General features: G+C 69.9%; 56 protein-coding genes (1 of these 56 running past the window's edge). 18 read left to right on the forward strand and 38 right to left on the reverse strand.

From position 1 onward, the window contains the following. Positions 1-249, forward strand: partial view of an ATP-dependent RNA helicase HrpA gene (hrpA, locus tag ABZX10_RS17335; protein WP_355542436.1) — the 3' end only. 3,738 nt of this gene lie to the left of the window's left edge; the window shows 249 of its 3,987 coding nt (coding positions 3,739-3,987); its start codon lies off the left edge, out of view; the stop codon is at positions 247-249. Positions 250-259: 10 nt separating this feature from the next. Here the strand turns inward: hrpA and nrdR are convergent, their stop codons facing one another. Then, on the reverse strand, positions 260-733 hold the full coding sequence (gene nrdR, locus ABZX10_RS17340) for a transcriptional regulator NrdR (protein ID WP_355542439.1): 474 nt from the start codon (positions 731-733) through the stop codon (positions 260-262). 214 nt (positions 734-947) lie between these two features. After that, positions 948-1,583, reverse strand: coding sequence for a LysM peptidoglycan-binding domain-containing protein (locus ABZX10_RS17345; RefSeq protein ID WP_355542442.1), 636 nt, complete (start codon positions 1,581-1,583; stop codon positions 948-950). A 257-nt stretch (positions 1,584-1,840) separates the two neighbouring features. Here ABZX10_RS17345 and lexA point away from each other — a divergent pair, with 257 nt between their 5' ends. After that, positions 1,841-2,551: a transcriptional repressor LexA gene (lexA, locus tag ABZX10_RS17350; protein ID WP_168545181.1), complete on the forward strand. Its 711-nt coding sequence runs from the start codon at positions 1,841-1,843 to the stop codon at positions 2,549-2,551. On the opposite strand, the gene ABZX10_RS17355 is transcribed toward lexA, so the two are convergent. Then, positions 2,535-3,464 (reverse strand): DMT family transporter, encoded by a 930-nt coding sequence (locus tag ABZX10_RS17355; protein ID WP_355542447.1) that lies wholly within the window; start codon positions 3,462-3,464, stop codon positions 2,535-2,537. The genes lexA and ABZX10_RS17355 overlap by 17 nt on opposite strands. Positions 3,465-3,544: 80 nt before the next feature. Between ABZX10_RS17355 and ABZX10_RS17360 the strand changes: the two genes are divergently transcribed. After that, complete coding sequence (locus tag ABZX10_RS17360) at positions 3,545-4,384, forward strand: LysR family transcriptional regulator (RefSeq protein WP_355542450.1); 840 nt, start codon at positions 3,545-3,547, stop codon at positions 4,382-4,384. Here ABZX10_RS17360 and ABZX10_RS17365 read toward each other — a convergent pair. Together ABZX10_RS17365 and ABZX10_RS17370 are read right to left on the reverse strand one after the other, a co-directional pair. Beyond that, complete coding sequence (locus ABZX10_RS17365) at positions 4,381-5,529, reverse strand: acyl-CoA dehydrogenase (RefSeq protein WP_355542453.1); 1,149 nt, start codon at positions 5,527-5,529, stop codon at positions 4,381-4,383. The genes ABZX10_RS17360 and ABZX10_RS17365 overlap by 4 nt on opposite strands. Continuing rightward, complete coding sequence (locus tag ABZX10_RS17370) at positions 5,530-6,762, reverse strand: acyl-CoA dehydrogenase family protein (protein WP_355542456.1); 1,233 nt, start codon at positions 6,760-6,762, stop codon at positions 5,530-5,532. It abuts the gene before it with no gap. A 50-nt stretch (positions 6,763-6,812) separates the two neighbouring features. On the opposite strand from ABZX10_RS17370, the gene ABZX10_RS17375 reads away from it, so the two are divergent. Next, positions 6,813-7,418: a QsdR family transcriptional regulator gene (locus tag ABZX10_RS17375; protein WP_355542459.1), complete on the forward strand. Its 606-nt coding sequence runs from the start codon at positions 6,813-6,815 to the stop codon at positions 7,416-7,418. Here the strand turns inward: ABZX10_RS17375 and ABZX10_RS17380 are convergent. The 5 genes from ABZX10_RS17380 to ABZX10_RS17400 all read right to left on the reverse strand — a co-directional run bounded on the left by ABZX10_RS17380 (position 7,415) and on the right by ABZX10_RS17400 (position 12,006). Beyond that, positions 7,415-8,068, reverse strand: a complete 654-nt coding sequence (locus ABZX10_RS17380; protein ID WP_355542462.1) for a DUF1345 domain-containing protein — start codon at positions 8,066-8,068, stop codon at positions 7,415-7,417. The two genes, ABZX10_RS17375 and ABZX10_RS17380, sit on opposite strands and share 4 nt — an antisense overlap. An 18-nt stretch (positions 8,069-8,086) precedes the next feature. Further along, the gene (gene hflX, locus ABZX10_RS17385; protein ID WP_355542465.1) at positions 8,087-9,505 is read right to left on the reverse strand and encodes a GTPase HflX; all 1,419 of its coding nucleotides are present in this window, start codon (positions 9,503-9,505) and stop codon (positions 8,087-8,089) included. A gap of 65 nt (positions 9,506-9,570) precedes the next feature. Continuing rightward, positions 9,571-10,428 carry a diaminopimelate epimerase gene (dapF, locus tag ABZX10_RS17390; RefSeq protein WP_355542591.1) on the reverse strand — a complete coding sequence of 286 codons (858 nt, stop codon included), beginning with the start codon at positions 10,426-10,428 and terminating at the stop codon, positions 9,571-9,573. A 22-nt stretch (positions 10,429-10,450) separates the two neighbouring features. Next, positions 10,451-11,371, reverse strand: coding sequence for a tRNA (adenosine(37)-N6)-dimethylallyltransferase MiaA (miaA, locus tag ABZX10_RS17395; RefSeq protein WP_355542469.1), 921 nt, complete (start codon positions 11,369-11,371; stop codon positions 10,451-10,453). Continuing rightward, the gene (locus ABZX10_RS17400) at positions 11,368-12,006 is read right to left on the reverse strand and encodes a hypothetical protein (RefSeq protein WP_355542472.1); all 639 of its coding nucleotides are present in this window, start codon (positions 12,004-12,006) and stop codon (positions 11,368-11,370) included. Before ABZX10_RS17400 ends, miaA begins: the two co-directional genes overlap by 4 nt. Before the next feature lie 126 nt (positions 12,007-12,132). Between ABZX10_RS17400 and ABZX10_RS17405 the strand changes: the two genes are divergently transcribed. Next, complete coding sequence (locus ABZX10_RS17405; RefSeq protein ID WP_355542475.1) at positions 12,133-13,530, forward strand: DUF349 domain-containing protein; 1,398 nt, start codon at positions 12,133-12,135, stop codon at positions 13,528-13,530. Positions 13,531-13,657: 127 nt separating this feature from the next. On the opposite strand, the gene ABZX10_RS17410 is transcribed toward ABZX10_RS17405, so the two are convergent. After that, positions 13,658-14,284, reverse strand: a complete 627-nt coding sequence (locus ABZX10_RS17410) for a hypothetical protein (protein WP_355542478.1) — start codon at positions 14,282-14,284, stop codon at positions 13,658-13,660. 71 nt (positions 14,285-14,355) lie between these two features. Continuing rightward, the gene (gene miaB / locus ABZX10_RS17415) at positions 14,356-15,867 is read right to left on the reverse strand and encodes a tRNA (N6-isopentenyl adenosine(37)-C2)-methylthiotransferase MiaB (RefSeq protein WP_355542481.1); all 1,512 of its coding nucleotides are present in this window, start codon (positions 15,865-15,867) and stop codon (positions 14,356-14,358) included. A 149-nt stretch (positions 15,868-16,016) separates the two neighbouring features. On the opposite strand from miaB, the gene ABZX10_RS17420 reads away from it, so the two are divergent. The 5 genes from ABZX10_RS17420 to ABZX10_RS17440 are packed head-to-tail and all read left to right on the forward strand — an operon-like array spanning position 16,017 to position 20,513. Then, positions 16,017-16,745 (forward strand): amino acid ABC transporter ATP-binding protein, encoded by a 729-nt coding sequence (locus ABZX10_RS17420; protein WP_355542594.1) that lies wholly within the window; start codon positions 16,017-16,019, stop codon positions 16,743-16,745. A gap of 41 nt (positions 16,746-16,786) precedes the next feature. Continuing rightward, positions 16,787-17,911 (forward strand): transporter substrate-binding domain-containing protein, encoded by a 1,125-nt coding sequence (locus ABZX10_RS17425; RefSeq protein WP_355542484.1) that lies wholly within the window; start codon positions 16,787-16,789, stop codon positions 17,909-17,911. Further along, positions 17,912-18,595 (forward strand): amino acid ABC transporter permease, encoded by a 684-nt coding sequence (locus ABZX10_RS17430; protein ID WP_355542487.1) that lies wholly within the window; start codon positions 17,912-17,914, stop codon positions 18,593-18,595. Continuing rightward, positions 18,592-19,539 (forward strand): amino acid ABC transporter permease, encoded by a 948-nt coding sequence (locus ABZX10_RS17435; protein WP_355542490.1) that lies wholly within the window; start codon positions 18,592-18,594, stop codon positions 19,537-19,539. The genes ABZX10_RS17430 and ABZX10_RS17435 overlap by 4 nt, the downstream gene beginning before the upstream one ends. 5 nt (positions 19,540-19,544) lie before the next feature. Continuing rightward, positions 19,545-20,513, forward strand: a complete 969-nt coding sequence (locus tag ABZX10_RS17440) for a glutamate ABC transporter substrate-binding protein (protein WP_355542493.1) — start codon at positions 19,545-19,547, stop codon at positions 20,511-20,513. Between the two features lie 2 nt (positions 20,514-20,515). Here the strand turns inward: ABZX10_RS17440 and ABZX10_RS17445 are convergent, their stop codons facing one another. From ABZX10_RS17445 to ABZX10_RS17480, 8 genes are all read right to left on the reverse strand, one after another. Further along, a complete protein-coding gene (locus ABZX10_RS17445; RefSeq protein WP_355542496.1) occupies positions 20,516-20,890 on the reverse strand; it encodes a VOC family protein in 375 nt (124 codons plus the stop codon). Positions 20,891-21,056: 166 nt separating this feature from the next. Next, a complete protein-coding gene (locus ABZX10_RS17450) occupies positions 21,057-21,644 on the reverse strand; it encodes a DUF3558 domain-containing protein (protein WP_355542499.1) in 588 nt (195 codons plus the stop codon). Continuing rightward, on the reverse strand, positions 21,641-22,024 hold the full coding sequence (locus ABZX10_RS17455; RefSeq protein WP_355542502.1) for a hypothetical protein: 384 nt from the start codon (positions 22,022-22,024) through the stop codon (positions 21,641-21,643). Before ABZX10_RS17455 ends, ABZX10_RS17450 begins: the two co-directional genes overlap by 4 nt. Before the next feature lie 158 nt (positions 22,025-22,182). Further along, complete coding sequence (locus ABZX10_RS17460) at positions 22,183-22,794, reverse strand: regulatory protein RecX (protein ID WP_355542505.1); 612 nt, start codon at positions 22,792-22,794, stop codon at positions 22,183-22,185. Between the two features lie 6 nt (positions 22,795-22,800). Continuing rightward, positions 22,801-23,850, reverse strand: coding sequence for a recombinase RecA (gene recA / locus ABZX10_RS17465; RefSeq protein ID WP_068570532.1), 1,050 nt, complete (start codon positions 23,848-23,850; stop codon positions 22,801-22,803). A gap of 319 nt (positions 23,851-24,169) precedes the next feature. Continuing rightward, complete coding sequence (locus ABZX10_RS17470; RefSeq protein WP_355542509.1) at positions 24,170-25,384, reverse strand: DUF4041 domain-containing protein; 1,215 nt, start codon at positions 25,382-25,384, stop codon at positions 24,170-24,172. Between the two features lie 13 nt (positions 25,385-25,397). Continuing rightward, positions 25,398-26,774: a hypothetical protein gene (locus ABZX10_RS17475; protein ID WP_355542512.1), complete on the reverse strand. Its 1,377-nt coding sequence runs from the start codon at positions 26,772-26,774 to the stop codon at positions 25,398-25,400. Positions 26,775-26,849: 75 nt separating this feature from the next. Further along, positions 26,850-30,431: an indolepyruvate ferredoxin oxidoreductase family protein gene (locus tag ABZX10_RS17480; RefSeq protein ID WP_355542515.1), complete on the reverse strand. Its 3,582-nt coding sequence runs from the start codon at positions 30,429-30,431 to the stop codon at positions 26,850-26,852. Between the two features lie 173 nt (positions 30,432-30,604). On the opposite strand from ABZX10_RS17480, the gene ABZX10_RS17485 reads away from it, so the two are divergent. Then, the gene (locus ABZX10_RS17485; RefSeq protein ID WP_355542518.1) at positions 30,605-33,781 is read left to right on the forward strand and encodes an arabinosyltransferase domain-containing protein; all 3,177 of its coding nucleotides are present in this window, start codon (positions 30,605-30,607) and stop codon (positions 33,779-33,781) included. Here the strand turns inward: ABZX10_RS17485 and ABZX10_RS17490 are convergent, their stop codons facing one another. The 8 genes from ABZX10_RS17490 to pgsA all read right to left on the reverse strand — a co-directional run bounded on the left by ABZX10_RS17490 (position 33,782) and on the right by pgsA (position 38,674). After that, positions 33,782-33,973: a DUF3046 domain-containing protein gene (locus ABZX10_RS17490; protein WP_355542520.1), complete on the reverse strand. Its 192-nt coding sequence runs from the start codon at positions 33,971-33,973 to the stop codon at positions 33,782-33,784. Between the two features lie 9 nt (positions 33,974-33,982). After that, positions 33,983-35,134, reverse strand: coding sequence for a nucleotide disphospho-sugar-binding domain-containing protein (locus ABZX10_RS17495; RefSeq protein WP_355542523.1), 1,152 nt, complete (start codon positions 35,132-35,134; stop codon positions 33,983-33,985). A gap of 43 nt (positions 35,135-35,177) precedes the next feature. Then, a complete protein-coding gene (locus ABZX10_RS17500; protein WP_168545204.1) occupies positions 35,178-35,348 on the reverse strand; it encodes a hypothetical protein in 171 nt (56 codons plus the stop codon). Positions 35,349-35,437: 89 nt separating this feature from the next. Then, on the reverse strand, positions 35,438-36,316 hold the full coding sequence (locus tag ABZX10_RS17505; protein WP_355542527.1) for a hypothetical protein: 879 nt from the start codon (positions 36,314-36,316) through the stop codon (positions 35,438-35,440). Between the two features lie 16 nt (positions 36,317-36,332). Beyond that, a complete protein-coding gene (gene pspA, locus ABZX10_RS17510; RefSeq protein ID WP_355542530.1) occupies positions 36,333-37,136 on the reverse strand; it encodes a phage shock protein PspA in 804 nt (267 codons plus the stop codon). Between the two features lie 164 nt (positions 37,137-37,300). Beyond that, positions 37,301-37,576, reverse strand: coding sequence for a helix-turn-helix transcriptional regulator (locus ABZX10_RS17515; protein WP_068570541.1), 276 nt, complete (start codon positions 37,574-37,576; stop codon positions 37,301-37,303). A 26-nt stretch (positions 37,577-37,602) separates the two neighbouring features. Then, positions 37,603-38,106, reverse strand: coding sequence for a CinA family protein (locus ABZX10_RS17520; protein ID WP_355542534.1), 504 nt, complete (start codon positions 38,104-38,106; stop codon positions 37,603-37,605). Continuing rightward, positions 38,093-38,674, reverse strand: coding sequence for a CDP-diacylglycerol--glycerol-3-phosphate 3-phosphatidyltransferase (gene pgsA / locus ABZX10_RS17525; protein ID WP_355542537.1), 582 nt, complete (start codon positions 38,672-38,674; stop codon positions 38,093-38,095). The genes ABZX10_RS17520 and pgsA overlap by 14 nt, the downstream gene beginning before the upstream one ends. A gap of 80 nt (positions 38,675-38,754) precedes the next feature. Between pgsA and ABZX10_RS17530 the strand changes: the two genes are divergently transcribed. Next, the gene (locus tag ABZX10_RS17530) at positions 38,755-39,237 is read left to right on the forward strand and encodes an amino-acid N-acetyltransferase (RefSeq protein ID WP_355542597.1); all 483 of its coding nucleotides are present in this window, start codon (positions 38,755-38,757) and stop codon (positions 39,235-39,237) included. Here the strand turns inward: ABZX10_RS17530 and ABZX10_RS17535 are convergent. Then, positions 39,234-39,998: a hypothetical protein gene (locus ABZX10_RS17535; RefSeq protein WP_355542540.1), complete on the reverse strand. Its 765-nt coding sequence runs from the start codon at positions 39,996-39,998 to the stop codon at positions 39,234-39,236. The genes ABZX10_RS17530 and ABZX10_RS17535 overlap by 4 nt on opposite strands. Positions 39,999-40,255: 257 nt before the next feature. Here ABZX10_RS17535 and ABZX10_RS17540 point away from each other — a divergent pair, with 257 nt between their 5' ends. Then, positions 40,256-40,981: a putative protein N(5)-glutamine methyltransferase gene (locus ABZX10_RS17540; RefSeq protein WP_355542543.1), complete on the forward strand. Its 726-nt coding sequence runs from the start codon at positions 40,256-40,258 to the stop codon at positions 40,979-40,981. Between the two features lie 10 nt (positions 40,982-40,991). Here the strand turns inward: ABZX10_RS17540 and ABZX10_RS17545 are convergent, their stop codons facing one another. The 4 genes from ABZX10_RS17545 to ABZX10_RS17560 all read right to left on the reverse strand — a co-directional run bounded on the left by ABZX10_RS17545 (position 40,992) and on the right by ABZX10_RS17560 (position 46,711). Then, positions 40,992-41,885, reverse strand: coding sequence for a DUF559 domain-containing protein (locus tag ABZX10_RS17545; protein ID WP_355542600.1), 894 nt, complete (start codon positions 41,883-41,885; stop codon positions 40,992-40,994). A 96-nt stretch (positions 41,886-41,981) separates the two neighbouring features. After that, positions 41,982-43,031, reverse strand: coding sequence for a TerC family protein (locus ABZX10_RS17550; RefSeq protein ID WP_355542546.1), 1,050 nt, complete (start codon positions 43,029-43,031; stop codon positions 41,982-41,984). Between the two features lie 306 nt (positions 43,032-43,337). After that, positions 43,338-46,019 carry a DNA translocase FtsK 4TM domain-containing protein gene (locus ABZX10_RS17555; protein WP_355542549.1) on the reverse strand — a complete coding sequence of 894 codons (2,682 nt, stop codon included), beginning with the start codon at positions 46,017-46,019 and terminating at the stop codon, positions 43,338-43,340. 74 nt (positions 46,020-46,093) lie between these two features. Next, on the reverse strand, positions 46,094-46,711 hold the full coding sequence (locus tag ABZX10_RS17560) for a TIGR03085 family metal-binding protein (RefSeq protein WP_355542552.1): 618 nt from the start codon (positions 46,709-46,711) through the stop codon (positions 46,094-46,096). Positions 46,712-46,805: 94 nt separating this feature from the next. Here ABZX10_RS17560 and ABZX10_RS17565 point away from each other — a divergent pair, with 94 nt between their 5' ends. From ABZX10_RS17565 to ABZX10_RS17575, 3 genes are read left to right on the forward strand one after another with little or no spacing between them, the layout of a single operon-like run. Beyond that, the gene (locus tag ABZX10_RS17565) at positions 46,806-47,408 is read left to right on the forward strand and encodes a hypothetical protein (protein ID WP_355542555.1); all 603 of its coding nucleotides are present in this window, start codon (positions 46,806-46,808) and stop codon (positions 47,406-47,408) included. Beyond that, positions 47,408-47,992, forward strand: a complete 585-nt coding sequence (locus tag ABZX10_RS17570; protein ID WP_355542558.1) for a hypothetical protein — start codon at positions 47,408-47,410, stop codon at positions 47,990-47,992. Before ABZX10_RS17565 ends, ABZX10_RS17570 begins: the two co-directional genes overlap by 1 nt. Further along, positions 47,989-48,573, forward strand: a complete 585-nt coding sequence (locus tag ABZX10_RS17575; RefSeq protein WP_355542561.1) for a hypothetical protein — start codon at positions 47,989-47,991, stop codon at positions 48,571-48,573. The genes ABZX10_RS17570 and ABZX10_RS17575 overlap by 4 nt, the downstream gene beginning before the upstream one ends. Positions 48,574-48,598: 25 nt before the next feature. Here the strand turns inward: ABZX10_RS17575 and ABZX10_RS17580 are convergent, their stop codons facing one another. From ABZX10_RS17580 to ABZX10_RS17595, 4 genes are read right to left on the reverse strand one after another with little or no spacing between them, the layout of a single operon-like run. Continuing rightward, positions 48,599-50,569, reverse strand: a complete 1,971-nt coding sequence (locus tag ABZX10_RS17580; RefSeq protein ID WP_355542564.1) for a ribonuclease J — start codon at positions 50,567-50,569, stop codon at positions 48,599-48,601. A 3-nt stretch (positions 50,570-50,572) separates the two neighbouring features. Next, positions 50,573-51,466: a 4-hydroxy-tetrahydrodipicolinate synthase gene (dapA, locus tag ABZX10_RS17585; protein ID WP_355542567.1), complete on the reverse strand. Its 894-nt coding sequence runs from the start codon at positions 51,464-51,466 to the stop codon at positions 50,573-50,575. 43 nt (positions 51,467-51,509) lie between these two features. Next, complete coding sequence (locus tag ABZX10_RS17590; RefSeq protein WP_355542570.1) at positions 51,510-51,980, reverse strand: dihydrofolate reductase; 471 nt, start codon at positions 51,978-51,980, stop codon at positions 51,510-51,512. Beyond that, the gene (locus ABZX10_RS17595; protein WP_355542603.1) at positions 51,981-52,787 is read right to left on the reverse strand and encodes a thymidylate synthase; all 807 of its coding nucleotides are present in this window, start codon (positions 52,785-52,787) and stop codon (positions 51,981-51,983) included. 68 nt (positions 52,788-52,855) lie between these two features. Here ABZX10_RS17595 and ABZX10_RS17600 point away from each other — a divergent pair, with 68 nt between their 5' ends. Continuing rightward, positions 52,856-53,095, forward strand: a complete 240-nt coding sequence (locus tag ABZX10_RS17600; protein ID WP_355542573.1) for a type II toxin-antitoxin system prevent-host-death family antitoxin — start codon at positions 52,856-52,858, stop codon at positions 53,093-53,095. After that, positions 53,092-53,490 (forward strand): PIN domain-containing protein, encoded by a 399-nt coding sequence (locus ABZX10_RS17605; RefSeq protein ID WP_355542576.1) that lies wholly within the window; start codon positions 53,092-53,094, stop codon positions 53,488-53,490. The genes ABZX10_RS17600 and ABZX10_RS17605 overlap by 4 nt, the downstream gene beginning before the upstream one ends. Before the next feature lie 11 nt (positions 53,491-53,501). Here the strand turns inward: ABZX10_RS17605 and ABZX10_RS17610 are convergent. Further along, the coding region (locus ABZX10_RS17610; RefSeq protein WP_355542579.1) for an HNH endonuclease signature motif containing protein at positions 53,502-53,791 on the reverse strand (290 nt) is incomplete at its 5' end.

The raw sequence follows: 53,791 nt of genomic DNA on the forward strand, positions 1-53,791 counted from the left end.
GCTGCGCGATGGGCGGCACTGCCCGCGGCGATCGACCGGGACGACCGTGGGACGGCGACGCTCGACCGCGTGTACGGCGCGCTGACCGCGAAGCTCGATACGCTGCCCCAGCACCGACGTGACACGGCGCTGGACGAGGCGAACTGGCTGATCGAGGAACTCCGTGTGAGTCTGTTCGCGCAGTCGCTCGGCACCGCCGGTTCGATCTCCGAGAAGAAGGTCCTTGCCGCGATCGCGGCCCTGACCTGACCTGACCGCGCTACGCGGCGTCGGTCGGGTCCGCGGCGGCGGCGCGGGTACGGAGGTCGCGGATCGCGGCCTCGAAGTCCTCGATGGACGAGAAGCCCTGGTAGACCGATGCGAAGCGCAGGTAGGCCACCTCGTCGAGATCGCGCAGCGGGCCGAGGATGGCCAAGCCCACCTCGTTGGCGGGGACCTCGGCGACGCCGGTGGCCCGAATCGCCTCCTCGACCTGCTGGGCGAGCTTGTGCAGATCGTCCTCGGCGACGTCCCTGCCCTGGCACGCCCGGCGCACGCCCTTCACGACCTTCTCGCGGCTGAAGGGCTCGGTGACGCCGTTGCGCTTGACCACCGCCATGACCGCGCTCTCGACCGTGGTGAACCGGCGTCCGCACGCGTTGCACGAGCGGCGCCGACGGATGCCCTGCCCGTCGTCGAACACCCGCGAATCGACCACACGGGTGTCCTCGTTCTTGCAGAACGGGCAATGCATGGGTTCACCTCCCGCGCGGGTGCGCTCGGATGTACGGCGAGGCAACTGCAGCACCGTGGCCCCTGCCACGGCCGTGCCCCGCGATCTCGACACCGAGAATACTCGGCGCGGCAACGGCACCACATTGTCGAGGTGCGCCACGCGCCCGCCCTGCCGGGAATCCACTATCGCCATCCGAGTGGTCATCCGCGTCTCCTTCACTCGTGCTGTGCCGTCAGTACCGCGGGGTGACCAGCGTCTGCCCCGCGTGGACCCGCCCGTCGCGGAGCCCGTTGATCTCCGAGATCTCCGCGACCACCGCGGCCTGCGCGCGATCGGGCGCGATCTCGCGGGCGATCTGCTCGAGGCTCTGGCCCGTCCGCACCGTGACGATCGACGTGAGCGCGGGCCGCACAGCACCGACCGGGGCCGGATCCGCCTGCTGCGCGCCGCCGAACAGGACCAGCAGGCCCACCAACGCGCCGACCGCGAACAGGAGGCACACGGCCAGGGACGGACCCGGGGTGCGCCGCGCGCAGCCGTCCACCCGCGAGACACCGCGAGGGGCACGACGGCCGACCGAACGCACGCGCGGACGTTCGACGGTGCGCCGCGCCGCCCCGCGGGCTCCGGTCACGCGGACCGCGCCGGGCACCGTTCGAACAGATCCCTCGGAAACGTCGTTCGACGGGGTGATCGATCCGGCCGACACCTCCTGCGAGCGGCTCCGGGCGAGCCGCGGCGACACGCCTCGCGCCCGGGTGGCGCCGCGCCGATCCGCAGCGGCGGAGCCGTGCCGCGCAAGCGCCTGCGCCTCCGAGGCGGGCTCCTGTGCTGCGGTGATGACATCCCGATCGATGATCGCGGTCATGATCTCTCCCTACGTCGGTAGCGGGTCCTTCTCGCTCACCTACAGGTCTATCGGAGGGGACTGACAAGTTTTTCCATCCAGCCCCACCAGTCACACCGGAGTGCGTGCATGTGTTCGAAAGAACTTCTGTTCGATTTCTACCACACCCCCGCCCCGAGCGGAAGACACGCGGGCAAATTTCTCGAACAAATGTTTGTCATCACCTACCGCCTCGACTACAGTGGATTGCAGAACCGAACGGGCGTGAGGAGCGGCACATGACAGAGGAACGACAGGTCCAGCATCGGGACAAGCGCTTCCGCGACGCGCAGGGCAATGTCTCGGAGGATCACCTCACGCGCCGGCAGAAACAGGTGCTCGAGGTCATCCGGCGGTCCGTGCGCGATCGCGGGTATCCGCCGAGCATCCGCGAGATCGGTGACGAGGTGGGCCTGACCTCCACCTCGTCGGTCGCTCATCAGCTGCGCACCCTGGAGCGCCTGGGCTTCCTCCACCGCGACCCGAACCGCCCGCGCGCGGTCAACGTGCAGGGCGCCGAGGAGCGTACGGCGCAGGTCATCCAGAAGGTCATGGAGGACGAGGACAGGATGCCCGAGCCGGCCTTCGTGCCGGTGCTGGGCCGCATCGCCGCGGGCGGCCCCATCCTCGCGGAGGAGGCGGTGGAGGAGATCTTCCCGCTGCCGCGCGAGCTGGTGGGCGAGGGCTCGCTGTTCCTCCTCAAGGTGGTCGGCGAATCGATGACCGACGCGGCGATCTGCGACGGGGACTGGGTGGTCGTCCGGCAGCAGTCCGTCGCCGAGAACGGTGACATCGTTGCCGCGATGCTCGACGGCGAGGCCACGGTGAAGACCTTCCGGCGCACGGGTCGCGACGTGTGGCTGATGCCGCACAACCCGGCGTTCGACCCGATCCACGGGAACGACGCGGTGATCCTCGGCAAGGTCGTCACGGTCATGCGGCGGATCTGAGCTCAGCCGGTTCCGAAGACGCCGGCTCGTCGACCTCAGGGTCGGGAGCCGGCGTTCGCCGTCCTCCGAGGGCGGCGATCGCGCACGCGGCGCCTCCGAGCGCGAGCCCGGCGACCGCGCCCGGATGCACGGGCTCGCCCAGTAGGACGAAGGCGAACATCGCGGAGACGGACGGGATGACCGCGAACAGCATCGCCGCGCCGCTCGCTCCGGCGAGCCCGATCACCCGGAGATAGAGCGTCGTGGCGGTCATCGAACTGAGCAGCACCATCAGCACGAGAACGACCGCGCCGCGGACCGGATCGATGACCGTCGCGCCGAACAGCAGCGCCAGCGCACCTGCGGGCACGGCCGCGATCAGCATGCCGACCGCGTTCCCAGCCAGCGGGTCCACGTCGCGGCAGAACCGCTGTTGGTAGACGCCGCCGACCGCGATGCCCACCAGCCCCAGAAGGGTGAAGCCGATACCCGCGCCGGCGTGCGCGAGGGCCGGCACCGTCGACCAGCACGCGGTGACGACCGCAGCGAGGCCCAGCCCCGCGGCCAGCGCCCGGCGGGCAGTGAGTCGCTCGCGCAACACGGCCCGCGCGACGAGGACGGTCAGCGCCGGGTTCACGCCGATGATGAGTGCCGCGACGCCGGCCGGCACCCCGGCCCGCAGGCCCAGGTAGCAACCGAGGAACTGCGTTGCTTGCGTGAGCAGCCCCACGACGAGCGCGTGTCCGAGAGACGTGCCCGTGGGCGGTCGCCGGCTCGTCCACCGCACGACGCCGAGCAGGAGCACGCCCGAGATCGCGAACCGCAGGAAGAGGAGGAGGAACGGACTCATCGCCGCGACGCCCAGCGCGCCGAGCGGATAGCCGAACGCGTACAGGACGATGACGGAGACGGCGAGCATCGGAGGGATTCTCATGGCTCCCATCGTCGAACGCGCAGGCAGTGCTCGTCCAACAATGATTGGCGATCATGATCGATCGAGGATATCGTTCGGTCATGTCCACACCGATCCTCGACATCGTCCCGCTGCGCAGCGTCGTCGCGATCGCGCGGTGCGGCGGGGTCCACCGCGCGGCCGAAGCGCTGCACCTGACGCAGTCGACGGTGAGCGCGCATCTACGCCGGCTGGAGAAGTCGACCGGCGGGACGATCGTGGAGAAGGCCGGTCGGGGCGTCCGGTTCACCGACCACGGCTCCCGCCTCCTGGCGCACGCTCAGACGATCCTCGACGCGCACGACGCCGCCGTCCACGAGCTGTCGTCACCGACCACCAGGACGCTGTCCGTCGCAGCCACGGAACACGGCGCCGACCGGCTCATCCCCGCGCTGAGCAAGGCCTTCGGCACCCTACCGGGCGGCTGGGCGGCGCACTTCCGCTTCGACCGCAGCGCGCAGGTCGCGAACGCGGTGGAGCGCGGGCTCGCCGACGTGTCGGTGTTCCTCGCCGCGGCGGACCACCCCGACGCCGTCGGGCCGATCCACCTGCACTGGTACGCGGCGCGCGAGTGGGCCGTCCCCGGGGACACGGTCCCGGTCCTGCTCTTCGACGAACCGTGCGTGCTCCGCTCCCCCGCGACGGATGCGCTGCGGCGCTCCGGGACCGACTACACGATCGCCGTCGAGGCGGCGAACCTCGCCGGGCTCTACTCGGCCGCCCGCACCGGCATCGGCGCGACCCTGCTGCCCGCGATCGACGCGACCGACGGACTGGTCCCCGTGGACGCGCTACCCGCCATCCCCGCGATCACGCTCGCGGTCACCGTCGGGCCGCGCGTACCGCCGACGGTCCGCGCGGCCGTGCGGCGCGCCGCCGCCACGCTCACGGCCCCCGACTAGCCGCCGACCGCCTCCGCATACCGGTGCAGGTGGTCGGTGGCGGAACCGAACTCGGTCTCGATCGCGGTGAGCCGCTTGAAGCAGTGACCGATCGCGAGCTCCTCGGTGAGCCCCATGCCGCCGTGCAGCTGCACCGCGTTCTGGCCGACGAACCGCGCCGCCCGCGCGATCGTGATCTTCGCCGCGGAGACGGCCCGCCGGCGCACCCGCGGCTCGGCATCCAGGTTGAGCACGGCCAGATAGGCCGCCGCCACGGACTGCTCCAACTCCAGCGCCATGTCGACCATCCGGTGCTGCAGCGCCTGGAAGGAGCCGATCGGCACGCCGAACTGGCGACGGTTGAGGGTGTACTCGACGGTGTCCTCGAGCACCCGGCGCATGATGCCGACCGCCTCGCTGCAGACGGCGGCGGCACCGTCGTCCAGCGCGCGTTCGATGAGCTCCCAGGCGCACCCCTCGGCCCCGAGCAGCGCCGCTACGGGCACGCGGACGTCGGCGAGCTCCAGGTCGCCCGTGTGATGATCATCGATCGTGCGGAAGTACCGGGCGTCGATCCCGGCGGGCGGCGCCTGCGGGTCGAACTCGAGCAGGAACAGCGAGAGCCCGTCCCGGTCGAGCCGGTCCCCCGCGGTCCGCGCCACCACGATCAGGTGCGTCGCGAGGGGGAGGTCGGCGACCACGATCTTGGCGCCGGACAACACGTAGCCGTCACCGTCGCGGACCGCGGTGGCCTGTACGTCCCAGGGCTCGCGCCCCGACGCGGGTTCGGTCAGAGCGACCGCGATCCGTGCCTCACCCGCGGCGACGGCCGACAGCACGCCGTCGGCGGCCGGACCGCCGGAGCCACGGAGCAGCGCCGCGCCCACCACGACGGTGCCGGTGTACGGCTCCACCACGAGGGCGCGGCCGAGTTCCTCGGCGATCACCATCATCTCCTCGGGGCCGCCGCCGAGGCCGCCCACGGACTCCGGCAGCGTCGCGGCGAGAATGCCCAGGTCGGAAGCGAACGCCTCCCAGACCGCAGGTTGCCAGCCGGCCGCGGACCGTGCGGCGCTGCGCGATTCGACCAGCGGGTACCGGCCCGCGAGGTAGGACCGCACGGCATCGCGCAGCATGCTCTGTTCGTCGGTGAGTGTGAAGTCCATCTACAGCCCCAATGCCGCTTTCGCCAGGATGTTCCGTTGAATCTCGTTGGAGCCCGCGTAGATCGAGCCCGCACGATCGTTGAAGTAGCGCAGCGGCGCCACGGCCTGCCACAGGTCGCCGCTGTGCGCCCCGTCCGCGGGCGGCAGGTACTCGACCACCGGACCGCCGGGCCGGGTGACGTGCGGCTGGTAGATGCGGCCGCGCGGCCCCGCGCTCTTGTGCACGAACTCGGTGACCGCCTGGCTCAGCTCGGTGCCGAGGATCTTGAGCATCGACGACGCCGGGCCCGGGTTGCCGCCCTCGGCCAGCACGGCGAGCGAGCGGTGCTCGAGGATCTCGAGCACGTCGACGCGGGCGCGCAGCTCGGCGAGGCCGAGCCGGAAGTCCTCGTCCTCCGCGAGCGGGCGGCCGGCCCGCCCGGGCACCGTCGTCGCGCGTTCGGCGAGCCGGTCGAGTGAGACCTGCAGCCACGGCGCGGATGCGCCGCCCCCGCGTTCGAACTCGAGGAGGTACTTGGCGACGGTCCAGCCCTCGTCGACCCTCCCGAGCACGTTGGCCTTCGGTACGCGCACCTTGTCGAAGAAGACCACGTTCTGCACCTCCTCGCCGGAGGCCATGACCAGCGGCTGGATCTCGATCCCGGGCACCGTCATGTCGAGCAGCAGGAAGGTGATGCCCTGCTGCTTGCGCTCCTGCTTCGAGGTGCGCACCAGGGCGAACATCCAGTTCGCCTCCCGGGCGTGGGTGGTCCAGATCTTGGAGCCGGTGAGGACGAGATCGTCGCCGTCGGACTCCGCGCGCATCGCGAGCGAAGCCAGGTCGGATCCCGATTCCGGCTCCGAGTAGCCCTGGCAGAAGAACACCGACGCGTCGAGGATCCCCGGTAGGAAGAAGCGCTTCTGCTCCTCCGTGCCGAACTTCACGATCGCGTGCGCCACCATCCGGATCCCCATCGGAGACAGGAAGGGCGCACCGGCGAGCACGGACTCGCGAGCGAAGATGTAGTGCTGCGCCACCGTCCAGTCGCAGCCGCCCCACTCCACCGGCCACGCCGGCGCGGCCCATCCCCGCTCGTGCAGGATCGCCTGCCACTGCAGGCTCGCCTCGTGGTCCGAGTACACGCTGGTGGCCAGGTCGCCAGCGGCACGCAGATCCTCGGTGAGGTGCGCGTCCAGGAACGCCCGCACCTCGTCGCGGAACGCCTCCTCGGCCGCCGTGAACGTCACATCCATCCGGGATTCCCCTCGTTGACACCCTCGCAGTGGCGAGACAAAATAGCAGTATGTCTTATCCGTCGCGCCCTGACAACCAGTCCGCCGTGATCCGTCGCGCGGCCGAGTGGTTCCGCGAGGGCCGCCGGGTGGACCTGGGACAGCTGGCGAAGGCCAGCGGCATCGGCCGAGCCACGCTGTACCGCTGGTTCGAGGGGCGGGAGCAGGTGGTCGGCGAGGCGATCTGGCTCGGGATCGCCCAGGCGATCGAGCGGGTCGAATCCACGGAGCCCGTGCGCGACCGCGCGGCCTTCCTCCGCTCCTTCGGACGGCTCGCGCACGAGGTCCGTGCCTATCCCCCGCTCACCGGATTCGCGACGGACGAACCGGAATTCGCGATGCGCGTGCTGCAGGCACCCGGCAGTGTGGTGCAGGAGCGGCTCATCGCGTGGGTTCAGGCCTGGCTCACGGACCTCACGATCCCCCAGCCCGACGGTGCTCGGGACATCACCCGAGCCGACCTGGCCTACGCGATCGTGCGGCTGGCCGAGTCGTTCCTGTGGTCGGACATGATCATCGGCACCCCGCCGCAGCCCGACACCGCGACGGCCCTCGTCGCGCTGCTGCTCGACGGTGCCTCCGGGAGCGGCCCGTCCGGCCGCGACGCGGCGGGTTAGCCGGAGACGATGCCCACGACCAGGTTGATCGCGGTGGCCAGGATCAGCGTGCCGAACACATAGGACAGCAGACACTGGCGCAGCACCAGGCTGCGGATCGTCGGCGACGAGACGGACGTGTCGGAGACCTGATAGGTCATGCCGAGGTTGTAGCTGAAGTAGAAGAAGTCGCGGTACGCGGGAGCGATGTCGGCGTTCCAATCGATCCCGCCGGGCTGCTCACCGGGGTCACCGTAGTACTCGGCCGCGTACTGCGTCGCGTAGGTCAGGTGCAGCGCGGCCCACACCGCGAACGCCGCGAACAGCGCCGCGGCGGCCCCCGCGTCCCGGTTGGCGGACTTGCCCGCGACCAGGAGCGCCACGATGGCGACGAGGCCGCTCAGCGCGATCACCGCGACGGCGAGCTCGGCGACACGCGGCCGGAAGTTCTCCCGCTGCACCGTCGCCCGCGTCGCCTCCGCGCCGAGGGGCCAGAGCACCGCCCATCCCATCACCACGAACACCGCGGCCGCGGCGCCGATCCCGACCAGGACACCCAGCGTACCGTCGAGCAGAACACCCGCGATCACCGCGGCGATCGCACCGACGACCAGAGCGATCCCCGCACGCGCGGAGATGGACAGCAACGGCCCCGGAGCCCGACGAGTCATGGTCTCGATTGTGCGCGACTACTGCGCGTAGCGGGCCAGCAGCCCCGCGAGCGCGCCGGGCACCCGCGCGACGATCCGCGTACCGTCGGCCTCGTGGTCCGCACTGACCACCGTGCCCTCCGCGTGGATCCGGGCGACCAGGTCGCCCCGCTCGTACGGCAGCAACGCGGCCACCTCGACATCCCCCGCGGTGATCAGCCCGGTCAACACGTCGAGCAGCTCATCGACGCCCTCGCGGGTGTGCGCGGAGACGAACACCGCGTCGGGCAGCGCGACGCGCAGCTGCGCGAGTACCACCGGGTCGGCGGCGTCGATCTTGTTGACCACGAGCAGCTCCCGCGGCAGCGTGGCCTCCCGCTCGCCCGCGACCTCGCGCAACACGTGCCGCACCGCGTCGATCTGGCGCTGCGGCATGGGGTCACTGCCGTCCACCACGTGCAGGAGCAGGTCGGCGTCGACCACCTCCTCCAGCGTGGACCGGAAGGCCTCGACCAGCTGGGTGGGCAGGTGCCGCACGAACCCGACGGTGTCGGTGAAGACCACGTCGCGGCCGTCGGCCAGCGTGCTCTGCCGGGTGGTCGGGTCGAGGGTCGCGAACAGCGCGTTCTGCACCAGCACCCCGGCGTCGGTCAGCCCGTTGAGCAGGCTCGACTTGCCCGCATTGGTGTATCCGGCGATGGCCACCGACGGCACGCCCGAGCGGCGGCGCTGCCCGCGCTTGGTGTCGCGGGCCTGCTTCATGCCCTTGATCTCCCGGCGCAGCTTGGCCATCCGCTCGCGGATCCGGCGACGGTCGGTCTCGATCTTCGTCTCGCCGGGACCGCGCAGGCCCACGCCGCCGTTGCTGCCGGCGCGGCCGCCGGCCTGCCGGGACAGCGCCTCACCCCAACCGCGCAGCCGCGGCAGCATGTACTCCATCTGAGCGAGACTGACCTGCGCCTTGCCCTCGCGGGAGGTGGCGTGCTGGGCGAAGATGTCGAGGATCAGGGCCGTGCGGTCGATGACCTTGACCTTGACCACCTTCTCCAGCGCGTTGAGCTGCGCGGGCGTGAGCTCACCGTCGCAGATCACCGTGTCGGCGCCCGTGGCGAGGACGACCTCGCGCAGCTCGTGCGCCTTGCCGGAGCCGATGTAGGTGGCCGGGTCAGGACGGTCGCGGCGCTGGACCACGCCGTCGAGGACGACGGAGCCCGCGGTCTCGGCGAGGGCCTTCAGCTCGGCGAGGGACGAGTCGGCCTCCGCCGCGGAGCCCGAGGTCCACACGCCCACGAGCACGACCTGCTCGAGGCGCAACTGCCGGTACTCGACCTCGGTGACATCGTCGAGCTCGGTGGAGAGGCCGACGACGCGGCGGAGCGAGGACCGCTCCTGGAGTTGGAGTTCACCGACGGTCGGCTGCTGCGCGTCGGTCGGTTCCCAGATATCTGTCTGTGTCATATGGGCCCCATTCTCGCACGTCGGGGCCACACGGGTCACGCGAGTTTTCGCAGGGCGAAACCCGCTCAGAGCGCGGACAGTCGCGCCGTGCCGGACGCGACGATGCGGCTGGGCCCGCGCAGCACGGCACCGTCGGCCTCGACGGTGACGGTCACGACCCCGCCGGGTACGCGCACGTCCACCTCGCCGGTCTCGGCGCCCGCGGCGCGCAGGGCCGCGACCGCCGCGGCGACGGTGCCCGTCCCGCAGGACCGGGTCTCCCCGGAGCCGCGCTCGTGCACGCGCATGTGGACGGCGCCGTCGTGCAGCGGCGTCAGGACCTCCACGTTCGTCCCGTGCGGGAACAGGCCGTGGTCGAAGGTGGGCGGGCTCGCCACATCGAGGGCCGCGAGGTCCTCCGCGGTGAGACCGGGGACGACACAGGCGATGTGCGGGTTGCCGACGTCGACGGCGATGCCCGCCAGGTCCCGCCCGCCGACCCCCGCCGAGGACGTGCCGAAGACCCGCGGCACCCCCATCGAGACGGAGACCTCCGCCGCCTCGGGGTCCGCGTGGTGCACCCGCACGGGCTTGGCACCCGCCCGCGAGCCGACCACGAACTCGTCACCGGCGACCAGCGCCGACGCCGCGAGGAAGTGCGCGAACACGCGAACGCCGTTGCCGCACATCTCGGCGATGGAGCCGTCGGCGTTGCGGTAGTCCATGAACCAGTCCTCGCGGGCCACCCCGTCGGGCAACGCGCCGAGGACGCCCGCGTCCAGCAGATCACCGGCGCGGGCGACCCGCAGCACGCCGTCGGCCCCGATCCCGGCCCGGCGGTCGCACAGGGCCGCCACCAGCTCCGGCGTGAGGTCGATGTCGACGCCCGGGTCCGGCAGGATCATGAAGTCGTTCTCCGTGCCGTGCCCCTTGAGGAAGTCCAGTGCGCCCGTCATGACCACGATTCTACGGGCGCCGTACCGGGGCCGCGTGCGCGGCGAGGGCCCGGTCGAGGAGGTCGGGGTCGGCACCGTCGAGCCAGGTCACGCGCGGGTCGCGCCGGAACCAGGACCGTTGCCGCCGGACATAGCGGCGCGTACCGATGAACGTCAGTTCGCGGGCGTGGTCGAGGTCGTACTCGCCGTCGAGGGCGGCGAGGACCTGCGCGTACCCGATCGCGCGGGACGCGGTCACGCCGTCGCGGAGTCCCCGGGCCTCGAGGTCGCGCACCTCGTCGACGAGGCCGCCCTCGAACATCTGGCGGGTGCGCAGGTCGATGCGGGCGTCGAGCTGCTCGGTGTCGCGGTCCAGCGCGACGATCGCCGTGTCCCACCGGGCGGGACCGATCCGCGGCGCCGAGGCGGCGAAGGGCTCGCCGGTGATGGTCACGACCTCGAGCGCCCGGACGATCCGGCGGCCGTCGGTGGCGAGGATCTTCGCGCCGGCCGCGGGGTCGAGCGCGGCCAGCTCGCGGTGCAGAGTGAGCGCTCCGACCTCGGCCAGTCGCTCCTCCAGCCGGGCGCGCACGGCGGGGTCGGTCGCGGGGAAGCTCCACTCATCGAGGAGGGCTTGGACGTACATCATCGAGCCGCCGACGATCACGGGGGTCCGGCCGGCCGCGAGCAGCGCCTCGACGTCCGCCCGGGCCCGCTCCTGGTAGGCGGCGACGGTGGCGGTCTCGGTCACCTCCAGCACGTCGAGCTGGTGGTGCTCGATGCCCCGGCGCTCGGCGACCGGCAGCTTCGCCGTGCCGATGTCCATGCCGCGGTACATCTGCATGGCGTCGACGTTGATGATCTCGCCGTCGCGGCGCTCCGCGAGGTCGAGCGCGAGGTCGGACTTGCCGGTCGCGGTGGGACCGACGACGGCGATCGGTCGGGCCGTCACCGGCCTCCCCCGATCCCCCCGGTCGCGACCAGGTAGCCGACGCCGAACGGCGCGCCGCGGTAGAGCACATCGGCACGGCCGTCCACGGCGTCCGCGAGGGCGCGCCAGGCACCGTCGAGCCCGTCCGACGGTGCGCCGTCCGTCACGGCCGCGACCTGGGCGTCGAAGACGGCCTCGTCCTCGGGGCGGTGGCCGCCGGGCGCGCGGGCGGTGAGCGTGTTCGGGCCGTCCAGCACGAACAGCAGGCCCTCGGCCTCGTCGTCCGCGGCCACGATCCGCGCCGACGGCGCCGCACTGCCCCGCAGCCAGGCGGCGATGAGCAGCGGGAGCGGCAGGTCCGGGCTCGGCGGCAGGTCGTTCGACGGTGCGCCGGGCGCGGTCGTCACGAGCACGTCCGCTCCGAATCCGGCGAAGGTCCCGGAAGTGGGGCCGTCGGCACCGTCGACGCTGGTCAGCGGCTCGGCACCGACGACGCGCCAGGTGTGTGCGCGCTCGCCGAGCCAGCGGCCGGCCGCGAGGACGCGCTCCCGCAGACGATCCGCATCCGGGTCGCCGGGTAGCCCGACCAGCTCGGGAACGAGCAACGGGGCGCCGGGGACCACGGCGACGGGCCGGTGACGGTGGGACGAGTGCACGAGAAGAACGCTAATCGATCGCGCCGACGGGCCCGCGGAGTGCTTCAATGGATCGAAGGGTCCGCGTCCGGCGCGGCCCCACGACGACGGCAGCCGTGACGCGCGGCGCAGACGAAGGGGAATCCCGTGGCCGAGAACGACCCGATCGCCGAGACCACTCCGATCGAGAACACCGCCCCGAAGCCCACCCCGGGCGCCCGGCCCGGCCCCAAGCCGCATCCGGGGCCGCACCCCGGCCCCCGGCCCGGTGGCCCGCGCCCGCACGCTCCCGCCGCCGCGCAGGCCGCACCGCGGGCGCGCCCGGCCTCCGACCCGAGCCGGCACGGCCGGGTCGACGAGGACGGCACCGTCTACGTGATCACCTCCGGCGGCGAGCGCGCCGTCGGGTCGTGGCAGGCCGGCGAAGGCGCCGAGGGGCTCGCGCACTACGGCCGCAAGTACGACGAACTCGCCACCGAGGTCGAGGTGCTCGAGGAGCGCCTGGCCAGCGGCACGAGCGACCCGAAGAAGGTCCGCGCCGCTGCGCAGCAGGTGGCGGACACGCTGCCGACCGCGGCCGTGGTCGGCGACCTCGACGGCCTGGCCGCCCGCGTGGGCGCGCTGCTGACCGGCGCCGACACGGCGATCGTGACGGCGCAGGCCGACCGCGAGAGGAGCCGGTCGGAGGGCATCGCCCGCAAGGAGGCGCTCGCCGCCGAGGCCGAGACGATCGCGTCCGAGGCCACCCAATGGAAGACCGCGGGCGACCGGATGCGGGCGCTGCTCGACGAGTGGAAGACGATCAAGGGCGTCGACCGCAAGACCGACGATGCGCTGTGGAAGCGCTACTCGAAGGCGCGCGACGCGTTCAACAAGCGCCGTGGCGCGCACTTCGCCGAGCTCGACCGGGAGCGCGCGGGCGCGAAGGCGCGCAAGGAGGAGCTCATCGCCGAGGCCGAGAAGCTCAAGAACGACACCGCCTGGGGCGAGACCTCCGCGAAATTCCGCGACCTGCTCGCCAAGTGGAAGGCCGCCGGCCGCGCGCCGCGCGACACCGACGACGCGCTGTGGGCGCGGTTCAAGGGCATCCAGGACGAGTTCTTCTCGGCGCGCAACGCCGCCGCCGACGAACGGGACGCCGAGTTCACCGAGAACGGCAAGGCGAAGCAGGCCCTGCTCGACGAGTACACCCCGCGGATCGAGTCCGCGGCGAACCTCGCCGCGCAGAAGTCCGCCCTGCGCGAGCTGCAGGACAAGTGGGAGGCGATCGGCAAGGTCCCGCGCGAACAGATGGGCTCGCTCGAGGCCGGCATCCGCGCGCTGGAGAAGAAGATCAAGGCCGCCGACGACACCCAGTGGCGGCGCACCGACCCCGAGGCGACGGCCCGCGCGGCGCAGTTCCGCGACCGCGTCGCGCAGTTCGAGGACCAGGCGGAGAAGGCCGAGAAGGCCGGCAAGACCAAGGACGCCGTGCGGCTGCGCGAGCAGGCCGCCCAGTGGCGCGAGTGGGCGGACGCGGCGGAAGGCGCTGTCGAGAACCGCTGACCCACCGCGGTCGCGGGAAGTAGAGCCGGACGCGGCGGAGGACGCTGTCGAGAACCGCTGATCCCCGACCTCGAGAAAACAGAACCGCCCGGCTGATCGCCGGGCGGTTCTGCGTTCGTCGAGGGTGCTAAGCCTCGTCGGTGGGGCGCTGCGCCCGCGGCGCGCGGTTGCCGATGCGGTTGGACCGCGCGAAATCCTCCCACTCCTGCGCGGCGTCCCGTCGGTCCTGCTCGGCGGCGAGTTGGAACGGCGAGCGCGCCCAGATGGTCTTGATCCACACGACGGCGAGCACGACCATCGCCAGCCAGCCGAGGTAGAGGCCGATGCCCGCACCGCTCGGCGGCTCGCCGTGCAGGCCGTTGGTCTGCCGGGACCAGACCGACAGCAGGCCGAAGACCACGGCGACGCCGCTGCCCGCGCCCGCGATCACCGACAGTACCCACCGGCGGGTGAGCAGCGCGGCGCCGGAGGCGAACACGCCGAACAGAACCTCGAGCCAGACGAACACCTTCGACACGATCACCAGCGAACTGCCCGCGACGTGCGGATCGCCCGTGATGATCTCGATGCCCGTGACCGATCCGGTGTGCGGGAGCGCGAGGGAACCGATCACCGCGACCACGGCGATCGCGGCGACCAGGATGCGCGGGCCGACCTGGAACTCGCCGGCGAGCTTGCGTTCGACCGACTCGACCTGCGTGCGCAGGCCGTCCAGCTCGTCGGCGCTCCGGGGGTTCTCGCTGTCCGCGTTCATGGGGTCCATTGTCCACCCCGCGCCCGGAGTTGTCTCCTACAGGTCGTCGTAGCGCCCCGTCGGGCAGCCGGTCAGCAGGTCGAGCAGCCCGACGCGGCCGGCGCGGACGCGGCCTCGGGGCGGCCCACGGGCGGCAGTCCGAGCCCGACCCCGACGGGGGCCGTCACGGGCGTGATCTCCGCCTCGACGTTGTCACCCGCGCGGGTCCGCCGATGGGTGAGCACGCCGGCGTCGGCGACGAGGTGGTGCGGCGCCGCGCCGGTGATCTCGACCTCGACGACATCGCCGGGACGGATGCCCTCCCGCCCTGCGAAGTGCACGAGCCGGCCGTCGCGGGCCCGCCCGGACATGCGCTTGGTCTCCGCGTCCTTGCGGCCCTCCCCGAGCGCCACGAGGAGCTCGACGGTGCGCCCCACCTGCTTCTGATTCTCTTCGAGCGTGATCCGCTCCTGGAGCTCGATCAGCCGCATGTACCGCTCCTGCACGATCGCCTTCGGCAGCTGATCGGGCAGGTCCGCGGCGGGGGTGCCGGGGCGGATCGAGTACTGGAAGGTGAACGCCGAGCTGAACCGGGCCTTCTCGACCACGTCGAGGGTGGCCCGGAAGTCCTCCTCGGTCTCCCCCGGGAAGCCGACGATGATGTCGGTGGTGATCGCGGCGTGCGGGATCTTCGCGCGGACGCGGTCGAGGATGCCGAGGAACTTGGTGCTGCGGTAGCTGCGACGCATCTCCTTGAGCACGCGGTCCGAGCCGGACTGCAGGGGCATGTGCAGCTGGGGGCAGATGTTCGGGGTCTCCGCCATGGCGTCGATCACGTCGTCGGTGAACTCGGCGGGATGCGGGCTGGTGAACCGCACCCGCTCCAGGCCCTCGATGCGGCCGCAGGCGCGCAGCAGGTCGGCGAAGGCGCCCCTGTCGCGGCCGAGCTCGGGGTCCGCGAAGTTCACGCCGTAGGCGTTGACGTTCTGGCCGAGCAGCGTGACCTCGGAGACGCCCTGGTCGACGAGGGCCTGCACCTCGGCGAGGATGTCGCCCGGGCGGCGGTCCACCTCCTTACCGCGGAGGCTCGGCACGATGCAGAACGTGCAGGTGTTGTTGCAGCCGACCGAGATCGAGACCCACCCGGCGTAGGCGCTCTCGCGGCGGGCGGGCAGCGTCGACGGGAAGGCGTCCAGCGCCTCCTTGATCTCGACCTCCGCCTTCTCGTTGTGCCGGGCGCGCTCGAGCAGGGTCGGGAGCGAGCCGATGTTGTGCGTGCCGAAGACCACGTCGACCCACGGAGCCTTCTTCACGACGGTGCCGCGGTCCTTCTGGGCGAGGCAGCCGCCGACGGCGATCTGCATCCCCGGGCGCTCCTTCTTGATCGGCGCCAGGTGGCTGAGGTTGCCGTAGAGTTTGTTATCGGCGTTCTCGCGGACCGCGCAGGTGTTGAACACCACCAGATCCGCCTGCTGGTCTCCCTCCGCGCGCACGTAGCCGGCGTCCTCGAGCAGGCCCGAGAGGCGCTCGGAATCGTGCACGTTCATCTGACACCCGTAGGTGCGGACCTCGTACGTTCGGCTGGCGGGAGCTGCTTCGATCACCCCTCCAGGGTATCGGCGACCGCAAATCCGACCCCGAAGGTAGATTTCCGATACCAATACTGCGGACTTTACGCGGACGAAACCTGACCGAACATAGGGTCGTCCCCATGACTACTCCCGCAGCGACCGGGCCCACCGGCGCGGTCCCGATGATCGAGATCGAGTCCGTCGACAAACACTTCGGCGCCCTGCACGTACTCAAGGACATCAACCTCACCGTCCCGAAGGGGCAGGTCGTGGTCATGCTGGGCCCGTCGGGCTCCGGCAAGTCCACGCTGTGCCGCACCATCAACCGGCTCGAGCCCATCGACTCCGGCACCATCAAGATCGACGGTGCGCTGCTCCCCTCCGAGGGACGGGGCCTGGCGAACCTCCGCGCCGAGGTCGGCATGGTGTTCCAGTCGTTCAACCTGTTCGCCCACAAGACGATCCTCGACAACGTGACGCTGGGCCCGCTCAAGGTCCGCAAGCAGTCGAAGGCCGATGCGGAGAAGCGGGCGCTCGAGCTGCTCGACCGGGTGGGCATCGTCGCGCAGAAGGACAAGTACCCCGCCCAGCTGTCCGGCGGTCAGCAACAGCGCGTGGCGATCGCCCGCGCGCTCGCGATGGGGCCGAAGGTCATGCTGTTCGACGAGCCGACCTCGGCGCTCGACCCCGAGATGGTCAACGAGGTCCTCGACGTCATGGTCGGCCTCGCCAAGGACGGCATGACGATGGTGTGCGTGACCCACGAGATGGGCTTCGCCCGCAAGGCCGCGGACCGGATCCTGTTCCTCGCGGACGGCCAGATCGTCGAGGACACCGACCCCGAGTCCTTCTTCACCGCGCCGAAGTCCGACCGGGCGAAGGACTTCCTCGGCAAGATCCTGGGGCACTGATGACATCACCTATCGCTACGAAACCACGACGGTGGCGGGGTGTGATCGCCGCCGCGGCCGCAGTCGCCGTCACGCTCCCCCTCGTCGCCGCGTGCGGCACCGACACACCGCGCAGCCTGCTCGACTCGATCAAGAACGGCCATGTCGTGCTCGGCACGAAGTTCGACCAGCCGGGTCTCGCGATCCAGAACCCGGACAAGTCGCAGACCGGCTCGGATGTGCAGGTCTCCGAGTTCGTCGTCAACCAGATCGCGAAGAACAACGGCTGGGCGGCGCCGAAGATCACGTGGAAGGAGACACCGTCCCCGCTGCGGGAGCGGATGATCGAGAACGGCGAGGTCGACATGATCGCCGCCACCTACTCGATCAGCAAGCCCCGCAAGGCGAAAGCCGACTTCGCGGGCCCGTACCTGCTCACCTACCAGGCGCTCCTGGTGCGGAAGAACGCCGAGCACCCGATCAAGACACTCACCGACCTCAACTCGGGGCGCAAGCTGTGCTCGGTGTCGGGATCGACGTCCGCGCTGAACGTGCAGAGCGCGCTGCCGAACGTCCAGCTGCAGCAGTACGACGGGTACGCCTCGTGCGTGGAGGGCGTGCGCCGCGGCGTGCTCGATGCGCTGACCACCGACGCGACGATCCTCGCCGGCTTCCAGGCGAAGTACCCCGGCGAGTTCGACATCGTCCCGATGACCTACCCGCAGGACACGACGCTCAAGGACGGCACCAAGAAGAAGAAGGGCGATCAGTTCTCGACCGAGCGGTACGGCATCGGCATCCGCAAGGGCGACGGCCCCGCGATGGTGCAGATCAACCGGGCGCTGGAGCAGATGACGCTCGGCGAGGAGGGCGCGGCGCGCTTCGCCGCCTCCGCGATCCCGTCGAAGCCGACCTGCCAGGTGTCGAAGGACACCACGACCGCCTATACCGAGGCCGCGTACGCGGACCCGAACAACAGGCTGTTCCAGGTCCTGCGGGAGAACCTCGGCGAGTACGCCACCACGATGATCGACCAGGGCCGGATCGACCCGGCGACGGGCAAGCCCGCGTCGGCGCTCGTGCCCACCCCCGGCGACCAGACCTGGTTGCTCACCACCGCCACGCCGACCCCGGCACCGAGTACGCCGGTGACGCTGGCGCCCGTCTGCGCGAAGGAGGGCAGCTAGATGTCCACCATGTGGGCCGACCTGGGCCCGAAGCTGTGGCCCGCCTTCTGGGTCACCATCAAACTGACCATCGTCTCCGGCATCGGCGCCATGATCTGGGGCACCGTCCTCGCGGGCATGCGCGTCTCACCGGTGCCCGCGATGCGGGTGTTCGGCACCTGGTACGTCAACATCGTCCGGAACACGCCCCTGACGCTGATCATCCTGTTCCTGTCGCTGGGCCTGTACCAGAACATGGGGTTCGCGCTCGCCCCCGATAACGCGGACTTCATCGACAACAACAACTTCTGGCTCGCGACGGTCGGCCTCATCGTCTACACGGCGACCTTCGTGTGCGAGACGCTGCGATCGGGCTTCAACACCGTTCCGCTCGGCCAGGCCGAGGCGGCGCGGTCGCTGGGGCTGAACTTCATGCAGGTGTTCACGCTCGTCGTGCTGCCCCAGGCGGCGCGGGCCGTCATCGCGCCCATGGGCAGCGTCCTCATCGCCCTCACGAAGAACACCACGCTGGCCTCCATCATCGGCGTGGGCGAGGCGGCCCTCCTGATGAAGGGCCAGCTGGAGAAGTACGGCGATCAACTGGTCATCATCTTCGTCATCTTCGCGGTCGGCTTCATGATCATCACTCTGTTGGAGGGCGCCGTGTTCGGCTACTTCGCTCAGCGACTGGCGGTGAAGCGATGAGTGCCAAGTCGACCTCGACGGTCCTCTACGACGCGCCGGGCCCCAAGGCGCGCGTCCGCAACAACATCATCGCGGTGGTCTTCATCGTGGTGCTCGCCGCGCTCCTCGCGTGGGTCGTGGCCGTGCTGGCCAACAACGGCCAGTTCGACCACGACAAGCTCGCCCCGTTCACCGACAAGAACTACTGGATCAACTACATTCTGTTGGGCCTGTGGGGAACGCTCAAGGCGGCGTTCGCCTCGATCGTGCTCGCGATGATCATGGGCGCGCTGCTCGGCATCGGTCGGCTCTCCGATCACCGCTCGGTCCGCTGGGCCACGGGCGCGATCGTGGAGTTCTTCCGCGCCATCCCGGTGCTGATCCTGATCTACTTCCTGTACATCGTGTTCGGCGTCTACAAGGTGTTCACGACCGACTACATCGCGTTCTTCGCCGTGGTCTTCGGCCTCACCCTGTACAACGGCTCGGTGATCGCCGAGATCCTCCGGTCGGGCATCAACTCACTGCCGAAGGGGCAGTTCGAGGCGGCGAAGGCGCTGGGGCTGCGCAAGACCCAGACCATGCGGCTGATCCTGCTCCCCCAGGCCGTGGCCGCGATGCTTCCCGCGCTGATCTCGCAGATGGTGATCGCGCTCAAGGACAGCGCACTCGGCTACCAGATCGGCTATGTCGAGGTGGTGAAGAAGGGTATCCAGGCCGGCACCTATTGGGGCAACGTGATCCCGTCACTGATCATGGTGGCGATCATCATGATCCTCATCAACTTCGGCTTGTCGGCGCTCGCGTCGAACATCGAGCGGAACCTGCGCGAGGGCCGCAAGAAGAAGATGATCGTCGATGCGCCGCATCCGCTTCCGGAACCCGGGCTGATGTCCAAGGAGGTCCTGGAGACCACGCATCCCGACCCGAAGCACAAGGATCTGCGGCAGGACTTCGGCGACTGACCGCCGTGCTTCCGAGATCCGCCCCGCGCCGGAGCGCGGCCACGGCACTGGTCACGGTGCTCCTGGCCGCGCTCTGCGCGTGTTCGGGCCCCTCACCGCGGAACCTGCTGTCCTCCATCGACGACGGTGCCGTCCTCATCGGGGTGAAGGTCGACCAGCCCGGGCTCGGACTGCGCGGGCCCGACGGTGCGCTGTCCGGCTTCGACATCGACGTGGCACGGTACGTGATCCGGACGGTGGCCGCGTCGCGCGGGAAGGCCGAGCCCAGGATCACCTGGCGGGAGACGCCGTCGTCGCAGCGCGAGCAACTCATCGACAACGGCGAAGTGGACGCCGTCGTCGCCTCGTACTCGATCGACGGTGCGCGGGCTGGAGCGGTCGGTTTCGCCGGTCCGTATCTCGTGACCCGGCAGGGGCTGCTCGTGCGGCGCGACGAGTCGGCGATCGGCACGGTCTCGGACCTGGGCCGCGATCGGTCCCTGTGTTCGGTCACCGGGTCGACGTCGGCCCGTGCGGTGAAGACCCTGCTCCCCGGTGTGCGACTCGTCGAGTTCGACACCTACTCGGCGTGCGTGGACGCGTTGGCACGCAAGAACGTCGATGCCGTGACGACCGACGAGGTGATCTTGGCCGGCTTCGCCGCGCAGCGGCCCACCGCCTTCCGGCTCGTCGACATGAGTGTGCCGAAGGACGGCTGCATCGACGGGCGGCTGCGGGCCGCGGGCGCACCGTTCGCGGTCGAGCGCTACGGCATCGGGCTCGGCCGCGACGATTCCGCGGCCCGCGAGGCCGTCAACGCGGCCCTGCGGTCGATGCTCGAGAGCGGCGAGTGGGAGCGGTCGCTCCGACGCGCCGTCGGCGATGAGGAAGCCGCGCGCACCCTCGAGCGGGACGGCGGCGCCGCAGAATCCCTCGCCCGGATCGGCGACCTGTCGTTCCTCTCCGCGACGAACTCCCCCTGCGCGGCCCGCTGAGCTCAGAGGTACGGACTCGTGAGCAACTCGATGCCGTGGCCCGCGGGGTCGCGGACGTAGACCCCGCGGCCGCCGTGTCCGTGGTTGATGCGGCCCGGCTCCTTCCAGAACGGATCCGCGGCGTGGTCCACGCCGCGCTCGGTGATGAGCGCGTACGCCCGGTCGAAATGCTCGTCGTCGAGCAGGAACGCGTAGTGCTGCGGCTGGATGTCGATCGGCGGCGCCGCGATCTGCAACAGGACGCCGTCCTCGATCTCGAGGTTGGAGAATGGGCCCCAGGACTCGACGGGCTTCGCCTCGAGGTAGTCGCGGTAGAACGCCGCCGATTCCTCAGTGTTCGTCGCAAAGATGATGGTGTGGTTGAAACGTGCTGACATGGAATCTCCTTCGGGTGGGTTCGGTGTTGTGTTCGTCCGTACCCGCCCGGTGGCGACCGCGCCGTCAACCGTTCGCCGGATCACCCGTCCGTGCGTGGCCCGAGGCCGTTCCGGCAGTCATGCGACCGACGGTACCCGTTGCCGATCCCCCGAGGTCGGGCCGCGGTCACGGTGCCTTGCTGATCGCGAGGGACGCGAACGCGACGGCGCGCTCGCACTCCACGGTGTTACCCGGAGATGTGTTCGTCGTCGCGACGATCGTCGCAACAATCGACTCGGCTGACCGAAACACCGCAAGGCAGTTGTCGTTTTCGGCTGCTACCGCCAGTGTCCGGCCATGAACGGTTCGATCGGTCTGCCATCGAAGCGAGGCCATGTAGCGCTTGTACTGCTCGAGGGTCATTTCGCGTCCGACGATCTGTGAGTACCGCGTTCCGCCGTGACGGATGGTGTAGTCGATACCTCGCCAGTGGCAACCGCGGTAGTTCGCTGCGTCCACCTTGGCGGCATCCTCAATGCTGTCAGGGTTGATCTCAAGCGCTGCCAACTCCGCATTGCTGTACGCGTTGCACGGCTCGAAGCTGGTGCCGTCGGTGCGGTCGTTCGTACGGTCCTTGATCGTGGGAGTAAACGGCAGCGGCTTCGGCGAGTTGTGAGACTGCTGGGCACCGACGGGATCGCCGGGCACGACAACGGTGCAACCGCCCAGCACGAGGGAGGCAGCTACTGCGAACGTTGCAATTCCTCGGCTCATCCAGTGCCGATCACTCGGTTGATCTGTTCCTCGCTCGCACCCTCGGTACGCAGTATCCAGCGACCGATCTCGCGATACGACTCGGCCATAGAGTTCGCCTCCGCGGCCTGCGCGAGGAGAGTCTTACGGATCGATCGGTCGTGCTCGACCACGCCGAGCCTGATGTTGTACGTGGCCGCGTCGCCCTCCACAGTGGGGCCCAGAAGGTTCTGACTTCCGACGTCGTTCAGTCCGTCTGCGGCAGCCACGAGCCGATCGGCGTGCCGCTCAAGGGCGCGGGCCAGCTCCTCCTGCGGATTACCGTCGGACACCATGGAGGGGCGATCTTTGATTCCCTCCCGCGCAGCCTCGATGATCTCGGTCATTTCCCCGCCGGCCATGGCACCCCCTTGCTGTCGATCCGTCCGCACAGACGTCCCTATGAATTGGACGCACCAGCCTCGAGATCGGTTCCACAGATCAGACAGCGAAGCCCCCGGAGCGGTCTCCGAGGGCTTCACTTCGCTGGGGATCGCTCCCCCGGTCTATTCACGCGGCTTCAGCCGCGGTCGGCGTCGGCCCTTTCGCGGACGGCGTCCAGCACCACCGACATGGCCAGCGACGGGTGGTAGCCACGACGGCCGAGCATCCCCACCAACCGCTGCGTGAGCTTGTCGCGCTCCGCCCGGTCCTCCGGGACCTCGACGCGAGCGAGCTTGCGCTCCACCAGCTCTGCGGCCCGCTCCCGCTCGTCCTCGCGACTGACGGTGTCGAGGGCCGCCGTCGCCTCCTCGGCGCCGACGCCCTTGCTGCGCAACTCCTGCGCCAACGCGCGCCGCCCGCGGCCGGAGAACTGGTGCCGCGACTGCACCCAACGCTCCGCGAAGGCCGCATCGTCGATCAGGCCGGCGGCGACGAACTTGTCGAGCATGCGCTCTGTGAGTTCCTCGTCGAACCCCTTCTTGGCGAGCTTCGCCCGCAGCTCAGCCCGGGAATGGTCCCGCATGCCGAGCGCGCGGTAGATCAGGTCACGGGCGAGCGCCTCGCGCTTCGCCGGATCCTGTTCGACCTCCTGCCGCCGCCGCGGTTCCCCGTCACCGTCGTCCGCGGACCGTCGGCGACCTCGCCGACGGCCCCGGGAGACGACCTCGTCGTCCGAGTAGTCGGACATCGCGGCCTAGAAGTCGACGGGCGCCGGCGCGATCTCGTCGGCATCGACGGTGATGTCCGCACCCACGCCGAGCTTCTCCTTGATCCGCTTCTCGATCTCGTCGCGGACGTCGGGGTTCTCGAGCAGGAACTTGCGGGCGTTCTCCTTGCCCTGGCCCAGCTGGTCACCGTCGTAGGTGTACCAGGAGCCCGACTTGCGGATGAAGCCCTCGTTGACGCCCATGTCGATGATCGAGCCCTCACGGCTGATGCCCTGGCCGTAGATGATGTCGAACTCGGCCTGCTTGAACGGCGGCGAGACCTTGTTCTTGACGACCTTGACGCGAGTACGGTTGCCGACCGCGTCGGTCCCGTCCTTGAGGGTCTCGATGCGGCGGACGTCCAGCCGCACCGACGAGTAGAACTTCAGCGCCTTACCGCCCGTGGTGGTCTCGGGCGAGCCGAACATGACGCCGATCTTCTCGCGCAGCTGGTTGATGAAGATGGCAGTGGTGCCCGAGTTGTTCAGCGCGCCCGTCATCTTGCGGAGCGCCTGGCTCATGAGGCGGGCCTGCAGGCCGACGTGGCTATCGCCCATCTCGCCCTCGATCTCGGCCTTGGGCACCAGGGCCGCCACCGAGTCGATGACGATGATGTCGAGCGCGCCGGAACGGATCAGCATGTCGGCGATCTCGAGCGCCTGCTCACCCGTATCCGGCTGCGAGACCAGCAGGGCATCGGTATCGACGCCCAGCTTCGCGGCGTAGTCGGGATCGAGCGCGTGCTCCGCATCGATGAACGCCGCGATGCCGCCGTTGGCCTGCGCCTCCGCGACCGCATGGAGCGCCACCGTGGTCTTACCCGAGGACTCCGGGCCGTAGATCTCGATGACGCGGCCGCGCGGCAGGCCGCCGATGCCCAGCGCCACGTCCAGCGCGATGGAGCCCGTGGGAATCACCGCGATGGGCTGACGCACCTCGTCTCCGAGGCGCATGACGGAACCCTTGCCGTAGTTCTTGTCGATCTGCGCGAGGGCCAGTTCGAGGGCCTTGTCGCGATCCGGTGCCGCAGGTGCCATGGGACTCTCCGTCCTTGAAGGCCGGAGCGGGGAAGACGCTGCCGGCGCTGGGTTCTTCAGTTGCCACGGACGTTAGAGGGAGCCACTGACAAGTTTTCACATCCCCATCGGATGCGCACCCTGCCGGCTCGCTCTCGCGTCGAACACCACCGACTATAGGCGAACGACCGTTCGAAGCAAGTATCGAACGTGCGACACGCCGCAACCCACCTTCCTCCGAGAATCTCGGCCCTCAGACCAGCTCGCGACCTGCGCCTACGCCACTCATTCGACCTGCCGCAAACGGCGAACCTCCACATGAGGGTTCGGTCCAACGTCGTCATCGTGCCGATGGCGGCCAGCTACCCACGCTCTGGAAGTACTGAGCCGCCTCGGGCTCGTCGACGTATTCGAGCAGTGTGCCGACTTCCGCGATCAGCACATGTTTCACATCGGCGGCGCTCGCGAAGAAGAACTCCCGACGCAGGTTCGCGTGGTTCAACCGCCGAGCCGCGAACGCCTCATGCAGGCGCGCCTCCAGTGTGACCGCATCGTCCGAGAAGTACAGCGCGTGAACGTCGAAGGGGAAGGGCACCGACGCACTCCCCAACTCGCGCACTCGGTCCATTGGATCGAGACGTCGCGTCATGCCGATCTTCACCACGCCGGGCCCGAACGCTCCCTGATTGCTGATCACGTAGACATAGCCCGCTCTGATGTTGGCCTGCCGGTAGTCGTTGTCCTCGATGGCCGACTCGATCTCCGACAGCTTGTCCTGAATCCGCTGCCTGTCCGGCGCGTCGTCCGCTAGAGAATCCAGAACGTTCATGTAATGCGAGTGCTCTTTGTCCAATTTCTCACGCTGCGCCGCAAGCTCCTGCTCAACCTTGCGTTCCTCACGAAGCCGCTCCTTCTCCGCACGCTGCTCCTCGCGCTCCTGCTGAGCCTTCATGAGGTAGTCAGAGGTCAATTCCAACTCCTCGACCCTGAGTCGGTGGTAATCGTCAGAGACCCGCATCTCCATCATCGCGCCCAGCTTGGAGATCGCAGCCGCTGACTTCTCGAGGCGCCGCACCGCGGTTTCAAGATTGCCCGCGCGGATCGTCCTCACACAGATATCCGCCTCAGCGTTGTACGCACGCAGCATGAGCTTCGAGAACTCCGCTGTCATCTTCCTGCCCTTGGCGAGGGAATTGTTGTAACTGAACATGTCCGATGCGATGATGGCGGTCCCCCGCTTGACCTCGTCCTTCACCGCCGCCTGAATCGCGCTCAGTCGATCGCGATATGCGACGGCATCGTCGAGTCGGTGCCGGTACTGGTAGATACCGACCTCTTGCAGAACCCGGCGGTCATCCGTCTCGACCACGTCATCGATTCCCGTTCCTGAACCGGGCACGCGGGAAACAGTCCCCGCACACGGGGCGTCGGACGCACGAGCCTTCTCCAACGCCCCTTCGAGCTCCGCGATCCTCTCAACGTATGCCGCTGCCTCGCGCTCCTTCACCACCAACTGTTCTCGAAGTATCCGCAACACTCCGTCGAGATCACTCATCGCCGCGGGCCTCTCATCCACGGACACCGCGTGAGTTCACAACTGGCACCAGCTCATGAGGATTCTTTGATACACCGGCTCGGAGATGCTGCAGAGTCGCGCTCGCTTCCACATTGGCGAGGTCCAACGGATCGAACGACGCTCGATCGACCGCGAGTTCCACGAGCACCGGTGCGACGACATGCCCCGTCGCAGGATCGACCCCCTCCGTGTCGACCGTCAATGAGATCGTCTGCACCAATCGCTCCCGATCCGACTCGAAGACCTCATGCACGCTCCGGATCGCAACGTCCGCGACCGCCTTCGCGTACCGGTCCTTCCTCGCCTTCTGCGACAACGGGCTCGCGACGATCGAGTCGGTCGATTTGACGTACCTGAAGGTCTTCTCCGCCGGCAAATCCGACGGATGGGGAATCGTGACCCGCAATCTCAACTCGTGCGAGCCGCCGTCGAAGCCGAAATCGTGCGTCACCGGAAAACACTCCGGGTACACCGAATTCGACAGAACGATCCCCAGGAACTCCTCGACGGCCCAAGCCTCGCGGTCTTGAAGGGCCATCATCAACCTTTCGAGTTTCACATTGGTCTCCAACGCGGCGCGCCTCCTCTCGAGGAACATCGCCTCGTGCTCCTCCTGCGCCGCACGTAACGCGCGTTCTCTGTCAACCTCACGCTGTCGGTGCTCGTCCTGGGCCCGTCGTTCAGCCTCCTCGCGCGCCGCGAGCTGTTGACGCCATACGTGCTGCGCCTGTTCGAACGCGTGCCGAGCCGCGGTCACCTCCTGGGCATGTCTCTTCCTCCCACCGAACGAGGCCGCAAGACCGGTCGGCGCCTCAGGTGCGACGTACACGGGCTGCTGTGGGAACGGCAGCGCGGCGGGAGGCGGGACCGGAGTCGTGAGATCGGGGCGCTCGAACGGCACCGAGACCACCGACTGGCGCAGGCCGGCGAGGTCGATGAAGTCGTCAACCTCCAGGGTCGCCGCGAGTAGCGAGTCGATCTGATCGGCCTGCGAGCTCAGTTCAGCATTCATCAACTCGACTTCGGTGCGCCGAGCATCATCGTAGGCGCGCCGGCGGTTCTTTTCCTCGAGGGCTACAGCCGCCGCATCACGACGAGCCTGAGCGGCTCTGGCGCGTTCGTACTGTGCCTGGACCCTGAGGTACTCACGCTGCGCACGTTCATGTTCCCGAACTGCTCTGTTGTGTGCCTGTGCTGCGACCCGCTCGCGTTGACGCTGCCTCTGCTCAGCCAGTCGAGCCTGATGTTGCAACTCCGCGAAGAACCCCCGCCTCTTGCCCATCCACATCTCCCCGTTGATCACCCGGTCGCGGTTCCGCGCCGGGATATTCAGGCATACCGCAGCGCACCGGGCGGCGAAGCGGATCAACAGAAAACGTCCGGAAACAGACGGTGACCGCCCATCGGAAACGAGGGGCGGTCACCGTCGAACAGGGAACGGGCGTTACCAGCCCAGCTTCTCCAGCTGCGCCTGGACCGCGGCGCGGTACTTCTCGACGTTGCCGGTCTTGACCGACTCGTAGCCGCGGACCATGTCCGGCAGCTCGGCGAGGGCGACGACCTGTTGACGCTGATCCTCGGCGACCCGACCGCCCTCGGCGGCGGCGATCATCAGGCCCACCAGCGCGCGGTACTCGGCGACGAGCGTGCGCTCCATCTTCCGCATCTCGGTCATGCCGAAGAAGTCGAGCTTGGTGCCGCGCAGGCGCTTCATCTTCGCCAGCGTCTTCATGCCCGGGTTCACCCACTCGCCCAGCGCGAGCTTGTTCTTCAGGCCCATCTCGCGCAGCGTCGGCGGATGCAGGCGGATCGCCTTCTTCGCATCGGCACCGAACTCGTCGGCCACCGTCGCCGCGAAGCCGGCGTCCTGCGACAGGCGGGCCACCTCGTACTCGTCCTTGTAGGCCATCAGCTTGTGCAGGTTGTGCGCGACAGCGGCAGTGAGATCCTCCGAACCCCAGGACTTCTCGGCACGGAACACGCGAGCGACATCGTCCATGTAGCGCTCGGCGTAGGCCTTGTCCTGGTACGCGACCAGCTCGTCGACGCGCAGCGCCACCTGGCGGAGCACCTCGGGCGAGGCACCGTCGAGCTTGGCGGCCTGCGCCGACGCGTACGCGCTCGCCGCGACCGGAGCGGGCAGCGGATGCAGCGCATCGATCGCGGCCTGGACGCCGGCCGGGTCGGAGACCGACTGACGGCCGCGACGGAAGGCCTGCAGGTTCTTCTCCACGGCCACGCCGTTGAGCTCGATGGCGCGCTCCAGCGACGCCGAGCTGATCGGCAGTGCACCGGTCTGGAACGCGGCCCCCACCATGAACAGGTTGGCGTACTGCTCGTCGCCGAACAGCTGCAGCGTCAGGTCGCCCGGGTCGAGGTAGACGGTGCGCAGCGACGCCCGGTCGATCGCCTGGTGGATGCTCCGCGAGTCCGGGTACCCCACGGACGTGTCGATCACCATCTGGCCCGTGGGCACCTCGGTGGTCGAGACGATCGAGGTGGTGCGCTCGGGCGAGGCCACCTTGAGGTTCGCCGGGTCGACGCCGACCAGGCTGTCGCAGGACAGGTACACGTCGCAGTCACCGGAAGCGACCTTCGCCGCCTGATCGACGTACGTGGCGGAGACCTTGATGTCCGAGACCACGGCGCCGCCCTTCTGCGCCATGCCGGTCATGTCGACGGTGCGCGCCGAGTGGCCGTCGAGCACGGTGGCGGTGGCCATGATCTGCGAGACCGTGACCACGCCCGTGCCGCCGATGCCGGTGACGCGGATGGCCATGCCGTCCGCCTCCCGCCGGGCCTTCTTCGGCTGCGGGATCGACTCGGCCGAGATGTCGGGCACCGACTTGCGGACCTTGCCCTGCGAACCGGGCGTGACCGTCACGAAGGATGGGCAATCGCCCTTGAGGCACGAGAAGTCGAGGTTGCAGGAACTCTGGTCGATCCGCGTCTTGCGGCCGAACTCGGTCTCCACGGGGTGCACGGACAGGCAGTTGCTCTTCTGGCCGCAGTCGCCGCAACCCTCGCAGAGGCGCTCGTTGATCACGACGCGCTGGTTCGGCGTGGGGTACTTGTCGCGCTTGCGCTTGCGCCGCTTCTCGGCGGCGCAGTACTGGTCGTGCACGAGGACCGTGACGCCCGGCACCTCGGCCAGTTCGCGCTGCACGTCGAGCATGTCGGCGCGATCGCGCACCTCGATGCCCTTGGGCAGGCCCACCGCGGTCTGCTTCGGGTTGTCGGAGGTGACGATGATCTTGGCGACCCGCTCGGCCTGCAGCAGCGCGCAGATCTGCGGCAGCGACATCTGGCCCACCGGATCTTGGCCGCCGGTCATGGCGACGGTGCCGTTGAACAGCAGCTTGTAGGTGATCCGCTCCCCCGAGGCCACCGACTGGCGCAGCGCCAGCGAGCCCGAGTGCATGAAGGTGCCGTCGCCGATGTTCTGCACGAAGTGCTTCTCGTCGACGAAGGGCGCCATACCGACCCACTGCGCACCCTCGCCGCCCATCTGGCTGACGCCGGTCACCTCGCCCACCTGCTGCGGGTCCATGAGCAGCACCATCGCGTGGCAGCCGATGCCGGCGCCGACGAGCGTGTCGTCGGTGACCTTGGTGGAGGTGTTGTGCGGGCAGCCGGAGCAGAAGTACGGGCTGCGCGCGGCCAGCGGCAGCTCGATCCGGGTGCGCACCTGCGCCTTGCGATCGAGCCAGTCCTTCGCGGCGGCCACGCCGTGGACGCGCGCGAGCCGCGCGGCCAGACCGCGGGAGACCGAGTCCACGTCCAGCTCGCCGAAGCGGGAGAACAGGGTGGAGCCGTCCTCGTGGGTCTTGCCCACGATGTTCGGCGCGCCCGGGTGGCGGAAGAGGATGTCGCGCATCATCGTCTCGAGGAAGTCGCGCTTCTCCTCGACGACGATGACCTCGTCGAGCCCGTCGATGAACTCGTGCAGGATCTGCCGCTCGAACGGGTAGACCATGCCCATCTTGAGGATGCGGATGCCGAGCCGGTTGAGCTCGTCGTCCTCGATGCCGATGAGGCGCAGCGACTCCCGCACGTCAAGGTACGTCTTGCCGGCGCAGACGATGCCGATCCGGTCGTCGCTCGAACGCACCGTGATCCGGTTGAGCCGATTGATCCGGGCGTACTCCGTGGCCCGCGGCATGCGGACCGTGAGCTGGTTCTGCTCGAGCTCCATGAGCTTCGCGCCCAGCAGCTGGCCCGACGGGACGTGCGGGCTGGTGCCCAGATCCCCGTAGACGGGCAGGATGCGGTCGGGGTGCACGTCGGCGGTCGACGAGCCGTCCGCGACGTGCGCGGAGATCTTCAGCGAGGTCCACAGCCCGGAGACGCGGGACATGATCGCGGCGTGCACGCCCAGGTCGAGGATGTCCTGCGAGTCCGCCGGGTACAGGATCGGGATGTAGAGGTCGGCCAGTGCCATCTCGGAGGCGCAGGGCACCGTCGAGCTCTTGGCCCCCGGATCGTCGCCGACGAGGGCGACGGCGCCGCCCGTGGGGTGAGTGCCGATCATGTTGGCGTGCCGCAGCGCGTCGGTCGCGCGGTCGAGGCCCGGCGCCTTGCCGTACCAGTAGCCGGTGACGCCGTCGAGGCCGCGAGCGAGATGCCCCACCTGTGCGGCGATCTGGGAGCCCATGACGGAGGTGGCGGCGAGCTCCTCGTTGAGCCCGGGGCGGTGCACCGTGTCGAAGTCCTTCAGGTACTTGCCGCGCTTGGCGATCTCGAGGTCGTAACCGGCGAGCGGCGAGCCCTCGTAGCCCGAGATGAACGAACCCGTCTTCAGGTTCTGCCGGCGGTCCAGGCGAGCCCGGTCGCGCACCATGCGGACGAGGGCCTGAATGCCCGTGAGGTAGATCGTGCCCTCTTCGCGCGTGTACCGATCATCCAGCGAGAAGGACTGCACGGCGGCCGACTGCCCGCCCCGAGGGTCCGCGTCGTGCTGACCTTCGGCGGCCTCACCGGCTGTGCCGGGAAGCTTGTCGATCGGCGAATTGGCGTCAAGGGTCACTGAAACCACCGTGCTTTCTCTCAAGTGCGCCTGCTCCAGGGGTGTCGGAACGCAGCGCGGGCTGTGTCGGTGGTCACAGCCTAACGTCTGATGCGGCAGTTTTCACAGCCCTCTCCGCAGACTCGCCGTGGGCGCACCGGATCGCGGGGCACGGGCCGATACCCTCAGTGATCGTGAACCTCCGAACCGCCCGGATCGCCGCCGTCGTGACCGGCCTGCTCGGCCTCGTGCTGGCGATCGCCACGCCGCTGCTGCCGATCAAGCAGACCGCCGTGACGATCGACTGGCCGCAGTCCGGCTCGCTCGCACCGGTCACGGCACCGCTGACGATGTACAAGCCGCTCGAGGTCGACCTGACCGTGCCGTGCGCGGTCGCGGCGGCGGCACCGTCGGGCAAGGAGACCGTGCTCGCGGCCACGACGCCCCCTCCCGCCGGGGACCGCGCGCGCACCGTCGGCCTGTTCGTGACGGTCGACGGCGAGGGGCTGACGGTCCGCTCGCGGGGCGCGCTGGTGGGCACCGTCCCGCGGGCCGACCTGGCGCACTGCGAGAAGGCCTCGGTGTCGATCGACGCGGATCGCGCGGTCACCGTCGTCGATGCGAAGCGGACCGAGGTGCCCGGCGACCTGCGCCCGCAGGTGGTCGGCGTGTTCTCGGACCTCCCCGCGGACCTGCAGGGCGCCAAGCCCTCGATGCACATCGCGGTCGACTCGCGCTACACCTCCTCACCGTCGACGCTCAAGGGCGTCGCGATCCTGGTCGGCGTGCTGTGCGTACTGATCTCGCTGTTCGCGCTGGCGCTGCTGGATCGCGCGGACGGCCGCCGCAGCACGCACCTCATCCCCCGACGGTGGCTGCACGTGCGGCTCGCGGACGCGGCGGTGGTCGGCAGCCTGCTGGTCTGGCACATCATCGGGGCGCCCACCTCCGACGACGGCTACATCCTGGGGATGATCAAGGCCGCGCCGCACTCCGGCTACATGCCCGAGGTGTTCCGCTACTACGACGCCCCCTACGCACCGTTCGGCATGCCCTTCTACGTGGTCTCGTGGATGGCGGAGCTGAGCGTGTCCAGCCCGTGGCTGCGCCTACCCGCGCTGTTGTCCGGCATCCTGGCCTGGTTCCTGCTCTCGCGGGAGGTCCTGCCCCGACTCGGGCTCAGCAAGCGCCGCGCGCCGACGGACTACTCCCGCGCGCTGTGGGCGGCCGCCGCGGTGTTCACGCTGTTCTGGCTGACCTACAACCCGGGCCTGCGTCCGGAGCCGATCGTCGCGCTGGGCACCGTCGTCACCTGGTGCCTGGTGGAACGCACCGTCGCGACCCGCAGGCTCGCGCCCGCGGGCATCGGCCTGGTCGTCGCGGGGCTCACGTTGTCCGCGGCACCGACGGGCAGTTTCGCCTTCGTGGTCTTCCTCGTGGCGGCGGCGCCGCTGTGGCAGGCCGTCCGATCCCATGTCTCGGTCAACGGGTGGGCCGCGTCGCTGCTGCCACTGGCCGCGGCCGGGGCGTCCGTGCTGTACCTGATCTTCGCCGACCACGGCCTCGTGGAGATGCTGCAATCCACGACGTTGCTCGGCGATGTGGGCCCGAGTGAGCAGTGGCACCGCGAGATCATCCGGTACGAGGCCCTCTTCCAGCAGAACCCCAACGGTTCGGTGGCCCGACGGTTCGCCATGCTCGCGATGTTCCTGTCCGCCGCGCTCACGGCGACGATGCTGCTGTGGCGCCGCCGGATCCCCGGCATCGCGTCCGGTCCCGCGCGGCGGGTGGTCGCCGCGATCGGCGTCTCGCTGCTGGTGATGGCGTTCAACCCGACCAAGTGGACGCACCACTTCGGGGCGTTCGCGACGCTCGGTGCCATGGCCGCGGCGATCGCGGTGGTCGCGGTGCGGCCGCGCGCGATCCGGCGCCCGCAGCTGCGCCTGCTCGTCCTCGCGGCGACGGCCGGCTGCGCGACGCTGGCGTTCGAGTCGACCAACGGCTGGTTCTACCCCGGCAACTTCGGCATTCCATGGGGCGGCACCGAACCCGTGGTGGCCGGGATCAAGCTGGCGAACGTCTTCGGGGCGATCACGGTGGTCCTGCTGCTCGCCGCTCTCGTCGTGCACGTGACGGGATGGACGCCGCGCCTGCCCGACCTCGGCGGTCCGGCGGGCAGGAGGCCGCAGGCCGCCCGCGGGATGTCGCGACTACCCGGGTTCGCCACGCCGATCACGCTGGTCGCGGTCCTCATCCTGGCGATGATCGGTGCCACCAATGCCGCGTCGATCATGATCCAGCGGCCCGCGTACTCGTACGGGCAGCAGAACCTGCGCTCGCTCGCCGGGAACCCGTGCGGCATGGCCGACGAGGTGCTCGTGGAGCGCGACGCCACCGCCGGCGTCCTCACGCCGCTCGGGAACGCCCGCGATCCGCTGGTCGGCGAGCAGAACGCGAACTTCACGCCGAACGGCATCGCGGGAAGCTTCTCGTCGAGCTCGCGCGGCGCGGCCGACCTGGTGCGTACCGGCGATGCCGACAACACGCCGTCGAACACCGGCGGCACCGGCGGTGGCACACTCGACAAGCCCGGCGTCAACGGCTCGACAGCGGCCCTGCCCTTCGGACTGGACCCGGCGCGGGTCCCGATGGTCGGCAGCCGGCAGACCGGCGTCCAGCGTTCCGCGAACGCGACCTCGAGCTGGTACGCCCTGCCCGCGGGCGGGGTCGACCGACTGTTGACGATCAGCGTCGCCGGCCGGTTCGGCCCCGCGGACCTGCAGCTCGAATTCGGCACGGGCACCGGCACGATCACTCCCGCAGGAATGGTGATCCCGATCGACATCGGCCCCGCCCCCGCATGGCGCAACATGCGCGTACCGTCGGCGATGATCCCGCGGGACGCCACGGCGGTCCGGGTGGTCGCGAACATCAGCGCACCGTCGGAGAACACCTGGGTGGCCTACACGCCGCCGCGCGCACCGAAGCTCGAAACGCTGCAGCAGTTGCTCGGCGACGAACCGACCCTCGTCGACTGGGGCGCCGGCATCGGCTTCCCCTGCCAGCGCCAGTGGCGGGAGAACGGCGGCGTGGCGGAGCTACCGAAGTGGCGGATCCTGCCCGAGCGCGACCTCGCCGCCGCGGCGACCACGACGTGGGAGGGCGGCGATGCCGGCGGCCCGTTGGGCTGGGCGCTCCTGCTCGCCACCGCACAGACGGTGCCGACCTACCTGAACAACGATTGGGGCCGGGAGTGGGGCGCGCTGGAGCGGTACGTGCCGTACGTCGACGCTCCGGCCGCGCAGGTGGGCCGCACGGACGTCATCCGGTCCGGGCTGTGGTCGCCGGGGAAGACGCCGCAGCAGAAGTAGCTACCAGCGCGACTTCGGTACATCGAATTCGGAACAGAGAGCGCGCCACACGTCCTTCGGGTCGACCCCCGATTCGATGGCCTGGTCGCCGGTGACGCCGAATTCGTTCAGCCGGTGGTCGCTCATCAGGGTGTCGCCGCGGAGGGTGCCGAACTCGGCGTAGAGCAGTTCGCGGAAGTCGGTGAGGCGCACCGGACCAGGCTACCGATGCGCAACCGTCTCGCACACCACCACCGGGTCGGCCACCCGGTGCGCACTGCTCGCGGCCGCGCGGGCGGCACGCGCGAACGTCGGATCGTCCAGGACGCGACGCACGCCCTCGCGGATCGCCTCCGGCGTCGCGGGCCGGACCAGCACGCCGCTCCCCTGCCGCACGACGCGGTTCGCGAGCTCCCACTGGTCGCCGCCACCGGGGACCACCACGACAGGCCTCCCGGCGGTCAGCGCCTTGGTCAGCATGCCGTGCCCGCCGCCGCAGACCACGACGTCGGCCTGCGCGACGAGCCGGTCCTGCCGGCCGAATCCGCTGGCGACCCAGGGCTCACCGTCGAAGACGGGCGGGTGCAGGCCGCTGACCGCGACGCGCACGCCGGCCCCCCGGAGACCGTCGACGGCAACCTGCGCCAGGTTCTGCTCCCCCGTCGCCGCGGTCGACGGTGCCACCATCACGACGGGCCCGGAGCCCTCCGGGATGGGGCACAGCGCGTCGGTCGGCTCCAGGGTGAGCGGTCCGACGAGGTGCGCGTGCGCGGGCCAGTCGGGGCGCGGCAACTCGAGAGCGGGGATGGTGGCGACGAGCCGGCCGTCGGGGCCGGGATCAGGCGGGGGCAGGCCGATCCCGGCACGGGCGGTCTCCCGCTGGTGCCGGCCGTTGCGCAGGTCGCGGGCGGTGAACGCGCGAAGCACGGCGTCGCGCAGGTGGTCGCGGGCCGTCACCGCGGGGGCGAGGCCGGAGCCGATCGGGGGCAGGCCCTTCGAGGACAGGTACAGCGGGTGCGGGCTGAGTTCGAGCCAGGGCAGGCCCAGCAGCTCGGCGGCCATGCCGCCGCCCGGGGTGAGGATGTCGGCGACCACCAGGTCGGCACCGAAGTCCTGGATGCCCGGCAGCACGCGCGTCCCGATGTACGCGGCGCGGGCGTGGATCTTCGCGCCCGCGTCCGCGTCGTCGTCGCCGGGGCGCGCCGCCAGGCCCGGCAGCTCGCGGGTGTCGACGCCGTACCCGGCCCCCACCCCTGACCACTGCCGCCCGGTGAAGACGACCGGCACGTGTCCGGCGTCGATCAGGCGGAGAGCGAGGGCGAGGCCGGGCAGTGCATGCCCGGCCTCGGATCCCGCGACGATCGCTACCCGCACCCGTGCTCCTCCCGCGACGGCGGGGTGCCGGGTACGTCGCACGCTAGAACGTGCTGGTGGTCTTCTTCCCGGATCCCAGCCACTTGACCACAGTGACGATACCGATGACGACGAGCGCGATGATCGCCAGCGGGAACAGGGACTTGATGATCGCCGAGGCCACCATCAGGGCGAGCCAGATGACGACGATGGCGCCGAGGATCTTCCAGAACATTGCGAGCACCTTTCGAGGATTTCCGTGGAGGTCTTTCCTCTTCCACCATGCCCCCGACGGTGCCGGAAGTCACCCTCTGAACAGGGGTTTCAGGGAGATTTGGGGGAATACCCCGACGGCACGGGCGGCAGCGACGCGATGCCGTAGGCCCAGGCCCGCAGCCGCTCGGCGGTCTCCTGCAGGCGCGGGGTGGCCATGCTGAGCTCGTCGAACCGGGCGGGCGAGCCGAGCGACCGACGGGCGGCGGCCACCGTCGTCGCGGCGGACCGGACCATCTCGCGGTACGCGTCGACCCCCTCGTCCAGGCTGGCGCGCCCCTCGTCGAAGGTCTCGCGCAGGTAGGCGGCGGACCCACCGCCGCCGGCGACCACCCGCTCGAGATCGGCGAGTTGCTCCGCGTAGGACGCGATGGCGTCGGCCGAGGCCTCCGCGTCGTCGTCGAGCTCGCTGAGCGCATCGGGCGGCAGGGCGCCGGAGCGCGACAGCACTGCCATCAGCGCGAGGAACTCCTGCTCCGACTCGGCGAGCGCGCGCACCGGCTTGTACAGCGCCGACGACCCGGCCGGCAGGGTGCGCCGCGCGTAGGTGCGCGGCGGGGCGGGGGTGCGGCGCAGCCGCCGCAGCCTCCGGACCGCGTAGGCCGCGGGGACGGCGATGACCGCCGTGACCGCGGTCGCCGTGCCGCCGACGACGGGGGCCGCGGTCGCGAAGCCGCCCACGGCGACGACCGCCGATGTCGAGGTGGTGGCCGCCCATCCGTTCACAGTGTGCCGGGCCTTCGTGATCGACCGCTGGTGGGCGGCCTTCGGGTCCTTCCGGCGGGCGGCCCGGTCGCGGGCCTCATCGGCGGCGCGGGCGGCGGTCTCCATCGCCGCGGACGCGGCCGTCATCGCGGACACGGCCATCCGACCGGCAGAGGCCGCCACCGCCGAGAAGTCGGTGCGGTAGCGGCCTCGCTGGTCGGTCATGATTCCTCGTCGGTTCTCAGGGCTTCTGCAGGTTGGGGTTCGCCTGCTGCGGGGCCGGGGCGGCCTGCGGGGCCGCGGGGGCGCCGGCGATCTGACCGCTGGCCTGCATGGACGCGCGGATCTGCTCGAGGCGCGAGTGGCCGGCCATCTGGACCGTGGCCTGCTGGACCTCGGCCATGCGGCCCTGGACCGAGTTCTGCGCGAGTTCGGTGGAGCCGAGGGCGTTGGCGTAGCGCCGCTCGATCTTCTCCCGGACCTCGTCGAGGTTCGGCGTGTTGCCCGGCGCGGCCAACTGACCCATCTGGTTCAGCGACGCGGAGACCTGCTCCTGCATCTTGGCCTGCTCCAGCTGGCTGAGCAGCTTGGTGCGCTCGGCGAGCTTCTGCTGCAGCTGCATCGCGTTCTGCTCGACGGCGCGCTTCGCCTGGCCGGCGGCCTGGAGCGACTGGTCGTGCAGGCCCTTGAGGTCCTCGACGCTCTGCTCGGCGGTCACCAGCTGCGCGGCGAAGGCCTCGGCGGCGTTCGTGTACTCGGTGGCCTTGGCGACGTCACCCGCAGCGGTCGCCTGGTCCGCCAGCTGCACCGCCTGACGCGTGTTGGCGGACAGCTTCTCGACCTCCGCCAGCTGGCGGTTCAGCTTCATCTCCAGCTGGCGCTGGTTGCCGATGACCGCCGCGGCCTGCTGCGACAGTGCCTGGTGCTGCCGCTGCGCGTCCTCGATCGCCTGCTGGATCTGGACCTTGGGATCGGCGTTCTCGTCGATCTTCGCGTTGAACAGCGCCATTAGGTAGCGCCACCCCTTGACGAACGGGTTAGCCATCGTCAGTTCTCCTCCGCCTCGATGCGTTCATCGCCGAATCAGCGTCCGGCCGTCCGGCGACGCCGGACTCGTGCTTACCAATCTATCGGGTATTCGGCCCGGTGCGCCGCCCTGATCCGCGGGTCCGGGGAAATCCCCGAACCCGCGGTTCTCCCGTATCAGGGTCAGGCAGCGGCAAGGGCGGGCGCCGGGATCACCATCGTGGGGATCGGGCGCATCGACACACTCGCCTGAGCCACCACGTCGGCCACCTCGACGGCCAGCGCACCGCAGATGGCGGCCAGCAGTTCGCTGGACGCCTCCTTCTGGCCACGCTCGACCTCGGACAGGTACCCGAGACTGACCTGTGCCGACGACGACACATCGCGCAGCGTGCGACTCTGGCGGACCCGCGTCTTGCGCAGGTTCTCCCCGATCGCCTCGCGAAGCAGTAGGGCCATGCTCACCTCCGTTGGTTACTGTCCAGTCAACGCGGAAGGGGGCCGGATGGTTCCCGGTTCGCGCAAACCCGTTCCGTCAGCTCCCGCACGGCCGCGTCGACGGCGCCCCGCCGGACCGCGGCGCGGTCACCGTCGAGGGCGAGGGTGGTGACGGTCGTGCCGGACGGCCCGGAAAGCCCGAGGTGGACGGTGCCGACGGGCACCCCGTCCTGTTCGGCCGGGCCGGCCACGCCGGTCAGCCCGACGCCCCAGTCCGCGCCGCAGCGCGACCGCGCACCGTCGGCCAGGGCGCGTGCGGTCTCGGGATGCACGGGCCCGTTGCGCTCCAGATCGCCCGACGGTACGCCCGCGAGGCTCGCCTTGAGGTCGGTCGCGTAGACGATGAGTCCCCCGCGGAGCACCGCGCTGGCACCGGGGACGTCGGCGATCGTGGCGGCGAACAGTCCGGCCGTCAGCGACTCGGCGGACGCGACGGTCTCGCCCCGCTCGGCGAGCGCGGCGACCAGGCGGGCCGCTTCAGCGCCGGGCACGCCACCAGCCCACGAGGTAATCGACGCCCGTCCAGACCGTCACCAGCAGCGCCGCGCCCATCGCGACCTGGCTGGGCACGTCCATCCAGCCCGGCAGCGGCATGAGGTACAGGCCGATCGCGATGGTCTGCAGGAGCGTCTTGAGTTTGCCGCCGCGGCTCGCCGGGATCACCCCGTCGCGGATGACGGCGAACCGGAAGGCGGTGATGCCGAACTCCCGAGCCAGGATCACCAGCGTGACCCACCAGGGGAGCTCACCGAGGACGGACAGGCCGACGAAAGCAGCGCCGGTCAGCGCCTTATCGGCGATCGGATCCATGAGCTTGCCGAAGTCGGTGATCAGGCCGTAGCGGCGCGCGATCTGGCCGTCGATGCGGTCGGTGATCATCGCGACCGCGAACACGGCGAAGGCGATCCAGCGCCACAGCGTCGAATGGCCGCCGTCCACGAACAGGGCCGCGAGGAACACCGGCACGAGTACGATCCGGAGCACCGTCAACCCGTTCGCGACGTTGACGTTCGAGACAGGTGTGCTCGCGGGATGCTGCACGCCGTCCGTTGCACTCACGACGATCACCCTATCGGTACGCGGAATCCGCGGCCGTGCGCGCTACAGTTTCGTCCGTGACCACCGACCACGCCGACGTGCTGCGCCGCGCCCGGACCTCCGACGTCCCCGGGATCAAGAGCCTCATCGACGTGTACGCGGGCAAGATCCTGCTCGAGAAGAACCTGGTGACCCTGTACGAGTCCGTGCAGGAGTTCTGGGTGTACGAGGTGAACGGCGAGATCGTCGGCTGCGGCGCGCTGCACGTGCTGTGGTCGGACCTGGGTGAGATCCGCACCCTCGCGGTGAACCCCGCCGTGAAGGGGCACGGGATCGGCCACAAGATGGTCGCGCGGCTGCTCGACGAGGCCCGGTCGCTGGAACTGCGTCGAGTGTTCGTGCTGACCTTCGAGACCGAGTTCTTCGGCCGGCACGGTTTCCAGGAGATCGACGGGACGCCCGTGAGCGCCGAGGTCTACAACGAGCTGTGCCGCAGCTACGACGAGGGCGTCGCCGAGTTCCTGGACCTGTCGTACGTCAAGCCCAACACCCTCGGCAACACCCGCATGCTCGTGACGCTCTAGTCCCGCCGGGGCGGATGGCTCGGCGGTTGCTGGGGCGCCTGCGGTGGTCCCGGGTGCCACTGCCAGTGGCCCTGGTGGGACTGCGGAGGGATCTGTGCGACGGGGCGGGGTGTCTGGGGCGCCCCGGGTCCGGGCGAGGTGTTCGACGATGCCGCCCGTCCGAGCAGCTCCAGCCCCCACCCGACCGCGATCGGGAGAGCCGTCGTGAACAGGACCCAGCTGACGACGTGCAGCCAGAACCGGATCACGCCCTCCGACCCGTCGAGTGGGTCGAACAGCACGTCGCGGATCAGGAAGGTGTACAGCGCCCAGATTCCGAGGCCGATGGGTATCGACAGCGCCCAGAGCCACCCACTCCGCCGCGCCACTCCCCACGCAGTGATCGCGATGACCACTGCGACGGCGTCGAGGAAGTCGTAGACGCCTCCGGGGAGGGCACCTGTCGTCAGTGACAACACGATCGTCCCCACCACGACGAGGAACGACAGGGCCTGCAATCCACCGCCCACGATCTTTCCGGTCGTGCCCCGCCCGACGACGAGTAGATACGCCACGAAGACGAGGTCGACCGCCGTCAGACTGAGCGGGTACGCCCAGGCGTTGAACGCACCCACCTCACGCCAGACGATGCGCACCAGAAGGTTGGCGACGAGCACGGCACAGAACACCGCGGCCGACGCGATGGCGACTCCGGTCCCCGTCGGACCGGGCTTAGGAGGTTTCGGCCCGACCGGGGAGCCCACGGGAACGTAGGGCGGCACACTCGGCCCCTGCGGCTGTCCGTACATCGGCGACTCCCCTGTCTCCGCCGGTCAGCACCGGCGCCGAGGGCAGCATAGAGCCCGACCCACCCCGCATGCAGAGGCACGGGCGCCGATGTCATCCGTTCGAACGACGCCGCCGGCCCGGTCATCGTCTGAATTCAGGTATCGGACCAGTCACTACGCCGCGGTGAACCAACCCGTACCCGGGTCCCGGGAGTGTGGTGAATCACGCATAACCGTGATTGACTTCCCCGGTGGATGTCATCGGCGAACTGCGAGCTGCGGGGTGCGTGTTCGCCGAGCGGGAGGCGGCGCTGCTCACCGACGCCGCCTCGGGCGACGACCTGGAGGCCCTCGTCCGCCGACGGTGCGCCGGCGAGCCGCTCGAGCACCTCCTCGGCTGGGTGGAGTTCCGCGGGCGGCGGCTCCGGATCGGCCCCGGAGTGTTCGTCCCCCGGCGGCGCACGGAACTGCTCTCGGAACTGGCCGACGGGACCGGGATGCTCGTGGACCTGTGCTGCGGCGTGGGACCCGTCGTCTCGACCGCCGCATCGGCCAAGGCGTACGGCGTGGAGATCGACCGCACCGCCGCCGAGTACGCGGCGTCCAACGCACCGCAGGCGACGATCCTCGTCGGCGACCTGTACGCACCCCTGCCGGGTGCGCTGCGCGGCACCGTCGACGTGATCGCGGCGAACGCACCGTACGTGCCGACCGCCGCGATCGCGACCATGCCGGCGGAGGCCAGAGACCGAGAACCCCATCGCGCATTGGACGGCGGCCCGGACGGTCTCGCGCTGCACCGTCGGATCGTGCGGGACGCGCCGCGCTGGCTGCGGCCGGGCGGGCGGGTCGTCATCGAGACCGGTCGCCAGCAGGCCACCTACACCGTCGCCGCGATGCGGGCCGTCGGCCTGCAGACGCACATCGAGATCGACGACGACCGGCAGGCGACGGTGGCCGTCGGCGTCCTGCCCTGATCAGCGACCGTCACGACGCCGCGCCCCGGCGTTCGCGGAGCACGGCGACCACGGCTTCGACCGTCGAGACCGGGTCGTACACGACGTCGTGCCAGGTGAACGCGAGGACGGTGAGGCCGCGACGGGCGAAGTCGTTGCGCTTGTCGTGGTCGCGCTGGAACCGGACCGCGTCCTTGTGGAACGCCCACCCGTCCACCTCCACCACCAGTTGCTCCTCCGGCCAGGTGAAATCGGCGCGGTACCTGCCGATGGGCAGCTGGGTCTCCCAGCCGCTGATCCCCTCGGCGAGCATGAGGGCGGCGAACTCGCGTTCCGCCTCCGACTCGGTGTCGGACTCGACGATCTCGACGACCCGCCGCGCCTCCGCCATGCCGTGTCGGCCGGCGTTCCGGTCCACAGCACCGGACAGACTCGAGACGGTGACCTCGGCGGTCTGCAGCGAGCGATCCATGAGCGTCGTGGCGTCCGCGCGCACCCCGACACAGTCGAGCAGGGTGAGAGGTCTGCGCGTCACCGGCAGCCCGCGAACCACCTCGATGTCGTCCGCGAGCAGGTCGCGCCGGTGGATCTCGAGTGGCGCGAGGTATCGCGGTGACCGATGTCGTTTCGTAGGCGCGGAAACGGTCGTGGGCAGAGGCGGATCCTCGACCATGCCATGCCACCAGAGCGCGGTCTGGGCGTCGGCGACGCCACCAGTCAGCGCCACCGCCCCGCGAATCCGGGCCGCGTCGGTGAAATGGTGATCCGCGACCAGGTACACCCCTCGCCCGAGGGCGATCCACTCGCCTCGCGCGAGCCTGCTTCCGATCGCACGGGGCGTCAGTCCGCATTTCCTGGCCTGGGTGGCGGTGATCACGCCATCGTTGTCAGCCAGAATCGTCCAGAGTCGAGTCGAGTTCCCCATGTCAGTTGGACGCACCGGAGACGAGTACGGTTCCGCGACCGGCGCTGTGCTCCGAACATCACCTGCCAGGTGGTGTTCGGAGCACAGCGATCTCGGTTAGTTCTCCCGGGTGCTGGTGCCGCTGCCGGTTTCCGAACCGGAGCCGCCGTCCGACAGCGCCTGCCGGCTGTCCCGCGTGGACTTGATCAGCGACGCGACGGTGGTGATCACCAGGACGCCGAGGATCACGGACAGCGACAGCCCGGTGGAGATCTCCGGCACCGCGACGTGCCGGCCACCGTTGAGGAAGGGCAGCGTGTTCTCGTGCAGGGCGTGCAGCACCAGCTTGACGCCGATGAACCCGAGGACGATCGACAGGCCGTACGAGAGGTACACCAGGCGGTCGAGCAGGCCGCCGATGAGGAAGTACAGCTGGCGCAGCCCCATCAGCGCGAAGGCGTTCGCCATGAACACCAGGTAGGGCTCCTGGGTCAGGCCGTAGATCGCGGGGATCGAGTCGAGGGCGAAGAGGACGTCGGTGAAGCCGATCACGACCAGTGCCAGGAGCAGCGGCGTTGCGATCCTCTTGCCGTCGATGCGGGTGACGAGGCGGTCGCCGTCGTATTGCTCGGTGGTGGGGACGATCTTCTTGAACAGCGCGGCGACGCGGCCCTCGCGCTCCTTCTCATCCTCGACCGGGCCCTCTTCGGACGAGGCCTCGCGAACCAGTTTGATCGCCGTGTACAGCAGGAACGCGCCGAAGATGTAGAACACCCAGGAGTACGCGGAGATCGCGGCGGCGCCGACGGCGATGAACCCGGCGCGCATGACCAGCGCCATCACGATGCCGATCAGCAGGACCTTCTGCTGGTAGATCCGGGGCACCGCGAACTTCGCCATGATGATGACGAAGACGAACAGGTTGTCCACCGACAATGCCTTCTCGGTGACGAACCCCGCGAAGAACTCGCCGCCGTACGTCGACCCGGACACGGCCCACACCCCGAGGCCGAACAGCGCGGCCAGCCCGATGTACACCGCCGACCAGAAGCCGGATTCCTTGAGCGAGGGCTCGTGCGGCGTTCGGACGTGACTGTAGAAGTCGAAGACGAACAACCCGAGAACGACCAGGATCGAGACGATCCAGACGAGCGCAGAAACGTGCATTGCATACACCTCCGGCAGTAGATCCGGAGGTCTCTCCCGACCCGAACAGCGGGTCCGGCGCGCCCGGGTGGATGTTGATCCACCGTGTTGACGTTCACGCCGCGAGCGGGATACTCCCCTCACATATGCACCTACCAGGGTACCAGGTCCGCCGGCTCGCCGCCGCGCGCAGACCCCACGCCCGTCACCCCGACCCGGCAGCGCGACGCCGGCCAGTACGGTGGCGGCCAGACCTCACGGGGCGGCGACACCGGCCGCGGGCAGGACGGACCGGGTCAGGGGCAGAGCGGCGGCCGGCACTGACCGTCAGAAGTCCAGCTCGTCCTCGATCGGCTCGGCGGTGTCGCCGCCGCCCCGCAGGACGAGCAGCAGGCCGGGGAGCTCATCGGGCGTGACCAGCACGTCGCGCGCCTTCGAACCCTCGGACGGCCCGACGATGTCGCGGGTCTCCATGAGGTCCATGAGCCGTCCGGCCTTCGCGAAGCCCACACGCAGCTTGCGCTGCAGCATCGACGTCGAGCCGAACTGCGAGGACACGACCAACTCGACGGCCTGCAGGAACACGTCCAGATCGTCGCCGATATCGGGGTCGACGTCCTTCTTCTCGACCTTGGTCTCGGTGACGCCGTTCGCGTAGTCGGGCTCCGCCTGCGTGCGCACGAAGTCGACGATCGACGCGATCTCCTCGTCGGTGATGAACGCGCCCTGCATACGGGTGGTCTTGCCGCCCATCGGCAGGAACAGCGCGTCGCCCATACCGATCAGCTTCTCGGCGCCGGGCTGATCGAGGATGACCCGCGAGTCCGTCAGCGAGCTGGTCGCGAACGCCAGGCGCGAGGGCACGTTGGTCTTGATCAGGCCGGTCACGACGTCGACCGACGGTCGCTGCGTGGCGAGCACCAGGTGGATGCCGGCGGCGCGGGCCTTCTGCGTGATCCGGACGATCGCCTCCTCGACATCACGCGGGGCGGTCATCATGAGGTCGGCGAGCTCGTCGACGATGGCGACGATGTACGGGTACGGCCGGTAGACCCGCTCCGACCCCAGCGGCGTGGTGATCTCGCCCGACTTCACCTTCCGGTTGAAGTCGTCGATGTGCCGCACGCGCGAGGCCTGCATGTCCTTGTACCGCTGCTCCATCTCCTCGACCAGCCAGGACAGCGCCGCGGCGGCCTTCTTGGGGTCGGTGATGATGGGCGTGATCAGGTGTGGGATGCCCTCGTAGGGCGTCAGCTCGACCATCTTGGGGTCGATGAGGATCATCCGCACCTCGTCGGGGGTGGCGCGGGCGAGCAGCGAGACCAGCATCGAGTTGACGAAGCTGGACTTACCCGAGCCCGTCGAACCGGCCACCAGCAGGTGCGGCATCTTGGCGAGGTTGGCGTTGACCATCTCGCCCTCGATGTCCTTGCCGAGGCCGATGACCAGCGGGTGGGTGTCCTTGCGCGTGTTGTCCGCGGCGAGCACGTCCGCCAGCCGGACCATCTCGCGGTCGGTGTTCGGCACCTCGATGCCCACGGCGGACTTGCCGGGGATCGGCGCGAGCAGCCGCACGTTGTCGGTCGCGACGGCGTACGAGATGTTGCGGTGCAGCTGGGTGACCTTCTCCACCTTGACGCCGGGGCCGAGCTCGAGCTCGTACCGGGTCACCGTCGGGCCGCGGGTGTAGCCCGTGACGGCCGCGTCGATCTTGAACTGCTCCATGACGCCGGTGATCGCGTCGATCATCGCGTCGTTGGCGCTGGTCCCGGCCTTGGCGGGCTCGCCCTCGATGAGCAGGTCCGCCGGGGGCAGGACGTAGTCCTCGCTGTCGATCGTCCGCGCGACGGTGAACTCGCTCGCCTTCGGCGCGGGCGGGGGCGTGTGGTCCTTGACCACGGGCGCGGCGCGGCGCGCGCGCACAGGCGGGGCCGCGGGTTCCACCTCGACCGTCGGCTCCTCCGACGGTGCGGGCTCCGGCGTGATCGGCTCCGTCACCTGGTCCGACGGTGCCTCCTCGACCGGTTCCGCAGCCTTCCGGCGACGCGCGGGACGCTTGGGCGGCTCGGGGTCGGCCGGGTAGTTGTCGTACGGATCGCCGTAGGGCGACAGCGCACGGGTGGCGTTGTCGCCCGCCACGTCGAAGTCGAAGGGCACGTCGAGGTCGTCGTCGAGCGGCTCCTCGTCGCCGTACTGCTCGCGCATGTCGACGCCGAAGTAGAACTTGAGCCGGTCGATGATCTCGCGCACCGTCATCCCGCTGACCAGCAGCAGACCGAACGCGGCGACCAGCACCAGGAGCGGCACCGAGATCCACGCCGTGAAGCCGTCGGTGAGCGGGCCGCCCACGACGTAGCCGAGGTAGCCGCCCGCGGCGCACCGGCCGTCGAAGGTCGACGGTCCGCCCGAGCCGATGTGCAGCAGGCCGAGGAAGGGCAGCACGATGAGTGCGCCGCCGACCCGGTGCCGGACGTGCGCGGACGGATTGTCGGGGCGCCGCATCATGATCACGCCGAGTGCGATCGCGAGCGGCGGCACGAGCACCGCGAACCAGCCGACGACGGCGCGCACGCCGGTGGAGAAGAAGGAGCCCACGGGCCCGCCGGCGTCGAAGTACACCGCCGCGCCGAGGATGATCGCGACGGCGAACAGCGCCAGCGCCAATCCGTCGCGCGAATGGGTCGGGCGGGGAGTCTCCCCGGTCACGGCGGGACCTGCGGTCCGATCGACGGCGGCACCGTCGGGCGCGCTTCCGGTGCGGACGGCCCCACCGACGCCCTTGGCCAGCAATTTCCAGCCGGCGCCGAGCCCGCGCCCCACTCCCCTACCGGCCGCCGACACGGCCCCCGAGCTCTTCGCCGCCCCGGTGCCGCCCTGCTTGGCACGGGTCCGCGGTGCCGCCTGCCGGCTGCGCGTCGGGCTCGCCGCGCGGCTGCCGCCGCGGGCGGAACCGCGGGAGGTGGCGGCGCGTTTGCCCGACTGCGCGCGACTGGTGGTCTTCGATGCCATGGGGGCAGTCTATCGACAGTAACCCCACCCGTATCAAGTGCCACACATGTAACAGCAGCGAGGACGGCGGGTCGCTACATCGACCGGACGACGGAACCGAGCAGATCAATGTCCGCATCGGCGCCCTCGAAAGTGACGAGCGCCTCGTCGCGCCCGAACGCCCACATGGCGACCTCGCCGATAGCGCCGATCACGGCCACCTCGGGTCCGCGCCCGACGGTCGCGACCGTGCCGGTCTCCGTCGTGAGGCTGATCCGCAGCGGCGCGCCACGCAGCGTCATCCGCGCGATCCGCGCGACGACCGAGGTCAGACCGCGTTGGACGCTTTCATCGAGAGCACGCGGCGTCCAGCCGGGCGTCGCGCGGCGGATGTCCTCGGCGTGCACGAAGTACTCGCCGAGGTTCGCCTGCTCGTCGACGAACCGGAACGGCGAGAACCGCGGCGGTCCGCCGGCGACCGAGGCGAGGAGCTCGTCGAACGGGCGGGCGGCGATCCCCGCCTGGACCCGCTCCGTGTAGCGCGCCAGCGGCGGGACCATGATGCCAGCGACGGCGTCGAGCCGCCCCTCACGCAGGACGAGGTGGGCGAGCAGCTCGCGCACCGTCCAGTCCCCGCAGAGCGTGGGGGCGTCGGGGCCGGCGGCGCGGGCCGCATCGACCAGTGCAGCGCGCTGCATGCGAGCAGGTTTCACGTCGCCACCCTATCGCCCCGCGACGGAGCCCGACCGCGTCCGAAGACACATGGTTCTGTAATGAAATTCTGATGCACTGTCGTATACTTCGCGCATGATTGCGAAGACCACGCAGACGTCCACCCGTACGCGGTTCGCCTCGGCGACCGTGATCCTCGCCACCGTCGCCGCGGGCGTGACACTCGCCGCCCCGGCGGCCTCCGCCGCACCGGCGAACAGCGACCTGGTGCTGACGCAGGCGCAGTTCCCGGCCGGCTCCACCGACTACCGCGCCGGCCGGCTCCGTGGTAGCGCCATCAACATCAAGGCCGGCGCTCCCCGGCCGTGCGTCGACGCCGCGAACCGGCTCAACGCCGCGACCGCGACCGCGCAGAACGCGGGCGCAGCCGCGCGCAACGGCTACTCCTCGATGGTCAGCATCGTCATCTCGCCGATGCAGGGCGGGCTGTGGCGCTCGATGGCGCAGGCCTGCTCCGGCCGCGTCGCCGAGCTCGCCGTCCCCGGCGACCTCACCCGTTACAACCCCGCGGTCATCACGTACGGCGGCACGACGAACTCGACCATCGAGGGCGCCGCCGACGTGAACGGCCACACCGTCAACGTCCTCGTCCGCGGCATGTCCGACACCCCGGCCAACGCCGGCAAGTTCTGGCAGGTGTTCCGCGCGCAGATCCAGAAGGTGCAGGCGGCCGGCTGATGCGCGTCCGTCACGTTCTGGTGGGTACGACGGTGACCCTTCTCGCCGTCGCCGGTCTTCCGGCGGTCGCGCAGGCGGCGCCGGTCGACCCGGCCCGAGCGATCCTGTCCGCGGCCGAGTTCCCGGCGGGTACGACCGGGTACGCCGTGGAGCACGAGACGATCCGGACGACCGACGACGTCAACGGGCCGACGCGCACCGAGTGTGACCGCCGGCTCGTCGCCGCCGCGAAGAAGATCGACGGCGCCCCCGCCACGACCGCGAAAGTCACCCGAGGGTCCGTGGGCGTCGAGTCGGCGGTCGTGGGACGTTCGTTCACCGCGGAGGTCACCTCGCTCACGACCGCCTGTGATGCCGAGTCCGACACCCGCATCCGATCCGTCGTACTCCCCGCACCGCAGGACCTCGCCCGCTTCCGCACCTTCGTCCTGCAGTACGCGGGGAACTCCTTCCAGGGCTGGGTGGACGTCCGCGGTGCGACGGTGACCGTCGACGTCTCGAGCCGCGGCAGCGCGGCCGCCGATCGGGACCTGTTCTGGCAAGTTTTGCGCGCTCAGGTCGCCAAGGTGGAGCGGCAACCATGATCGCCCGACGGTCCGCCGCCGCGGGCGCGCTCGCTCTGGCGATGGCCGGCGCCGTCCCGGCACTGAGTACCGCTGCCCCGGTCGACTCGGCCCGGGCGATCCTTTCCGCGGCCGAGTTCCCCGTCGGCAATGACGCGTCGTACCGGGTCACGCACACCGTCAATCGCGCGCCGGCCAGGACCTCGGGTCTCACCACCGACGGCTGCGAACTCGCCGGCGTGCGGATGATGAGCGCCGCGGCGGGATCGCGGTCCACCGAGGCGATGGCGTTCCAGGGCAAGACATACGCGTCAGTCGAGGTCACCGATCGAGCCCTCGTGTCCCCGATCCGCGCGGTGATGGACGCCTGCCGAACCACCCCGAACGCCGACGTGCCGGTACTGATCGGCACACCCGCGGAGTTCACCCGCTATCGACTGATCGCCGGCACGGCGTCACACGGCGAGGAGCTGAACGGCTGGGCCGAGGTCCGTGGAGTCACCGTCCAGGTGGTGGTGGATGCGAGCCCGAATCCCCCTGACTACGAAACGTTCTGGCGACTGTTCCGCGCACAGATCGCCAAGATCGAGAGACAGCCCTGAACATCAGCGTCATTCGACGCGCTCGCTACTCCCCCACCACCATCACGGTCGGCACGATCATCGGCCGGCGGCGGTAGGCCTTGTCGACCCAGCGACCCACGGCCCGTCGGACGCCCTGGGCGATCCGGTGGGCCTCCTTGACGCCCTCGGCTGCCAGGTCGGCGAGCACGTCCTCGACGAGCTGCTCCGCCTCCTTGAGCGCGGTCGGATCGTCGGAGAAACCGCGGCCCGACACTTCGGGCTTGCTGACGGCGTTGCCCTCCTTGTCGATGGCGACGCTGATCGCGATGAAGCCACCCTCGCCCAGGACCAGCCGGTCGGACAGCGTGGACTCGCCCACATCGCCCACGGAGTTGCCGTCCACGTACACGTGACCGACGGGCACCTGGCCGACGATCTTGGCCACACCGTCCACCAGGTCCACCACGACGCCGTCCTCGGCGAGCATGATCCGGTCCTTCGGCACGCCGGTGGCCTCGGCGAGCGCGGCGTTGGCGCGCAGGTGCCGCCACTCGCCGTGCACCGGCATGGCGTTGCGCGGGCGCACCGCGTTGTACAGGTACAGCAGCTCACCGGCGCTGGCGTGGCCGGACACGTGGACCTTGGCGTTCTGCTGGGTGATCACCTTGGCGCCCAGCTTCGACAGCCCGTTGACCACGGCGAACACCGAGTTCTCGTTGCCCGGGATGAGGGAGCTGGCGAGCACGATCAGGTCGTTCGGCGAGATCGTGATGTTGCGGTGCTCGCTGCGGGCCATCCGCGACAGCGCCGCGAGCGGCTCGCCCTGCGAACCGGTGGAGATGAGCACGACCCGGTCGTCGGGCAGCGACGCGGCGGTGTCGAGGTCCACCTCGACGCCCTCCGGCAGATGCATGTAACCGAGCTCCTGCGCGAGCGCCATGTTCCGGACCATCGAGCGGCCGACGAACGCGATCCGCCGGTTGTGCGCGACGGCGACCTCGGCGATCTGCTGGATGCGGTGGACGTGCGAAGCGAAGGACGCCACGATCACGCGGCCCTTGGCGCGGCCGATCACGTTGTCCAGCACGGGGCCGATCTCCCGCTCCGGGGTGACGAAGCCCGGCACCTCGGCGTTGGTCGAGTCGACGAGGAACAGGTCGACGCCGGCGTCGCCGAGCCGAGAGAATCCCGCGAGGTCGGTGAGGCGGCCGTCGAGCGGCAGCTGGTCGAGCTTGATGTCGCCGGTGTGCAGCGCCACCTGGCCGCCGGCGTGGATCGCGACGGCGATCGCGTCGGGGATCGAGTGGTTGACCGCGAAGTACTCGCACTCGAAGGGGCCGTGGCTCGTCGACTCGCCCTCGCGGACCTCGACCAGCTTGGGCCGCAGGCGGTGCTCGTCGCACTTGGCCTTGACCAGTGCCAGGGTGAATTTCGCGCCGACCACAGGGATGTCGGGACGCAGGCGCAGGAGGAAGGGCACGGCACCGATGTGGTCCTCGTGGCCGTGCGTGAGCACGATCGCCTCGACGTCCTTGATCCGGTCCTCGATGTACCGGAAATCCGGGAGGATCAGGTCGACGCCCGGCTGCTGGTCCTCGGGGAAGAGCACGCCGCAGTCCACGATGAGCAGCTTGCCGTCGTACTCGAAGACAGTCATGTTGCGACCGATCTCCTTGATGCCGCCGAGCGCGACGATCCGCATGCCGCCCTTGGGGAGCTTGGGCGGGGCGCCCAACCGTTCCGCGGGCGCCGACGGTGCCTTCTGCCGCTCGTTGCCGCGCCGCCCACCGCCGCGGCGACCGCCGCCGCCCTTCGCCGCTGCCTTCTGCGGCTGCTGAGCGGGGGCCTTCGTCGCCCCCTCGGAGGCCTGGGCCGCGGGCGCCTGCGCCGCCGGGGCCTGGGCCGCCGGGGCCTCGTCCTCGACGACGACGCGCGCCGCCGAGGTGACGATCACCGGCTTGGGCTCGGCAGGCGGACCCGCCTGCCGGGTGGCCTTACGGCCCCGTCGGGCTCCGCCTGCTGCACCGTCGGTCATTGTTTAGAGCACCCCCGCTTGGGTCAGTAGCGCTGCGAGCCGGTCGCGCTGTTCACCGGTGGGCGGCACCTGCGGCAGGCGCGGCACCCCCATATCAAGGCCCTGCAGGGCCAGTGCCGCCTTCGAGAAGGTCACGCCGCCGAGGCCGGCCATGGCCTCGTAGACGGGCCCGAGGGCGGCGTTGATGTCCTTGGCGCGGGCGTTGTCGCCCGCGAAGTAGGCGTCGCGCATCGCGCGCAGCTGCGGCGCGACGACGTGCCCGATGACGGAGACGAAGCCCAGTGCACCCACCGACAGCCAGGGCAGATTCAGCGGGTCGTCGCCGGAGAGGAACTGGAGGTCGGTCTCGGCGATGAGCCGCGCGCCGGCGCCCAGGTCGCCCTTCGCGTCCTTCACGCCGATGATGTTCTTGTGCTCGGACAGCTTCCGCAGCGTGTCGGTCTCGATCGCGACCACCGAGCGCGGCGGGATGTCGTAGAGCAGCACGGGCAGGTCGGTCGCGTCGGCCACCGTGGTGAAGTGCGCGAGCAGGCCGGCCTGCGGCGGACGGGAGTAGTACGGGGTCACCACGAGGAGTCCGTGCGCGCCGGCCTCGGCGGCGTCGCGCGCGAAGACGGCGGACTCGTCGGTGTCGTACGTGCCGACGCCCGCGGTGATCCTCACGCGGTCGCCGACGGCCTCGATGACCGCCTTGAGGAACTGGATCTTCTCCCACGGCTGCGTGGTGGGCGACTCGCCGGTGGTGCCCGCGACGATCAGCCCGTCGCAGCCCTGATCGGCCAGGTGCGACGCCAGCTTCTGCCCTGCCTCGAGGTCGAGCGTGCCGTCGGCCTTGAACGGGGTCACCATCGCCACGGAGATCGTGCCGAACGGGGTGGTGGGCGGTGTCGCACTCATAAGTGTCAAGGCTACCCACCCGGCCGCGGAAAGCTGCTATTGGCTAGTGGTTGCGCCGGTAGGTCAGGTGCCGGTACCGCAGTCCCGACGATGACTCGCTCCACGCCGGCTCGTCGTCGAGCGCGAATCCCTCCGGGACCGACGGTGCCGTCGTGTCCCCCTCGATCGTGGCGTCGACCTCGGTGACCGCCAGAACATCCGCGAGCGGCAGTGCGGCGGTGTAGATCTCGCCGCCGCCGATCACCCACACGTCGCCGTCCGGCAGGGTGAGATCGTGCTGGACCACCGCACCGTCGGCGGAGAAAGACCGGTCCCGAGTGACGACGATGTTGGTGCGGCCCGGGAGGGGCCGGAACCGCGGTGGGAGCGAGTCCCACGTGCGGCGCCCCATGAGGACCGTGGCGCCCGAGGTGGTCTCGCGGAAGAACTTCATGTCCTCCGGGATGTGCCACGGGATCCCGCCGTTCGCGCCGATCACTCCCCCGCGTGCCTGCGCCCAGATGAGGCCGATCATCTACACGGCCACCGGGGCCTTGATGGCGGGATGGTGCACATAGTCGTGGACCGTGATGTCGCCGTACTCGTAGTCGAAGATGCTGGGCCGCTCCGCGAGTTCGAGCCGCGGGTACGGGTACGGCTCGCGGCTCAGCTGCTCGGTGACCTGCTCGACGTGGTTGTCGTAGATGTGGCAGTCACCACCGGTCCAGACGAAGTCGCCCGGCTCGAGGCCGACCTGCGCGGCGACCATGTGCGTGAGCAGCGCGTAGCTGGCGATGTTGAAGGGCACGCCGAGGAACAGGTCGGCGCTGCGCTGGTAGAGCTGGCAGCTGAGCTTCCCGTCGGCCGCGTAGAACTGGAAGAAGGCGTGGCACGGCGGTAGCGCCATGTTCTCGATCTCCGCGACGTTCCACGCGGAGACGATGTTGCGCCGGCTGGACGGGTTGGTCCGGAGCGTCTCGATCGCCTGACTGATCTGGTCGATGTACTCGCCGTTCGGGGTGGGCCAGCTGCGCCACTGCACGCCGTAGACGGGTCCGAGCTCTCCCTCCGGCGATGCCCACTCGTCCCAGATCGTGACGCCGTTGTCCTGCAGCCACTTCACGTTCGAATCCCCACGCAGGAACCACAACAGCTCGTACGCGATGGACTTCATATGCACCCGCTTGGTGGTCAGCAGCGGGAAGCCCTGGGAAAGGTCGTACCGGATCTGGCGCCCGAAAACGCTGCGCGTCCCGGTGCCGGTGCGGTCCGGGCGGTGCGTGCCGTTCTCCATCACGTCGCGGAGCAGGTCTTCATAGGGCGTCGCGATCACGGGTCCCAGTGTATGCGGCCCCACCGACAAGTTCCGGGACCCACAGCACGGAATCAGATAATCAGATACGCTGAGGCATGAAGGTCATCAACGCCACCACTGCCTCTCGGCGGTTCTCCGACCTCCTCGATGCGGTCGAGCGAGGCGAGTCGATCACCGTGGCACGCGGCGGACGAGTGATCGCCGAGATCTCGCCGGCACGGCAGCGCACCGGTCGGGATCTTCGCGCAGCACTCGCGGCGCTCCCCCCTTTGGATAAGGACTTCGAGACCGACATCGCAGACGCGATCGGCTTCTTGGAGAACGACGCCCTGTGAGGCAACTTCTGTTCGACACGAAAATGCTGATCGCGTACGAACGCGGCACGATCGACGCGACGCGGTACGACGAAGACGACATCGCCATCGGCGCGATCACACTGGCCGAGTTCCGAGTCGGAATCGAACTCGCGGATACCGCCGAGCGAGCCGCGGCGCGGTCTGCGAAGCTCGCAGCACTTGAAGAGCAGATCGAGGTCCTCGAGTACACGCCTGGTACGGCAGCGGCGCACGCGCGGCTGATCGCGCACACGAAGCGGAGTGGCACGCCGCGGGGCGCCTACGACCTCATCATCGCTGCGCACGCAGCGGAGTCCGGGCGGAGAATCGTCAGCACCGACAGCGCGGCACGATTCGGCGACCTCCCCGGGGTCGACACGCAGAATCCCGAGTAGCGGCCAGGCGACTACGCCGCTTGGTTCGGTGCGGTGGATCGGTGCACATGTCCGGTGGGGGTTCGGGTTTCGACGGTGTGCCGCCCGGATTCATTGTCAACGGTTGCGCTGCGCCAACCGGGTGCCTCCTTGGCGTAGTTGCACGCCGCGCACAGCCCCTGCCCGTTGCTGAAACTCGTTGCTCCGCCTTTCGCGTGTGGGGTGATGTGGTCGGTGTGCGCGATCGGCGCGTCGCAGTACGGGGTGCGGCAGTACCGGTCCCGCACCCGGATCACCTCCGCCAGCCCGTCGGGGAACAGGC

This window comes from Tsukamurella sp. NPDC003166 (assembly GCF_040611135.1).
GTDB lineage: Bacteria > Actinomycetota > Actinomycetes > Mycobacteriales > Mycobacteriaceae > Tsukamurella.

Bases quoted from the DNA above. Each gene is read 5' to 3' on its own strand.
- ABZX10_RS17600 (WP_355542573.1), top strand. From the start codon at position 52,856: ATGAAGGTCATCAACGCCACCACTGCCTCTCGGCGGTTCTCCGACCTC.
- ABZX10_RS17445 (WP_355542496.1), bottom strand. From the start codon at position 20,890: ATGTCAGCACGTTTCAACCACACCATCATCTTTGCGACGAACACTGAG.
- ABZX10_RS17580 (WP_355542564.1), bottom strand. From the start codon at position 50,569: ATGACCGACGGTGCAGCAGGCGGAGCCCGACGGGGCCGTAAGGCCACC.
- pspA (WP_355542530.1), bottom strand. From the start codon at position 37,136: ATGGCTAACCCGTTCGTCAAGGGGTGGCGCTACCTAATGGCGCTGTTC.
- ABZX10_RS17430 (WP_355542487.1), top strand. From the start codon at position 17,912: ATGTCCACCATGTGGGCCGACCTGGGCCCGAAGCTGTGGCCCGCCTTC.
- ABZX10_RS17420 (WP_355542594.1), top strand. From the start codon at position 16,017: ATGATCGAGATCGAGTCCGTCGACAAACACTTCGGCGCCCTGCACGTA.
- ABZX10_RS17505 (WP_355542527.1), bottom strand. From the start codon at position 36,316: ATGACCGACCAGCGAGGCCGCTACCGCACCGACTTCTCGGCGGTGGCG.
- ABZX10_RS17345 (WP_355542442.1), bottom strand. From the start codon at position 1,583: ATGACCGCGATCATCGATCGGGATGTCATCACCGCAGCACAGGAGCCC.
- ABZX10_RS17375 (WP_355542459.1), top strand. From the start codon at position 6,813: ATGTCTTATCCGTCGCGCCCTGACAACCAGTCCGCCGTGATCCGTCGC.
- hflX (WP_355542465.1), bottom strand. From the start codon at position 9,505: ATGACACAGACAGATATCTGGGAACCGACCGACGCGCAGCAGCCGACC.
- ABZX10_RS17515 (WP_068570541.1), bottom strand. From the start codon at position 37,576: ATGGCCCTACTGCTTCGCGAGGCGATCGGGGAGAACCTGCGCAAGACG.
- ABZX10_RS17545 (WP_355542600.1), bottom strand. From the start codon at position 41,885: ATGGGGAACTCGACTCGACTCTGGACGATTCTGGCTGACAACGATGGC.
- ABZX10_RS17575 (WP_355542561.1), top strand. From the start codon at position 47,989: ATGATCGCCCGACGGTCCGCCGCCGCGGGCGCGCTCGCTCTGGCGATG.
- ABZX10_RS17590 (WP_355542570.1), bottom strand. From the start codon at position 51,980: ATGATCGGCCTCATCTGGGCGCAGGCACGCGGGGGAGTGATCGGCGCG.
- ABZX10_RS17555 (WP_355542549.1), bottom strand. From the start codon at position 46,019: ATGGCATCGAAGACCACCAGTCGCGCGCAGTCGGGCAAACGCGCCGCC.
- ABZX10_RS17565 (WP_355542555.1), top strand. From the start codon at position 46,806: ATGATTGCGAAGACCACGCAGACGTCCACCCGTACGCGGTTCGCCTCG.
- recA (WP_068570532.1), bottom strand. From the start codon at position 23,850: ATGGCACCTGCGGCACCGGATCGCGACAAGGCCCTCGAACTGGCCCTC.
- ABZX10_RS17460 (WP_355542505.1), bottom strand. From the start codon at position 22,794: ATGTCCGACTACTCGGACGACGAGGTCGTCTCCCGGGGCCGTCGGCGA.
- ABZX10_RS17435 (WP_355542490.1), top strand. From the start codon at position 18,592: ATGAGTGCCAAGTCGACCTCGACGGTCCTCTACGACGCGCCGGGCCCC.
- nrdR (WP_355542439.1), bottom strand. From the start codon at position 733: ATGCATTGCCCGTTCTGCAAGAACGAGGACACCCGTGTGGTCGATTCG.
- ABZX10_RS17455 (WP_355542502.1), bottom strand. From the start codon at position 22,024: ATGGCCGGCGGGGAAATGACCGAGATCATCGAGGCTGCGCGGGAGGGA.
- ABZX10_RS17370 (WP_355542456.1), bottom strand. From the start codon at position 6,762: ATGGATGTGACGTTCACGGCGGCCGAGGAGGCGTTCCGCGACGAGGTG.
- ABZX10_RS17360 (WP_355542450.1), top strand. From the start codon at position 3,545: ATGTCCACACCGATCCTCGACATCGTCCCGCTGCGCAGCGTCGTCGCG.
- dapA (WP_355542567.1), bottom strand. From the start codon at position 51,466: ATGAGTGCGACACCGCCCACCACCCCGTTCGGCACGATCTCCGTGGCG.
- ABZX10_RS17355 (WP_355542447.1), bottom strand. From the start codon at position 3,464: ATGAGAATCCCTCCGATGCTCGCCGTCTCCGTCATCGTCCTGTACGCG.
- ABZX10_RS17570 (WP_355542558.1), top strand. From the start codon at position 47,408: ATGCGCGTCCGTCACGTTCTGGTGGGTACGACGGTGACCCTTCTCGCC.
- ABZX10_RS17380 (WP_355542462.1), bottom strand. From the start codon at position 8,068: ATGACTCGTCGGGCTCCGGGGCCGTTGCTGTCCATCTCCGCGCGTGCG.
- ABZX10_RS17470 (WP_355542509.1), bottom strand. From the start codon at position 25,384: ATGAGTGATCTCGACGGAGTGTTGCGGATACTTCGAGAACAGTTGGTG.
- ABZX10_RS17410 (WP_355542478.1), bottom strand. From the start codon at position 14,284: ATGAACGCGGACAGCGAGAACCCCCGGAGCGCCGACGAGCTGGACGGC.
- ABZX10_RS17365 (WP_355542453.1), bottom strand. From the start codon at position 5,529: ATGGACTTCACACTCACCGACGAACAGAGCATGCTGCGCGATGCCGTG.
- ABZX10_RS17500 (WP_168545204.1), bottom strand. From the start codon at position 35,348: ATGTTCTGGAAGATCCTCGGCGCCATCGTCGTCATCTGGCTCGCCCTG.
- lexA (WP_168545181.1), top strand. From the start codon at position 1,841: ATGACAGAGGAACGACAGGTCCAGCATCGGGACAAGCGCTTCCGCGAC.
- ABZX10_RS17450 (WP_355542499.1), bottom strand. From the start codon at position 21,644: ATGAGCCGAGGAATTGCAACGTTCGCAGTAGCTGCCTCCCTCGTGCTG.
- ABZX10_RS17550 (WP_355542546.1), bottom strand. From the start codon at position 43,031: ATGCACGTTTCTGCGCTCGTCTGGATCGTCTCGATCCTGGTCGTTCTC.